General features: G+C 67.5%; 50 protein-coding genes, 1 tRNA gene and 1 pseudogene (1 of these 52 running past the window's edge). 22 read left to right on the plus strand and 30 right to left on the minus strand.

The genetic code is table 11. The features are described from left to right. The 6 genes from TSB10P1A_RS12725 to TSB10P1A_RS12750 form a co-directional block, all read right to left on the minus strand. Positions 1 to 52, minus strand: the beginning of a protein-coding gene (locus TSB10P1A_RS12725; protein ID WP_186388296.1) for an aromatic ring-hydroxylating dioxygenase subunit alpha. It extends 1,016 nt beyond the left edge of the window; the window shows 52 of its 1,068 coding nt (coding positions 1-52); the start codon lies at positions 50 to 52; its stop codon lies off the left edge, out of view. Between the two features lie 24 nt (positions 53 to 76). Next, positions 77 to 661, minus strand: a complete 585-nt coding sequence (locus tag TSB10P1A_RS12730; protein WP_186388297.1) for an amino acid synthesis family protein — start codon at positions 659 to 661, stop codon at positions 77 to 79. Then, a complete protein-coding gene (locus TSB10P1A_RS12735) occupies positions 658 to 1,242 on the minus strand; it encodes an amino acid synthesis family protein (protein ID WP_186388298.1) in 585 nt (194 codons plus the stop codon). Before TSB10P1A_RS12735 ends, TSB10P1A_RS12730 begins: the two co-directional genes overlap by 4 nt. After that, on the minus strand, positions 1,235 to 2,116 hold the full coding sequence (locus TSB10P1A_RS12740; protein ID WP_186388489.1) for a UPF0280 family protein: 882 nt from the start codon (positions 2,114 to 2,116) through the stop codon (positions 1,235 to 1,237). Before TSB10P1A_RS12740 ends, TSB10P1A_RS12735 begins: the two co-directional genes overlap by 8 nt. Positions 2,117 to 2,130: 14 nt before the next feature. Next, positions 2,131 to 3,588, minus strand: coding sequence for a 6-hydroxynicotinate reductase (locus tag TSB10P1A_RS12745; RefSeq protein WP_244293111.1), 1,458 nt, complete (start codon positions 3,586 to 3,588; stop codon positions 2,131 to 2,133). A gap of 189 nt (positions 3,589 to 3,777) precedes the next feature. Beyond that, positions 3,778 to 4,611: a ferredoxin--NADP reductase gene (locus TSB10P1A_RS12750; protein WP_186388300.1), complete on the minus strand. Its 834-nt coding sequence runs from the start codon at positions 4,609 to 4,611 to the stop codon at positions 3,778 to 3,780. Here TSB10P1A_RS12750 and TSB10P1A_RS23895 point away from each other — a divergent pair. From TSB10P1A_RS23895 to TSB10P1A_RS23745, 9 genes are all read left to right on the plus strand, one after another. Continuing rightward, positions 4,610 to 4,738 (plus strand): hypothetical protein, encoded by a 129-nt coding sequence (locus tag TSB10P1A_RS23895; protein WP_256376448.1) that lies wholly within the window; start codon positions 4,610 to 4,612, stop codon positions 4,736 to 4,738. The two genes, TSB10P1A_RS12750 and TSB10P1A_RS23895, sit on opposite strands and share 2 nt — an antisense overlap. 60 nt (positions 4,739 to 4,798) lie before the next feature. Then, positions 4,799 to 5,704 (plus strand): xanthine dehydrogenase family protein subunit M, encoded by a 906-nt coding sequence (locus TSB10P1A_RS12755; protein WP_186388301.1) that lies wholly within the window; start codon positions 4,799 to 4,801, stop codon positions 5,702 to 5,704. Next, on the plus strand, positions 5,701 to 8,439 hold the full coding sequence (locus tag TSB10P1A_RS12760) for a molybdopterin cofactor-binding domain-containing protein (RefSeq protein ID WP_244293098.1): 2,739 nt from the start codon (positions 5,701 to 5,703) through the stop codon (positions 8,437 to 8,439). Before TSB10P1A_RS12755 ends, TSB10P1A_RS12760 begins: the two co-directional genes overlap by 4 nt. Positions 8,440 to 8,503: 64 nt before the next feature. Next, the gene (locus TSB10P1A_RS12765; RefSeq protein WP_186388491.1) at positions 8,504 to 10,615 is read left to right on the plus strand and encodes a hydantoinase/oxoprolinase family protein; all 2,112 of its coding nucleotides are present in this window, start codon (positions 8,504 to 8,506) and stop codon (positions 10,613 to 10,615) included. Next, entirely contained in the window at positions 10,612 to 12,306 is a 1,695-nt protein-coding gene (locus TSB10P1A_RS12770; RefSeq protein ID WP_186388302.1) for a hydantoinase B/oxoprolinase family protein, read from the plus strand. The genes TSB10P1A_RS12765 and TSB10P1A_RS12770 overlap by 4 nt, the downstream gene beginning before the upstream one ends. Before the next feature lie 206 nt (positions 12,307 to 12,512). Next, positions 12,513 to 13,487: an AraC family transcriptional regulator gene (locus TSB10P1A_RS12775; RefSeq protein ID WP_186388303.1), complete on the plus strand. Its 975-nt coding sequence runs from the start codon at positions 12,513 to 12,515 to the stop codon at positions 13,485 to 13,487. A gap of 187 nt (positions 13,488 to 13,674) precedes the next feature. Continuing rightward, the gene (locus TSB10P1A_RS12780) at positions 13,675 to 14,673 is read left to right on the plus strand and encodes a hypothetical protein (RefSeq protein ID WP_244293099.1); all 999 of its coding nucleotides are present in this window, start codon (positions 13,675 to 13,677) and stop codon (positions 14,671 to 14,673) included. 140 nt (positions 14,674 to 14,813) lie between these two features. Next, positions 14,814 to 15,500, plus strand: coding sequence for a hypothetical protein (locus TSB10P1A_RS12785; protein ID WP_186388304.1), 687 nt, complete (start codon positions 14,814 to 14,816; stop codon positions 15,498 to 15,500). 23 nt (positions 15,501 to 15,523) lie between these two features. Next, positions 15,524 to 17,608 (plus strand): VWA domain-containing protein, encoded by a 2,085-nt coding sequence (locus tag TSB10P1A_RS23745; RefSeq protein ID WP_186388305.1) that lies wholly within the window; start codon positions 15,524 to 15,526, stop codon positions 17,606 to 17,608. Here TSB10P1A_RS23745 and TSB10P1A_RS23750 read toward each other — a convergent pair. Further along, positions 17,554 to 17,760 (minus strand): annotated as a pseudogene (locus tag TSB10P1A_RS23750) (hypothetical protein); the annotation flags it as partial. The gene TSB10P1A_RS23745 and the pseudogene TSB10P1A_RS23750 overlap by 55 nt on opposite strands. Positions 17,761 to 17,826: 66 nt before the next feature. Between TSB10P1A_RS23750 and TSB10P1A_RS23755 the strand changes: the two are divergent. The 4 genes from TSB10P1A_RS23755 to TSB10P1A_RS12810 are packed head-to-tail and all read left to right on the plus strand — an operon-like array spanning position 17,827 to position 21,091. After that, positions 17,827 to 18,096, plus strand: a complete 270-nt coding sequence (locus TSB10P1A_RS23755) for a hypothetical protein (protein ID WP_186388506.1) — start codon at positions 17,827 to 17,829, stop codon at positions 18,094 to 18,096. Positions 18,097 to 18,105: 9 nt separating this feature from the next. Then, on the plus strand, positions 18,106 to 18,852 hold the full coding sequence (locus tag TSB10P1A_RS12800) for an SDR family NAD(P)-dependent oxidoreductase (RefSeq protein ID WP_186388306.1): 747 nt from the start codon (positions 18,106 to 18,108) through the stop codon (positions 18,850 to 18,852). An 8-nt stretch (positions 18,853 to 18,860) separates the two neighbouring features. After that, a complete protein-coding gene (locus tag TSB10P1A_RS12805; protein ID WP_186388307.1) occupies positions 18,861 to 20,066 on the plus strand; it encodes an acyl-CoA dehydrogenase family protein in 1,206 nt (401 codons plus the stop codon). Next, a complete protein-coding gene (locus TSB10P1A_RS12810) occupies positions 20,063 to 21,091 on the plus strand; it encodes a phosphotransferase family protein (protein WP_186388308.1) in 1,029 nt (342 codons plus the stop codon). Before TSB10P1A_RS12805 ends, TSB10P1A_RS12810 begins: the two co-directional genes overlap by 4 nt. An 11-nt stretch (positions 21,092 to 21,102) precedes the next feature. On the opposite strand, the gene TSB10P1A_RS12815 is transcribed toward TSB10P1A_RS12810, so the two are convergent. Both TSB10P1A_RS12815 and TSB10P1A_RS12820 read right to left on the minus strand, forming a co-directional pair. After that, the gene (locus TSB10P1A_RS12815; RefSeq protein ID WP_186388309.1) at positions 21,103 to 22,104 is read right to left on the minus strand and encodes a GlxA family transcriptional regulator; all 1,002 of its coding nucleotides are present in this window, start codon (positions 22,102 to 22,104) and stop codon (positions 21,103 to 21,105) included. Further along, positions 22,101 to 22,667: an isochorismatase family protein gene (locus tag TSB10P1A_RS12820; RefSeq protein WP_186388310.1), complete on the minus strand. Its 567-nt coding sequence runs from the start codon at positions 22,665 to 22,667 to the stop codon at positions 22,101 to 22,103. The genes TSB10P1A_RS12815 and TSB10P1A_RS12820 overlap by 4 nt, the downstream gene beginning before the upstream one ends. 217 nt (positions 22,668 to 22,884) lie before the next feature. Here TSB10P1A_RS12820 and TSB10P1A_RS12825 point away from each other — a divergent pair, with 217 nt between their 5' ends. The 3 genes from TSB10P1A_RS12825 (at position 22,885) to TSB10P1A_RS12835 (ending at position 24,003) form a co-directional block, all read left to right on the plus strand. After that, a complete protein-coding gene (locus tag TSB10P1A_RS12825; protein WP_186388311.1) occupies positions 22,885 to 23,424 on the plus strand; it encodes an alpha/beta hydrolase in 540 nt (179 codons plus the stop codon). 29 nt (positions 23,425 to 23,453) lie between these two features. Continuing rightward, the gene (locus tag TSB10P1A_RS12830; protein WP_186388312.1) at positions 23,454 to 23,663 is read left to right on the plus strand and encodes a TSUP family transporter; all 210 of its coding nucleotides are present in this window, start codon (positions 23,454 to 23,456) and stop codon (positions 23,661 to 23,663) included. Between the two features lie 148 nt (positions 23,664 to 23,811). Continuing rightward, positions 23,812 to 24,003: a hypothetical protein gene (locus tag TSB10P1A_RS12835; RefSeq protein ID WP_186388313.1), complete on the plus strand. Its 192-nt coding sequence runs from the start codon at positions 23,812 to 23,814 to the stop codon at positions 24,001 to 24,003. A 61-nt stretch (positions 24,004 to 24,064) separates the two neighbouring features. Here TSB10P1A_RS12835 and TSB10P1A_RS12840 read toward each other — a convergent pair whose 3' ends face one another. The 7 genes from TSB10P1A_RS12840 to TSB10P1A_RS12870 all read right to left on the minus strand — a co-directional run bounded on the left by TSB10P1A_RS12840 (position 24,065) and on the right by TSB10P1A_RS12870 (position 30,306). Continuing rightward, positions 24,065 to 25,327, minus strand: a complete 1,263-nt coding sequence (locus TSB10P1A_RS12840) for a class II aldolase/adducin family protein (protein WP_186388492.1) — start codon at positions 25,325 to 25,327, stop codon at positions 24,065 to 24,067. A gap of 19 nt (positions 25,328 to 25,346) precedes the next feature. Then, complete coding sequence (locus tag TSB10P1A_RS12845; protein ID WP_186388314.1) at positions 25,347 to 25,658, minus strand: antibiotic biosynthesis monooxygenase; 312 nt, start codon at positions 25,656 to 25,658, stop codon at positions 25,347 to 25,349. A gap of 8 nt (positions 25,659 to 25,666) precedes the next feature. Further along, a complete protein-coding gene (gene rbsD, locus TSB10P1A_RS12850) occupies positions 25,667 to 26,158 on the minus strand; it encodes a D-ribose pyranase (RefSeq protein ID WP_186398171.1) in 492 nt (163 codons plus the stop codon). 33 nt (positions 26,159 to 26,191) lie between these two features. After that, complete coding sequence (locus tag TSB10P1A_RS12855) at positions 26,192 to 26,917, minus strand: ATP-binding cassette domain-containing protein (RefSeq protein WP_186388316.1); 726 nt, start codon at positions 26,915 to 26,917, stop codon at positions 26,192 to 26,194. Between the two features lie 71 nt (positions 26,918 to 26,988). Further along, a complete protein-coding gene (locus TSB10P1A_RS12860; RefSeq protein ID WP_186388317.1) occupies positions 26,989 to 28,128 on the minus strand; it encodes a substrate-binding domain-containing protein in 1,140 nt (379 codons plus the stop codon). A 41-nt stretch (positions 28,129 to 28,169) separates the two neighbouring features. After that, complete coding sequence (locus TSB10P1A_RS12865) at positions 28,170 to 29,195, minus strand: ABC transporter permease (RefSeq protein ID WP_186388318.1); 1,026 nt, start codon at positions 29,193 to 29,195, stop codon at positions 28,170 to 28,172. A 178-nt stretch (positions 29,196 to 29,373) separates the two neighbouring features. Beyond that, entirely contained in the window at positions 29,374 to 30,306 is a 933-nt protein-coding gene (locus TSB10P1A_RS12870; protein WP_186388319.1) for a sugar-binding transcriptional regulator, read from the minus strand. 316 nt (positions 30,307 to 30,622) lie between these two features. Here TSB10P1A_RS12870 and TSB10P1A_RS12875 point away from each other — a divergent pair, with 316 nt between their 5' ends. Both TSB10P1A_RS12875 and lsrK read left to right on the plus strand, forming a co-directional pair. After that, positions 30,623 to 31,885 (plus strand): LVIVD repeat-containing protein, encoded by a 1,263-nt coding sequence (locus TSB10P1A_RS12875; protein WP_186388320.1) that lies wholly within the window; start codon positions 30,623 to 30,625, stop codon positions 31,883 to 31,885. Positions 31,886 to 31,917: 32 nt separating this feature from the next. After that, positions 31,918 to 33,483 carry an autoinducer-2 kinase gene (gene lsrK, locus TSB10P1A_RS12880; protein ID WP_186388321.1) on the plus strand — a complete coding sequence of 522 codons (1,566 nt, stop codon included), beginning with the start codon at positions 31,918 to 31,920 and terminating at the stop codon, positions 33,481 to 33,483. Positions 33,484 to 33,753: 270 nt separating this feature from the next. On the opposite strand, the gene TSB10P1A_RS12885 is transcribed toward lsrK, so the two are convergent. Further along, a tRNA-Met gene (locus TSB10P1A_RS12885) sits at positions 33,754 to 33,830 on the minus strand. A gap of 536 nt (positions 33,831 to 34,366) precedes the next feature. Here TSB10P1A_RS12885 and TSB10P1A_RS12890 point away from each other — a divergent pair. After that, complete coding sequence (locus TSB10P1A_RS12890) at positions 34,367 to 36,106, plus strand: cyclic peptide export ABC transporter (protein ID WP_186388322.1); 1,740 nt, start codon at positions 34,367 to 34,369, stop codon at positions 36,104 to 36,106. A 3-nt stretch (positions 36,107 to 36,109) separates the two neighbouring features. On the opposite strand, the gene TSB10P1A_RS12895 is transcribed toward TSB10P1A_RS12890, so the two are convergent. The 5 genes from TSB10P1A_RS12895 to TSB10P1A_RS12915 form a co-directional block, all read right to left on the minus strand. Next, positions 36,110 to 38,554 carry an FAD-dependent oxidoreductase gene (locus TSB10P1A_RS12895; protein WP_186388323.1) on the minus strand — a complete coding sequence of 815 codons (2,445 nt, stop codon included), beginning with the start codon at positions 38,552 to 38,554 and terminating at the stop codon, positions 36,110 to 36,112. Between the two features lie 4 nt (positions 38,555 to 38,558). After that, positions 38,559 to 39,461 carry a choline/ethanolamine kinase family protein gene (locus TSB10P1A_RS12900; protein WP_186388324.1) on the minus strand — a complete coding sequence of 301 codons (903 nt, stop codon included), beginning with the start codon at positions 39,459 to 39,461 and terminating at the stop codon, positions 38,559 to 38,561. After that, on the minus strand, positions 39,458 to 41,521 hold the full coding sequence (locus TSB10P1A_RS12905; RefSeq protein WP_186388325.1) for a proline/glycine betaine ABC transporter permease: 2,064 nt from the start codon (positions 41,519 to 41,521) through the stop codon (positions 39,458 to 39,460). The genes TSB10P1A_RS12900 and TSB10P1A_RS12905 overlap by 4 nt, the downstream gene beginning before the upstream one ends. Before the next feature lie 2 nt (positions 41,522 to 41,523). Next, positions 41,524 to 42,579: a glycine betaine/L-proline ABC transporter ATP-binding protein gene (locus TSB10P1A_RS12910; RefSeq protein WP_244293100.1), complete on the minus strand. Its 1,056-nt coding sequence runs from the start codon at positions 42,577 to 42,579 to the stop codon at positions 41,524 to 41,526. A 132-nt stretch (positions 42,580 to 42,711) separates the two neighbouring features. Beyond that, positions 42,712 to 43,629 carry an ABC transporter substrate-binding protein gene (locus TSB10P1A_RS12915; protein WP_244293113.1) on the minus strand — a complete coding sequence of 306 codons (918 nt, stop codon included), beginning with the start codon at positions 43,627 to 43,629 and terminating at the stop codon, positions 42,712 to 42,714. A gap of 260 nt (positions 43,630 to 43,889) precedes the next feature. Between TSB10P1A_RS12915 and TSB10P1A_RS12920 the strand changes: the two genes are divergently transcribed. The 3 genes from TSB10P1A_RS12920 to TSB10P1A_RS12930 all read left to right on the plus strand — a co-directional run bounded on the left by TSB10P1A_RS12920 (position 43,890) and on the right by TSB10P1A_RS12930 (position 47,388). Next, entirely contained in the window at positions 43,890 to 44,651 is a 762-nt protein-coding gene (locus TSB10P1A_RS12920; RefSeq protein WP_186388327.1) for a DeoR/GlpR family DNA-binding transcription regulator, read from the plus strand. A 112-nt stretch (positions 44,652 to 44,763) separates the two neighbouring features. Beyond that, positions 44,764 to 46,050: a UDP-N-acetylglucosamine 1-carboxyvinyltransferase gene (locus tag TSB10P1A_RS12925; RefSeq protein ID WP_186388328.1), complete on the plus strand. Its 1,287-nt coding sequence runs from the start codon at positions 44,764 to 44,766 to the stop codon at positions 46,048 to 46,050. A 111-nt stretch (positions 46,051 to 46,161) separates the two neighbouring features. Continuing rightward, complete coding sequence (locus TSB10P1A_RS12930) at positions 46,162 to 47,388, plus strand: mandelate racemase/muconate lactonizing enzyme family protein (protein ID WP_186388329.1); 1,227 nt, start codon at positions 46,162 to 46,164, stop codon at positions 47,386 to 47,388. Here the strand turns inward: TSB10P1A_RS12930 and TSB10P1A_RS12935 are convergent, their stop codons facing one another. The 8 genes from TSB10P1A_RS12935 to htpG all read right to left on the minus strand — a co-directional run bounded on the left by TSB10P1A_RS12935 (position 47,389) and on the right by htpG (position 56,262). Then, positions 47,389 to 48,675 carry an amidase family protein gene (locus TSB10P1A_RS12935; RefSeq protein WP_186388330.1) on the minus strand — a complete coding sequence of 429 codons (1,287 nt, stop codon included), beginning with the start codon at positions 48,673 to 48,675 and terminating at the stop codon, positions 47,389 to 47,391. It abuts the gene before it with no gap. A 64-nt stretch (positions 48,676 to 48,739) separates the two neighbouring features. After that, positions 48,740 to 49,417 carry a DUF2848 domain-containing protein gene (locus TSB10P1A_RS12940; RefSeq protein WP_186388331.1) on the minus strand — a complete coding sequence of 226 codons (678 nt, stop codon included), beginning with the start codon at positions 49,415 to 49,417 and terminating at the stop codon, positions 48,740 to 48,742. 43 nt (positions 49,418 to 49,460) lie between these two features. Further along, complete coding sequence (locus TSB10P1A_RS12945; protein ID WP_186388332.1) at positions 49,461 to 50,741, minus strand: TRAP transporter large permease; 1,281 nt, start codon at positions 50,739 to 50,741, stop codon at positions 49,461 to 49,463. Further along, on the minus strand, positions 50,738 to 51,286 hold the full coding sequence (locus TSB10P1A_RS12950) for a TRAP transporter small permease subunit (RefSeq protein ID WP_186388333.1): 549 nt from the start codon (positions 51,284 to 51,286) through the stop codon (positions 50,738 to 50,740). Before TSB10P1A_RS12950 ends, TSB10P1A_RS12945 begins: the two co-directional genes overlap by 4 nt. Positions 51,287 to 51,313: 27 nt before the next feature. Then, the gene (locus TSB10P1A_RS12955; RefSeq protein WP_186388334.1) at positions 51,314 to 52,357 is read right to left on the minus strand and encodes a TRAP transporter substrate-binding protein; all 1,044 of its coding nucleotides are present in this window, start codon (positions 52,355 to 52,357) and stop codon (positions 51,314 to 51,316) included. Between the two features lie 22 nt (positions 52,358 to 52,379). Next, on the minus strand, positions 52,380 to 53,240 hold the full coding sequence (locus TSB10P1A_RS12960; protein ID WP_186388335.1) for a putative hydro-lyase: 861 nt from the start codon (positions 53,238 to 53,240) through the stop codon (positions 52,380 to 52,382). 74 nt (positions 53,241 to 53,314) lie between these two features. Next, positions 53,315 to 54,232 (minus strand): LysR family transcriptional regulator, encoded by a 918-nt coding sequence (locus TSB10P1A_RS12965; RefSeq protein WP_186388336.1) that lies wholly within the window; start codon positions 54,230 to 54,232, stop codon positions 53,315 to 53,317. An 89-nt stretch (positions 54,233 to 54,321) separates the two neighbouring features. Next, entirely contained in the window at positions 54,322 to 56,262 is a 1,941-nt protein-coding gene (htpG, locus tag TSB10P1A_RS12970; RefSeq protein WP_186388337.1) for a molecular chaperone HtpG, read from the minus strand. Positions 56,263 to 56,376: the final 114 nt, after the last annotated feature.

The following is a 56,376-nucleotide window of genomic DNA, read 5'->3' on the forward strand; positions in this document are numbered from 1 at the left end:
CGATTTCCGACGACCAGGCGGCGACGTACCAGGCGTTCCGCACGAATTCCATGGCTGTTTTCCCCTCTGACACACGCTATCTCAAGCCGTCGTCGCCCCTGATCTCCTGGTGGGTGAGCCCGCCGACACGGGCACCGGGCCGTCCGCCCGTCGAAAGTGCAATGGCAACCAGCGCCTCGTCCGCCCGCGGGCCATCGGCGAGGCGAACCTCCATGGCGTCGAAATGGGAGCGCACATAGGCCGCGTCCTTGTGGCCGAGCGGCACGTCGATCGACTGGCCCGGCCCGCCCATCTTCTTCGCCGAGGGAACGAGCGCCTTGCCGCCGCCGAGCACCGCGCGCATCGGCGCGCCGAGGCGCGGATGCAGCAGGGCGGCGGCGTGTTCCAGCTCGCCGTTCTCGCCGATCATCGCCGCCTTGCCGAAGCTCTGGATCGCCGGAGCCTCGACGGCGAGCGCGGCAAGCGCGCGGCGCGTCAGCAACTCGCCGATCTCCTCGGACAGGGCGACCAGCGCGGCGAGATCCGCGTGAAACCGTCCGGCGCAGGGGTTGCCGATGATCGCCACCGCGGCGGCCCGACGGGCCGGCGGCGTCACCGCCTGGCCCATCTCGAGCCAGGTGTCCTCCACGCGGGTGACGATCTTGCGGATCGCAAGGCTCATCTCAGCCCGTCCTTGCCGACGACCTCGGACGCTTTCAGACCGCCCGCGCGGTTGTGGATGCGCGGCCCCGTGGTCATGACCAGAACGAGCAGCATCTCGTCGGCACGTGGGGAATCGTTGAGGCCGACCTCCATCGCGTCGAAATGCGAGCGCACATAGGAGGCGTTGGTATGGGTGATCGGTACATCAAGCCGTGTGCCCGGCCCGCCGATCTTCTTGGTCGACGGCACGATCGCCATGGAGGCGGGCAGCACCTCGCGCATGGAATAACCCCCCGGTGCGTGCCAGAGGGCGCCATGTTCCAACTCGCCGGCCGCGCCGATGATGGCGCCCTTGCCATAACCCTCGACCACGGACGGATCGCCGCCGAGCGCGTCGATGAGGTCCCTCGCCATTTTCAGGCCGAGCGGCTTGAGGTCGTCCATGAAGGAGGTGATCTCCTCGACATACCGACCCGCGTACGGGTTCTGGATGACGCTCAGTGCGGCGGCGCGCTTCAGCGGCGCGGATGCGACCGGGCCACCTTCATGATGGATTTCCTCGACGATGATGGCGCTCTTGCGCAGGATCGGCTCAGGCACAGGCTTTGGTCCTCCAGGAATCGAACGAAAGGGGCGCCCCGGCGGCGGAACCGCCGGACACGGTCAGCCGCTCGCCGGCCAGCGCGAGGAAGGCGCCCCGGATCAGCCCCGACCGCATATGGGCGCGGGCGACCGCTTCGCCGCGCGCAAGAGCCCGGCCGATCTCCGGCGGCGACAGCGGCGCCACCCCGACGGTGACCGGGCGCAGGCCGAGGTCGCTGTCGGGAGCAAGGTCGCGGGCCGGCACGCGGGTCACCCGGGGCGAACCGGGAAGATCGACCGCGTTGGCGATCAGGGTCGCGGCGGCATCGGCGCGGGCCGCCGTTTCGGCCAGAACGGTCACCGCGTCGGCGATGCCGAGCGAGTGAGAGCGTCCGCGCCAGCCGCTGGTGGCGATGCCGCCGATCCCCTCGCCCGGCGCCAGCGTGACCACGCCACCCGCCGTCCGCGTCACCGGATCCTCGCAGATGCCGACACGGAAGGTTCCTCGCGCAAGGTGAAGTGCAATGTCGCCGCCATTGTTGACATAGGCGCGGTCCAGATCGCGCCCGGCCACCAGGGCGGCAAGCACATGGTCGGCGACGCTGCCGGCGACAGCGGCCATCGGCGTGACGAAGACCGGGGCGAACGGGGCGACGGCGGCGGCCATGCGACGGGCGACCGATCCTTCGGGGGGAGGCCCGGCGGGCGCGCGCAACCGCGGCAGTTCGGTGACGAGATCGTCGAGAATCGGGCCGAAGGCCGCACAGGCCTGTCGGTAGGCCTGCGCCACCTCGCCGGCCTCGCCGCTCGCCTCGATCACCAGATCGATCGGCCCGTGCTGAAGGTGCAGCCGGCGGCCATCGGCCAGAAGCCTCGCGCTCGCGCCGGACATGCGAGCCGCGGCACTCATGCCGAATGTCTCCGCCAGGGAAAGTTGTCGGGACCTGTCGGCCAGGGATTGCCGGAAGAGGGCTGCACCCCGCGCCGGCCCTTGAGGATATGGTCGTTCTGCCGGCCGGTCTTGCCTTCAAGGGCCTCCGACAGGGGCATCACATAGTCCATGTGGCCGCCGAGCGCCCGGTAGTCCTCGGCGCGCATGGTGAATTCGATCGGCGCGACCAGCGCCGGTGTCGGCACATAGCCGAAGGCGTTCCGCGGCAGGCGCGTGACGTCGGCCATGAAGGTGATGCCGCCGCCCGGCCAGACATAGACCGGCGCGCCGCCGCAGCTCACATAGGTGAGCGCGCCCTGTACGGACCGGGTCAGGCCGACCGGGTGCTCGGTGACGCCGGAGCGCAGCGATCCGCCGGCGCCGGCCATGAACAACACGGAGGTCAGTGCCGGCTCGCAATTGTCGGCGATCCGGCGAACCGAGGGCGCCAGCCGCGCGGGCATGTCCTTGCCGACGGGCAAGAGCGCTTCGTCGAGCTCGAAATAGGCGGCATGCTCGCCGGTCGTCGACACCATCAGGAGGGACAGGCCCGGCCACGCCACCTTCGGGTCGAACGCGCCCAGGATCGCCAGCGGATCGGTGAGATCGGTGCCGCCCCAGCCGGTGCCCGGGTCGGCGACCTGAAAATAGCGGCCCGGCGTCGAGCGGCGGCCATTGATGCGGATGCCGGTCGGCGCCCAGCCGATGACCTTGCCCGCCTGATGCTCGGAAATCACGCCGGTGATGTGGTCGTCGACGACGACCACCTCGTCGACCAGCCCCTTCCACTGCGCGGCGAACATGCCGACCGTGGCGGAGCCGCAGCCGACGCGCATGCGCTCCTCGGTCTGGCCGTTGATGACGGGGGGCCGGCCGGCCTGCACCTTGAGCGCCGCGCCGCCGTCGATGGCAAGCTCGACCGCCTCGCCGTTGCACAGCGCCAGCATGGTGGAACAGGTGACACGGCCTTCCTTCTTGGACCCGCCGGTCAGGTGATGGACGCCGCCGAGGGACAGCATCTGGCTGCCGTATTCGGAGGTGGTGACGTGGCCGATCACCTCGCCATCGGCGCGAACGGGCGAACACTCGTCGCCCAGATGCCGGTCAGTGTCGATCTTCAGCTTGACCCCGCAATAGCTGAAGATGCCCTCCGTGACGACGGTGACCATGTCGACGCCATCGACCGTCGAGGCGACGATGAAGGGGGCCGGCTTGTAGTCGGGATAAGTGGTTCCTGCGCCGATCGCGGTGACGAAGCCGCCCTCGGAGGGGAGGATGTCGCCATCCCATTCCTTGTCGAGGAAGGGAACGACCTCGCCGCCGCTTTCGGCGCGCTGCCGCAGGATCGTGAGCGGATCGAGACGGACGAGCTGGCCGCCGTCATTGGCGTATCGATCGCATGCGCCGGAGCGGCCATCGGCGATGTAGCACATCACCGGGCAGGCATCGCACCTGATCTTCGCAGGCTTTCCATCGGCTGCAGTCAACGTCGTGACTCCTGCTGGCACCCATGCTCGCTTCGTTAGTATGCAAACATGTATGGGGTTTTGGTGTCAATCGGCTTTGCGCGCCTTCCGCGCTGATTTATCGAGCAGCTCTGCCGCGTGTCGCGGCAGATCGGGTCAGTCGACGAAGGCACGCTCGACCACGAACTGAGCTGGCTTGTTGTTCGCCCCCTCCTCCAGCCCATGGCCAAGGCACAGTTCCTTGGTGTCCTTGAGCATGGCCATGGAGCCGCAGATCATGGCGCGATCCTCGGCCGGTCCCATGCGCGGCACGCCGAGATCGTCGAAGAGCCTTCCCGAGGCGATCAGATCGGTGACCCGGCCCTGACGGGGAAAGGGTTCGCGGGTGACGGTCGTGTAGTGGTGGAGACGCCCCTCGACGAGTTCCCCGATCAGCGGATCGGACCGCAGCGCCGCGACGAGATCCTCGCCGTATTTCAGCTCCGAGGCGGTCCGACAGCCATGGACGAGATGGATGGCCTCGAACTTGTCATAGGTTTCCGGGTCGCGGACGAGGCTGGCGAAGGGGGCGATACCCGTGCCGGTGGAGAACATCCACAGCCGCTTGCCGGGCAGCAGCGCGTCGTTGACCAGCGTGCCGGTCGCCTTCTTGCGCATCAGCACCGTGTCGCCGGGACGGATCTTCTGCAGATGCTGGGTCAGCGGTCCGTCCGGCACCTTGATCGAATAGAATTCCAGTTCCTCGTCCCAGGCCGGGCTCGCCACGGAATAGGCGCGAAACACGGGCTTCTCGGCATTCGGCAGGCCGATCATCACGAATTCGCCCGAGCGGAACCGGAACTCCGGCGGACGGGCGATGCGGAAGCGGAACAGCGTGTCCGTGTAGTGCTGCACCTCGCGCACGGCAAGGGCGTGGCAACCGGCCGGCACGGCAAAGGAAGAAGGCTCTCCCGCCAGGATCGGGCGGTCGTTCGCGAGTGTCTCCGTCATGATCTGGGCGCTCCTTGCGGCGGGGATGACGACGTTTATCGTTCGTATGCAAACGAAAAATGTCGGCTGGCGCAACGAAAAAATGCATGATCAAACTTTGGTCAGAATGGCGCATCCGAGTGCTTGACAGGAATTTTGACTGAGCGCTAACGTTGTTAGTATGCAAACGAAATGAACTGAGGCAGCGATGCAGGTTCGCACCCCGGATTCTCACAGGCCGGATTCCGACAGGCCGGACTATCACAGGCCGAACACGGTGGGCGACGCGCTGGCCCTGCTTGCCGGGGGCGAGGCGCGCGTGCTGGCGGGCGGGACGGATTTCTTTCCCGCGCTCGGAGGACGCCGGCCCCGGGGCCGTGTCGTCGACCTCGGCCGCATCGCCGCGCTGCGGGGCATTGCGCGGCAACGGGACGGCTGGCGCATCGGCGCCATGACCACCTGGTCGGAGATCGCCCGGGCGGACTTGCCGCCGCTGTTCGACGGGCTGCGGCTGGCGGCCCGAGAGGTCGGCTCGATCCAAATTCAGAACGCGGGAACCATCGCCGGAAATCTTTGCAACGCCTCACCCGCCGCGGACGGCGTCCCGCCGCTGCTGACGCTGGACGCCCGTGTCGAGCTCGCCGGCCCGAACGGCCCTCGCGAGCTGCCGCTCGGCGACTTCATCCTGGGGGTCCGCAAGACGGCGCTCGCCCCCGGCGAGATTGTCACCGCGATCCTAGTGCCCGACTGGAGCCCGGCCCATAGCCCGGTTCGGACCCATTTCCTGAAACTCGGTGCCCGCCGCTATCTGGTCATATCCATCGCCATGGTCGCCGCCGCCGTGGCGCTCGACGGCACGGGACGGATCGGCGAGGCACGGGTCGCCGTCGGAGCCTGCTCTGCGGTGGCGCGCCGCCTGGCCGGCGTGGAGGCCGCCCTTCGCGGCGCTGAGGCCTCCGGGACGGCGGTCCGCGCGGCGGTGGCGGAGGCCGCGCTCGCCGAGCTTTCGCCGATCGACGACGTCCGCGCCAGCGCCGACTATCGCCGCGACGCGGCGCGCGAGCTGGTTGTCCGTACCGTGATGGCGGCCATCGACCAGGGAGCACAGAGATGATGCCGATGCAGACCGGGAACGCCACCGGGGTCTCCCTCGTGCTCAACGGGCAGCTCGCCCGCATTGACGCCGATCCGGTCGAGCGCCTGTCGCTTGCCCTTCGGGAACGGGCCGGGGCGCGTGACGTCAAGGTCGGCTGCGATGCCGGCGACTGCGGCGCCTGCACCGTGCTGGTCGACGGCAGGCCGGTCTGCGCCTGCACGACGGCACTCGGCCAGGTGGAAGGGGCCCATGTCGAGACGCTTGCCGGCCTCGTCACATCCGATCCGCAGGCCGAGGCGCTCGCCCACGCCTTCCAGCGCCACCAGGCCGCCCAGTGCGGCATCTGTACCCCCGGCATGATGGTGTCGGCGCTCGCCCTGCTGCGCGCGCAGGCCGAGCCCTCCGAGGAGGCGGTGCGCGACGCGCTTGGCGGTGTCCTGTGCCGCTGTACCGGCTATCGCAAGATCATCGACGCGGTGCTCGACGCCCGCGGCACCGGCATGCCCGCCCCCGGCGGCGTGGGCACCGCCATGGCCCGCGTCGACGGCTGGCCGAAAGTCACCGGCGCCGAGCTTTTCGCCGACGACGTAGCGCCCGCCGACGCGCTCGTCCTGCGTCTCGTCAGAAGTCCCCATCACCGCGCCCGCTTCACCCTTGGCGACACCCGTGCCTGGGGCGCCGAACGCGGGCTCGCCCTGGTGCTGTCGGCCGCCGACGTGCCCGGCGAGAACCGTTTCGGCGTGATACCGGGCTTCGAGGACCAGCCCATGTTCGCGCAAGGCGAGATCCGCTTCCGGGGCGAGGCGGTCGCGGCGGTCGTCGGCGCCCCCGCCGATCTCGTCAATGCGCTCGACCTTTCCGACTTCCCCGTCGCCTACGAGGACCTGCCGGCCGCCCTGGTGCCGTCCGACGCCGGCACCATCGCGGACCTGCACGAGGGGCGCGAGGGCAATGTCATGTGCCGGGGTTTCGTCCGGCGCGGGGAACCGGAGGCCGCGCTGGAGCGCGCGGCGGTGGTGGCCGAGGGCCGGTTCTCCACTGGCTTCATCGAGCACGGCTATATCGAGCCCGAAGCCGCGGTCGCCCGGCGCGTCGGAGATCGGATCGAAATCCAGTGCTGCACCCAGGCGCCGGTGATGAACCGGGACAGTATCGCCCGGCTTCTCGGGCTGCCGAAGGAGGCGGTGCGCGTCGTGCCGACGGCGACCGGCGGCGGCTTCGGCTCCAAGCTCGATCTGACCAGCCAGCCCTATGTGGCGCTGGCCGCCTGGATGCTGAACCGCCCGGTGCGCGTCACCTATTCGCGCGTCGAGTCGATCGCGACCTCGACCAAGCGCCACCCGTCCGAGATCCGCATGCGCATCGGCGCCGATACTGAGGGGCGCATCGTCGCCGCCGAGTTCGACGGCACGTTCAACACCGGCGCCTATGCGAGCTGGGGCCCGACGGTGGCCAATCGCGTGCCGATCCACGCCTCCGGTCCCTACAGGACGCCGAACTATGTCGCCCGCAGCGCCGGCATCCACACCAACACCGCCCCCGCCGGCGCCTTTCGCGGCTTCGGCGTGCCGCAGTCGGCGCTCGCCCAGGAGCCACTTTACGATGAACTTGCCAACCGGCTCGGCATCGACCGGCTGGACTTCCGTCGCCGCAACGCGCTCGCCAACGGCGATGCGACCGTTACCGGCCAGGTCTTCGAGCGCGGCATGGGCATCATCGACTGTTTCGACGCGCTGAAGCCGCGCTGGGAGCGGGCGCTCGCCGAAGCCCAAGCGGCCAATGCCGGGGGCGGACACATCCGCCGCGGCGTCGGCATCGCCGGCGGCTGGTACGGCTGCGGCAACACCTCGATGAGCAATCCGTCGACGATCCGCGCCGGTCTTACCGGCGAGGGGCGGGTGATGCTGCATCAGGGCGCGACCGACATCGGCCAGGGCTCGAACACGGTCATTGCCCAGATCTTCGCCACTGCGCTCGGCGTGCCGGTCGAGACGGTGACGATCGTCGGACCGGATACCGACGTGACCCCGGATGCGGGCAAGACCTCGGCCAGCCGCCAGACCTTCGTCACCGGCAATGCCGCAAGGCTGTGCGGCGAGGCACTGCGCGCCCGCCTTCTGCGTCTCGGCAACGTGTCGGACACCGCGCGAATCGTGATCTCGGACGGCGAGATCCGGCTGTGCGATGCGGACGGCCAGCGCGTCATCGCCCTTGCCGAGTTGACTCCAGACAGCACGGCCTATGTGATCGAGGCGGTCGAGACCTACGACCCGCCGACCTCGCCGCTGGACGAAAACGGACAGGGCGTGCCCTACGCGGTCTTCGGCACGGCGGCGCAGATCGCCGAACTCGAGGTCGACATGCGGCTCGGCACCGTGCGGCTGCTCCGGATCACCGCCGCTCACGATGTCGGCAAGGCGATCAACCCGCTGCTGGTGGAAGGGCAGGTCCAGGGCGGTGTCGCCCAAGGCATCGGTCTGGCGCTGATGGAGGAATTCCTGCCCGGCCGAACGGAAAACCTGCACGACTATCTCATTCCGACCATCGGCGACGTGCCGCCGATCGAAACGCTGATCATCGAGACGGGCGACATGCACGGACCCTACGGAGCCAAGGGGCTCGGCGAGCACTGCCTGATCCCGACCGCGCCGGCGATCCTGAACGCCATTGCCGATGCCTGCGGAGCGAGGATCACCGACCTGCCGGCGACGCCCGACAAGGTGCTCGCCGCGATCCGCGCCCTACGGGCCTGAGGCGATCTGCTTCCACGTCCCCCCTTCGCCGCACGATGTCGACACCCAGGAAGCGTCCATGACCATGATCCCATCGATCGCCGACACCCCGACACCAGAAAAGACCGCCACGGCGGGACGCACGGCGCTCGTCGCCGGCATCGATGTCGGCGGCACCTTTACCGACCTCGTGCTTTTCGATTCCGCCCAAGGCAGGGTCCGCCTCGCCAAGACGCCGACCACGCTCGACAACCAAGCCTTCGGCGTGCGCAAGACGCTGGAGCTGGTGGACGCGGATCTCGCCGCGATCGACCTCATCGTGCATGGCACGACGACGACGACCAATGCGGTACTGGAACGCAATCTCTGCCGCACAGGCCTCATTACCACGCAAGGATTCCGCGACGTGCTGGAACTCGGCCGGCGCACGCGGCCCCAGGCCTATGGCATGAAGGGCGAGTTTCGTCCGATCATCCCGCGCGACCTGCGCCTGGAGGTACCTGAACGCCTGCAAGCGGACGGCAGTGTCCGGGTCGCCCTCGACGAGGCGGCACTGGAGGCGGCGATGCGGGAGTTGCTCGACAAGGGCTGCGAGGCGCTTGTTATCCACTTCCTGCATTCCTACGCCAATCCGGCGCATGAATTGCGGGCCGGCGAGATCGCCCGGAAGGTCTGGCCGAATGAGAACGTGACGCTGGGCCATGCGCTGCTGTCGGAAAGCCGCGAGTTCGAGCGCGGGGTGACGGCGGCGATCAACGCCTCGGTGCAACCGCTGCTGCGCCGCTATGTCGAGCGGCTCGCCGACGAGCTTGCCCGTGACGGCTACCGCCACGACGTTCTCGTCATGAACGGCAATGGCGGCATGGTCTCCGCCCGCCGCGTCGCCGTCGAGGCGGCGAAGACGGTGATGTCCGGCCCGGCCTCGGGCGTCATGGCGGCCGCCTATACCGGCCGGCGCGCCGGCATCCCCAACCTTCTCACCTACGACATGGGCGGCACCTCCACCGACGTGGCGCTGATCCGCGACGCGGAACCGGCCGTTTCCAACGAGATCGAGATCGAATACGCCATGCCGATTCACGTTCCCATGGTGGACGTGCGCACGGTAGGTGCCGGCGGCGGCTCGATCGCCCGCATCACCCGGGCGGGCCTGCTCCAGGTGGGACCGGACAGTGCCGGCTCGGTCCCCGGGCCCATCTGCTATGGGCGCGGCGGCACGGAGCCCACCATCTCCGACGCCAACCTGCTGCTGGGGCGGATGAACCCGGACAAGCTCAACTCCGTCTCGAATGGTATCTCGCGGGAAGATCTCATCACGATCTTCGCTGAAAAACTCGGCGCGCCGCTGGGCGTCACCCCCGAGGAGGCGGCCTCCGCCGTCCTGCGCATCGCCAACACCCGCATGGCCGAGGCCGTGCGCATGGTCTCGATCAGCCTTGGCGAGGACCCGCGCGACTACGCGCTCTTCGCCTTCGGCGGCGCCGGTCCCCTTCACGCGACGGCCATCGCCCGCGAACTCGGCGTGCCGCGCGTCCTCGTTCCCTCGCGTCCGGGCATCACCAACGCGCTCGGGTGCGTCGTCGCCGATCTGCGCCACGACTTCGTCAACACGGTCAACCGGCCGCTTGCCGCCCTCGACATCGCCCAGGTGCATGCCCTTTTTGCCCAGCAGCGCCAGGAGGGGCGGGCACTCGTGGAAAAGGAGAACGTGCCGATCGAGGAATTGAAGGAGATCTTCTCCGTCGACATGCAGTTCATCGGCCAGACCCATCTGCTGCGGGTGCCGCTTCCCGGCCCGGCGCCCTCGGTCGGGGAGTTGCAGGAGTTGTTCGAGGCGGCCTATTTCCACCGTTTCCGTGTCGACCTTCCCGAGATCAAAGCGAGCCTCGTCAACGTCAACACCTCTGTGATCGGCCGACGCCCCGGCATCGACCTTGCCCTGCTGATCGATCCGGCCGGGCGCAGGGAGACGCTCGATGCGGCGCGGACCGCCACACGCCCCGTCTGGTTCGACGGCTGGCGCGAGACGCCGGTCTACTGGCGCGACCACCTGCCGCTGTCGGCGCGGATCGTCGGACCGGCCATCGTCGAACAGATGGACACCACCATCGTCATCGAGCCGGGCGACGACGCGGTCCAGGACCGGGACGGCAACATCATCATCACCCTTGGCAACACCGGCGGAGCAGGCGCATGAGCATCGATCCGATCACGCTGAGCGTCATCCAGTCGGGCCTGCAGCAGGTTTGCGACGAGATGGACCTCACCTTCTCGCGCGCTGCCTTCTCGCCGGTGATCGCCGAGGCGAACGACCGCTCCGACGGCATCTACTCCGCCGAGGACGGCTCGCTCATCGCGCAAGGAGCAGGCGGACTGCCGGTCTTTGTCGGTACCATGCAGTACTCCACCCGCACCTTGATCGAGATGATCCGCGACGGACGCGTGCCCGCCCCGGAGCCCGGCGACATCTACATCGTCAACGACCCCTATCTCGGCGGCACGCACCTGATGGACGTGCGCTTCGCCATGCCCTTCTACCGCGACGGCGAGATCTTCTGCTGGCTCTCCAACACCGGTCACTGGCCGGACACCGGCGGCGCGGTGCCGGGCGGTTTCTCGGCCTCGGCCACGTCCGTTGAGCAGGAGGGGCTGCGGCTTCCCCCGGTGCGCCTGTTCAAGAAGGGTGTGCTCGACCAGGAGATCTACTCGATCATCTGTTCCAATATCCGCGTTTCGGAACAGCGCATCGGCGACGTGAAGGCCCAGGCCGCCGCCCTGCTGGTCGGCGAGGCGCGGCTCGCGCGCATTCTCGACCGCTATGGCGACGACGTGGTGCGCGCAGCGATCGGCGAATTGCGCCGGCGCGCGGCCGCGCAGATGCGGGCCAATGTGGCGCTGATCCCGAACGGCACCTACCGCTCGCTCGCCTATGTGGACAGCGACGGCGTCGTCAACGAACCGCTGGAGATCCGGCTTGCGATCACGGCGAGGGACGGCGAGCTGACCTTCGACTTCGAGGGCTCCTCGCCGCCCTGCCGCGGGCCGATGAACTCGGTGCTGGCGACGACCCATTCGGCCGTCTACCTTGCCATGCGCCACATCTTTCCGGATGTGCCGATCTCGGCCGGCGCCTTCGAACCGCTGACCATCGTCCGTCCCGCCGGCACCTTCCTCGATGCGCATTATCCGCGCCCCGTCTCCGGCTGCGCCGCCGAAGTCAGCCAGCGCATCGCCGAGGCGGTCTTCGCCGCGCTTGTCGAGGCCCTGCCCGACCGGGTGACGGCGGCACCGGCCGGCAGTTCCGGCAATTTCGCACTCGGCGGCGTTGATCCGGCGCGAGGCGCCGGCTTCGTGATGTACCAGATCTCGGGCGGCGGCTATGGCGGAAACGCCGACCATGACGGGCTCAGCAACGGCTGTTCCACCATCGGCATCTCCAAGGCGCCACCGGTGGAGATCATGGAACAGCAGTTCCCGGTGCTGTATCACCGCTATGCCCTGCGCGAGGGTTCGGGCGGCGCCGGGCGCCATCGCGGCGGCTTCGGGCTCGATTACGAAATCGAGCTGCTGCGCGGCCACGCGACGGCGAGCTTCGTGATGGATCATGGCCGCTTCGGGCCGCAGGGAGCACTTGGCGGGCGGGATGGCGAACCCAACTCCGTCACCGTGTGGCAGGGCGGCAGGGCGATGGTGCCCGAGCATCTTTCCAAGGCGCAGGACATTCCGCTGGAGCCGGGCGACCGGGTGCGCGTGAAAACCCCCGGCGGGGGCGGCTACGGCGATCCGCGGGACCGCGATCCCACCCTGGTCGCCGAGGATGTGCGCCTCGGCCGCTACACGGCGGCGCAGGCGGCGGCGCTGTTCGGAAAGGCGGCCGCGGGACTTTGACCCGCCGCTTGCCGGCGATGGCGCAAATGCGATGCCCGCTCCGGGCTGGACAGCGAAACGGCGGCGGGCTGCCGCCGGGAATGATGATCACCACGCTTGCGCCATGGCGCCCGGCGCCGCAGCAAAGTCTGCGGTGCCGGGTGCTGCCGTTTCCGGGGGAGTGCTTCATCTGGACAGGTCCGGTTCCCACACGTAAAAATTGCCGGATGAGCGTCCTCACCCTCTCCGCCAGCGATTTCGATCCGGATGTCAGGGTCGCAGCCTTCCAGGACGCCGTCGCCTCCATGTGCCGGCTTGAGATCACCCCGGACGACAGCGCCAGCTTCCGCTCGGAGACGACCATCGGCCTGCTGCCCGGCCTGATGACCGGCCAGACGATGCACTCCCGGTGCGGCGTGGTGCGGACCCAGGCGCTGGCGGCGGAAACCGGCGACAACGTCATGGTGCATGTGCCGCTGTCCGGCGGCTTTTCCATGTACCAGCAGGGCGGCAGCAACGTCGTGTGCACGCCCGGCTCGGTCTATCTCGACCCCAACGAGATGCCCGGCTCGGCCGAGTTCCACGGCGAGCGCAACGACGCCTTCTACCTGTCGATCCCGCGCGCCCTTCTCGCCTCCGCCGGCACCAGCCTCAACGGCGCCCTGCGCGAGGTGCAGCCGGTGACGCCGCAATGGCGGCTGCTGCTGCGCTACGCCCGCTCGCTGCACGAGGAGCTGGCCCTGCTGCCGGCCGAAGAGATCGCCACCTGCTCCAGCCACATCCACGACCTGACGATCATGGCGATGGGCGCCTCGCGCGAGGCCGAGGAGATCGCCAGGGGGCGCGGCGTGCGCGCCGCCCGGCTCAAGGCGATCAAGGCCGACATCGAGCAGAACCTCGTCTCGTCGCAGCTCGCCAGCGAGTGGATCGCCGCGCGCCATGCCATCTCGCCGCGCTACATCCGCTCGCTGTTCGCCGGCGAGGAGACGAGCTTTCGCGACTATGTCGCCCAGCGTCGGCTGCTGCTGGCCCACCGGCGCCTGTGCGATCCGGCCGAGAGCGCGCTCGGCATCAGCGAGATCGCGCTGTCGTCGGGCTTCAGCGACCTGTCCTGGTTCAACGCCAGCTTCCGCCGCGCCTTCGGCAAGACGCCGAGGGACGTGCGCGCCGCCGCGCTCGCCGCCGCCTTCGCCGCGAAGTGAGCGCAGGGCCCGGCCGCCCGGCCCGGCACGCGGATCACGAAGGCGCGAGAGAGCCGGATCTGTGCCGCCTGGCCCGCATCCGCTACCGCCGCCCCCAAGAGCGGAACCTGCGAAGCGACTACGCTCGCCTCGCATCCCGCACGGGATGGCGCGATTCATGACCACATCTGCTGCGGGAGACCCTTGAATGTGGGATTTCAGTATTGGCCGGTCGCTCGGCCTGATGGCGAAGACCGCCCCCTTCATCGTCTTCCGGATGGTGGTCTATTTCGGCATCGCCTGCGCCTATGTGATCGTCACCGGCACCGGAGCCGGCATCGGCTGGGGTATCGGCGGCTTCGGCGACGAGGGCTTTCGTGCCAATTCCACCATGTGGGGCGGCATTGCCGGCTTCGGCCTGACGGCCGGCGTCATCTACCTGCTGCGCGAATACATTCTCTATGTGGTCAAGGCCGGCCACATCGCCGTGCTGGTGGAACTCATCGACGGCAAGCAGATGCCGGATGGCAAGAGCCAGATCGCCCATGCCCGGCAGGTGGTGACCGCCCGCTTCGCCGAGGCGAGCGTGCTCTTCGCCATCGACCAGTTGGTCAAGGGCGTGCTCGCCGCCGTCACCGGGCTGATCCAGGGCATCGCCTCCTTCCTGCCCATTCCCGGCATCCAGCAGATCATGGGTCTGGTGCGCGCCTTCCTGCGCATCGCCATCGGCCTCGTCGACGAGGTGATCCTGGCCCATGCGATCCGCACCCGCAGCGACAATCCCTGGGCCTCGGCCCGCACCGCCCTGGTGCTCTACGGCCAGAATGCCGGGCGGATGATGAAGAACGCCGCCGTGCTGACCGTCATCGTCTACGGCCTGTCGTTCCTGGTGTTCCTGGTCATGCTGGCTCCGGCCGCGGCGGTCGTCTACCTGATCCCCGGCGCCTGGTCGGCCGGCGGCATCGTCTTCGCACTGATCTTCGCCTGGGCGGTCAAGGCGGCCCTGATCGAGCCCTTCGCCATCGCCTGCATGCTGCAGGCCTTCTTCAAGGTCACCGCCGGCCAGACGCCGGATCCGGCCTGGGACGCGAAGCTGTCGCAGGTCTCCAAGAAGTTCGACGCGATCAAGCAGAAGAGCGGGTTGTGGTCTCCGGCGCCGCCGCCCGGCCAGACTGCCGGGCCGGACCCGGCGCAGCAGCAGGCGTAAGGCCCGCCGCGCCTCGGCATCGAAATCGCTTTGGTCCGGCTCAATCCGGCAGTTGCCTCGAAGGGTGGCAAAGCAGGGACGCAACTGCCGGAACCGGACCGCTGATGGGGGCACCATTCAGCACCTGAAGGACCCATGAGATGATTTTCAGACCACGCCTTGCCTGCGGCGGCCTCGCGGCCCTCGCCCTGCTTGCGACGACCGCTGCCCAGGCACAACCCGGCGCCCAGGTCGAACCGCAAGCCGATTTCGTGTTCGACACGCTCGGACCGGCCGCCTGCGACATGCCGCCGCCCGGCTTCGACATCTCGCAGTTCCGCAACCTCGTGGAGAGCAAGCCGGACGCCCCCGTCACCAGGGGCGAGATCTCGGGCGGGCTCACCGCCGGCTTTGCGGGCGGCGGGCTCTACGGCACGGACGCAGGCGGCGGCCTCGTCGTCGGCGTCCAGGGCATGGTGTTCGACGATGCGCCGGCCTTGACCATGCTCTGCATGGTGCTGGTCCGCCTCGGCGACAGCGATGCCACATCCGGCGCCATCGTCGGCGAGGCCGGGATGGCAGATGCGCCCGACGGCGCCTTCCTCGGCGTCTTCAAGCTGGTGCAGCGCAACGACGCGGACGTTCCCGTCACCCTCGCCGCCGGCACGGTGGACGGTGGCACCATCTCCTTCGACCTGCGCGAGACACTTCTCGTCGACGGGTCGGTCACGGTCGAAGGCAGCTATCGGCAGCTCGCCTCGGGCGAGGCCCAGCCCTTTTCGGCCCGCATCACCATACCGCGCGCCGAGAACGTGTTGCGACCGGCCCTGAGGCTCGCCCGCGACTGAGCGGCCGCACGAGGAGGAAGATCATGAAACAGTCCGGCTTCACGGCGGCGCTCGCCGCCGCAACGCTCGGCGCGCTTGCCGTCACGCAGGCGGCGCACGCCCAGTCATCGTCGTCCCAATCCGGCAAGGCGGCCATCCTCATTCTCGATGCCTCCGGCTCGATGTGGGGCCAGCTCGACGGCGGCATCACCAAGATCGAGGTGGCGCGCGACGTGATGGGGCAGTTCTTCGCCACACGCGATGCGTCCATCCCGCTCGGCGTCATCGCCTATGGCCACAACCGGCGCGGCGACTGCTCCGACATCGAGATCATCGCCCGCGCGGGCAGCCAGAACCCCGGCGCCCTGTCGCAGCGGCTCAACCGCATCAACCCGCGCGGCATGACGCCGATCTCGGAAAGCCTGCGGATCGCGGCCGGAGAGATCCCGCCGACGGCGGAAGAAGCCGACATCATCCTCGTCACCGACGGGCTGGAGACCTGCAATGCCGACCCTTGCGCGGTTGCCGCGCAACTGGCCAACGAAGGCATCAAGATCCGCGCCCATGTGGTCGGCTTCGGCCTGAGCGAACAGCAGGCGAACGCGCTCGCCTGCGTGCCCGACCAGACCGGCGGGCGGCTGCTGCGCCCGCAGTCCGGCGCCGAGCTCACCGATGCGCTCAACCAGATCGCCGCGGCGGAGCCGATGCCAGAACCAGAGCCCGAACCGACTGTTCAGGAAAACTTCTTCGACATCGGGCCGAAGGCCGAGGCCGGCCATACCTACCGCATCTCCTACAAAGGAACGGCGCGGCCCGTCGACTATGCGGGCTTCACCCGGCGCGGCGAGGCAGAGCCCGATGTCAGCCCGTCCTACGGCCCGATCGGCGGCGGCAGAACCGGCAACAACCCGTTCACGAAACAGGCCCCGCAGGAGCCCGGCGACTACGATCTCATTCTCTTCAAGAACAATGGCGAGGGTATCGTCGCGCGGCAGCCGATCGAGGTGGTTGCCGCGTCGAACGGGTTCGACCCCATCGGCTCGGTGGAGCCGGGCAAGCGGTTTCCCTTCACCTGGCGCGGTCCGGACCAGGTCCAGCAGCGCATCGTCATCGCGCGGCCGGGCGACCCTGCCGGCACTTACGAAGGCGACTGGGGCTATGCGCTCAGCAAGAACGGGCGCATGGGCCTGAAGGCTCCCGCAGAGCCGGGTCTTTACGAGCTGCGCTACCTGTCGGCCAACCGCAAGGAGATCCTGTTCTCCCGGACCTTCGGCGTCGGCGTTGCTTACGAGGACGCCGACCGCACGACCAGCACGGAGCTGGCGGAGCGTGCCTTCGCGGCGACGCAGGCCGCGCCCGGGCAGGACGCGCTGCCGATGGTGCGCGCCACCTTCCGCCTGCCGGACGGCTTCCCGCCGACGCCGCTGTGGTGGTCGGCCGTGCCGCTCGATCCGGACATGAGCCCGGAAGCCTGGGCGCCGCAGACGGAGATGGCGGTCGGCGAGGGCGAGTTCGAGCCGGGGCGCTACGAGGTCCGGGTCACGGGCCCCGGCGAGACCGAGTTCCGCGGCGTGGTCGAGATCGTGCCGGGACAGCCCAACGACTTCGTCATCCCGCTGGTCGGTGGCGGCGAGGCGGAGCAGAACCCGCCCGGACAGCGCGGCGATGCCGGGTCCTCGGGCGCCGGCACCCTGGCGCAGGAGAGCCAGGGCATGGCCTGCCGGGCCCCGTCCGGTTGCGCCTATCACGACCCGGTGACGGGGCTGGCGCTGATCCTGCCGCAGGGCTGGGAGATCGACGCGCCCTTCTTCTACGAGACCGCCGGCGGGGCGAAGGCCGGGCAGCCGTCCGCGTCCCTGTCGCGGACCGTCGGCGGCGAGCTGCAGCAGATCATGCTGAACCCGCGCCAGTGGATGGCCTCCAGCGGTCCCTGCATCGGCACGCCGGCCGGCGAGCTGTGCCGGGCGACCAGCACCGACGTCGCCTATCTCGGTGCCTTCGAGGTGGTGCGCTCCTCGCTGCGGATCGCGACGGCCCGCGCCGCGCCGGCCCCGGCCGCGGCTGCACTGCGCAGCTCGAACAAGAGGTCGAACTCGGTCGGATTGACCGAGGTGATGCCGAGACAATAGCAAACGGCGGAGTTGACCGAGGAGCCGCACCCCTGGCACAGGATCGGCGGGTCCTGGCTGCGGGCGAAGCGGACGATGTCCTGCACGGTGAGAAAATAGGAGGCGAAGCCGAGCTCGCCGATCAGCCGCAGTTCGCGCGCGATGCCGGCAAGGCTCTGGTCCGCTTCCTCGATGCGGCGGACGCGCTCTATCTCGACACGCAGGAGAGCCGCGGCCTGGTGCCGGCCGACCATCCCTCGGTGGTGGGCGCGGTGCGCGCGGCGGCGATGAGCGAGGCGCTCGGCACCCATGGCGAGCGGGAGGAGAACCCGGACGATCTGGCGGACGCCATCCGCCGGGGGCTGGCCAACGCGCCGGCGGTGATTGACGGGGTGACCTCGCAGGACGCCATCTCCTCCGACGCGCGCAAGGGCCTCGGCTTCGTGCCAGACTATCAGGCGCTGACCGCCTGGGACGATGCCGAGCGCAAACGGCGCGGCGAAGCGTGAGGAGCGGACATGGACTTGCGGATTGACGGAAAACGGGCGCTGGTCACCGGCGCCTCGAGCGGGCTCGGCGAGCATTTCGCCAAGGTGCTGGCGGAAGCGGGTGCCAGCGTGACGCTGGCGGCGCGGCGCCTCGACAAGGTGGAAGCGAATGCCGCCGCCCTGCGCGAGGCGGGACACGACGCCGAGGCGGCGGAGATGGACGTGGCCGATGCGGACAGCGTCGCGGCGCTGTTCGCCGGGCGCGCGCCCTTCGACATCCTCATCAACAATGCGGGCGTTGCCGGCGCGGGCGCAGCGCTTGCCATGACGGCGGAGGAGTTTGCCGGCGTCATCGACACCAACCTGACCGGCGCCTTCGCGGTGGCGCGGGCGGCGGCTGCCGGCATGCGCGAGGCGGGCGGCGGCTCCATCGTCAACATCGCCTCGATCCTGGGCCTGCGCGTGTCCGGCCATCTTGCCGCCTATGCCGCCTCCAAGGCGGGGCTAGTGCAACTGACCAAGACGCTGGCGCTGGAATGGGCACGCTACGGCATTCGCGTCAACGCGCTGTGCCCGGGCTATATAGAAACGCCGATCAATGCCGAGTTCTTCGCCACCGAGGCGGGCAAGGCGCTGATCGGCCGCATCCCACAGCGGCGGCTGGGATCGCAAGGCGATCTCGACGCACCACTGCTGCTGCTGGCCAGCGACCGGTCCGCCTACATGACGGGCTCGGTCATCGCGGTGGACGGCGGACATCTGGTTTCAGGATTGTGAGGGCATTCATGGATTTCACCCTTTCCCCCGAGATCGCCGGCCTGCGCGCCGAGATCGCCGCCTTCGTCGAGGAGCAACTGATCCCGCTGGAGAGCGATCCGGCGTCCTACGACGCGCACGAGAACATCGCACCAGGCGTGCTGGAGACGGTGCGCGCCAAGGCCCGCGAGCAGGGCCTGTGGTGCCTGCAACTGTCGCCCGAGAACGGCGGGCGTGGCATCGGCAAGATGGGCATGGCGGTGTGCTACGAGGAGATGAACCGATCGATCTTCGGGCCGGTCGTCTTCAACTCCGCCGCGCCCGACGACGGCAACATGATGATGCTGGAGGCGCTCGGCACGCCGGAGCAGAAAGAGCGGTGGCTGGCGCCGATCGCGCAGGGCAAGGTGCGCTCGGCCTTCGTGATGACCGAGCCGCATCCGGGCGGCGGCTCCGACCCCGGCATGATGCAGACCCGCGCCGTGCGCGAGGGCAACGACTATGTGGTCACCGGGCACAAGTGGTTCATCACCGGAGCGGAGGACGCGGCGCATTTCGTGCTGATCGCCCGCACCTCGGACGATGCGCGGGCCGGGCACACCGCCTTCCTGTTCCACCGCGACCAGCCGGGTTGGGAGATCGTCCGGCGCATCCCGATCATGGGACCGGAAGAGCATGGCGGGCATTGCGAGCTGCGCTTCGACGGGCTTCGCATCCCGGCGGAGAACGTGCTGATCGGCGAGGGGCGCGGGCTCAAGGCGACGCAGACGCGGCTCGGGCCGGCACGCCTGACCCATTGCATGCGCTGGCTCGGCCTGTCCAAGCGCTGCGTCGAGATCGCCCGCGACTATGCCTCCAAGCGAATGGGCTTCGGCGTGCGACTGGCGGACCGGGAAAGCGTGCAGGTGATGCTCGGCGAGCTGGCGATGCAGATCGAGATCGGCCGCATGCTGGTGATGAAGGCCGCCTGGGAGATCGACCGGGGCGGCTACGCCCAGAAGGAAGTGTCGATGGCCAAGGTGCATGTCGCCAACCTGCTGCACAAGGCGGCCGACACGGCGATCCAGATCAACGGCGCGCGCGGCTATTCCAAGGACACCGTGCTGGAATGGATCTACCGCTACGCCCGCCAGGCGCGGCTGGTCGACGGCGCCGACGAGGTGCACAAGATGGTGCTCTACCGGCACCTGGAAAAGGACGGGCGCGACGCCTGGCGCTGGGAGACAGGAGAATGAGCGGACCCGGCTTCGACGCGGCGAGGCTCGCCGCGCGGCTCGATGCCGAGCTCGGCCCCGCGGAAACGGGGATAACGCTGGAGCGGATCGGCGGCGGCCAGTCCAACCCGTCCTTTTTCCTCGACCGGGGGCACAAACGCTACGTGCTGCGCAAGCAGCCCGGCGGTCCGATCCTGCGCGGGGCCCATGCCATCGACCGGGAATACCGGGTGCTGCAGGCGCTGGCGCCGACCGGCGTGCCGGTGCCGAGGCCGGTACTCTATTGCGAGGATGCCGAGGTGATCGGCACGCCGTTCTACCTGATGGAGCGGGTCGAGGGGCGCGTCTTCACCGACACCTCGCTGCAGGAGCTCCCCGCCGGCGAGCGCCGCGCCATCTGGATGGCGGCGGCCGAGGCGATGGCGGCGATGCACGCCCTCGTGCCGCAGGAGGTCGGCCTTGGCGACTACGGCAAGCCGGGCAACTATTTCGAGCGGCAGATCAGCCGCTGGGACCGGCAGTATCGCCAGTCGGAGCTGGCGCCCATCCCCGCCATCGAGGTGCTGTTCGACTGGCTGAGCGCCAACCAGCCGACGGACGACGGGCGCGTGTCGCTGTGCCACGGCGATTTCCGGCTCGGCAACCTGATGTTCCACCCAAGCGAGCCGAAGGTGGTGGCGATCCTCGACTGGGAGTTGTCGACGCTCGGCCATCCGCTCGCCGATCTCGGCTTCTGCTGCATGCCCTGGTACACCGCGCCGGAGGAATATGGCGGGCTGCTGGGCATCGACCTTGCCGCGATGCAGTTGCCGCGCGAAGACGCGTTCGTCGCCCGCTACATGCAGGCGGCGCCCGGCTCGCCCCCGCTGCTGCCCTTCCACAAGGCCTTCGCGCTCTACCGCTTCGCCGTCATCTTCGTCGGCATCGCCGAGCGGGCGCGGCTCGGCAATGCCTCCGACCCGGAGGCGGCGAAGCTGGCGCCGCTCGCCGAGCGCTTCGCGCTCAGGGCACTTGAGATCGCCGAAGGGTGGCCGCACGCGCTGTGAGCCGCCCCGCCTCAGGAGGCGGCGGCGCGCAGGCTGGTCGGCGAGGCGGGATGCAGCCGGTTCCAGGCCCGGCGGAACTGGCGGGCGGAGGAAAAGCCGGCGCGCGCGGCGATCTCCTCCATGTCGAGCCGCGAGCCGAGCACCATCTCGCGTGCCAGCGCGATGCGCATGCGGTTGACGAAATCGGTGACGCTCAGCCCGGTATGCTCGTTGAACAGGCGCGAGAGGTTGCGCGGGCTGGTGGCGGCAAGGCGGGCGAGCGCGGCGACGGTCCAGGCGCGGGCCGGATCGCCGGCGACCGCGTCCTGCACCCGGTGGATGGCGGGATGGATGTGGTTGCGCCCTTCCAGCCAGGGCGAAAGCTGCGGATCGGCCCCGCCGCGCCGCAGATAGACGACGAGATACCGCGCGACCGCCAGCGCCACGTCGTGGCCGGCCTCGCGCGCGACGATGGCCAGCATGAGGTCGATGCCGGCGGTGATGCCGGCGCTGGTCAGCCGCTCGCCGTCCTCCACGAACAGGCGGTTGTCGCGCACCCGCGCGGTGGGCGCGGCGCGGCGCAGGTCCTCGATCGCCGCGTGATGGGTGGTGCATTCGCACCCTTCCAGCAGGCCGGCACGGGCGGCGAGCAGCGCGCCGGAACAGATCGTCACCAGCCGGATGCCGAGGCGCACCACCCGGCGCAGCCAGTCGGCGATCTCCGCTTCCAGCGGCGCGTCGTCCTTGCGCGTGTCGGCCTCGCTGCCGAGCGGCCTGTCGGCGGCGCCCGAGACCACCACCATCGCCCCGTCGGGAAGGGCGGCGGGCAGCGGCGCGATGCCGGCAACGGCAAGGCCGACGGAACTGGTGACACTCGTCGCCGGGCCGACATAGGTCACATCGAAGCATAGCTGCGCCTGCTCCATGTTGGCCTTGCGCAGCACCTCGACCGGGCCGGCAATGTCGAGCAGCAGCGCGCGCGGCGGAACCACCACGAAGACGGGTATGGTCCGCACGCGCGCTGCCTCGTTCATGCGGCGAGCCTACCGTCCGTGGCGGCGGCCAGCGCCTCCTCCACCGTGGCGATGCGGGCGAAGCGGCCGGCAAGCACCAGCTCGCTGCGGGCGCGGATCTCGGCGGCGCTCCACTCGCGCCCCGCCGCATCGACCATCGGGAAGGTCAGCGTAGCCTCGCCGACGAAATCGACCTCGTATCCGAGATCCGAGGCATGGCGCGTCGTCGTCTCGCAGCACTGCTCGGTGCGGATGCCCGAGACGATCAGCCGCCGGATGCCGCGCTCGGTCAACCAGACATCGAGGCCGCTGCCGACCAGCGCGCTGTGGCGTCGCTTGCGGAAGACCGCGTCGGCGGCAAGGCGCAGCGGGGAAAGCGGCACGACGAAGCCGGAGCCTTCCGAAAACGGGCCGGTCTCTTCCACATGGAAGATCTGCACCAGCGGAATGCCGGCGGCGGCGGCACCGTCGATCAGCGCCTGCTGGCGCTCCAGATAGAGGCCGAGCCCTTCCTCGCGGAAGTAGGGCCGGTGGCGGAAGGACTCCTGGACGTCGACGACGATGAGGGCGGTATCTGCGGACATTTCCGGTATCTCCTGACGAGGGACAGTATCCGCAGGATAGCGCCGCCTTCAAAGGGCGAAATGCACGCTCCGGACGGATGAGGGACAATTCACGCCAAAACTGTCGCCCAAGGTGCGTGAGAAATGCTCCTTGCCGGCTGAGATCGCTTCAGTTTCCTCCACGGTGGTTCGCCCTGTAGTCTTCCTGCCGGGCTGGCGAACACGGCAGGGGCGCGCAATGACGGACGGACTGGTTCTTCCCGGCATCGGCGGATCGGGCGAGGCGCATTGGCAGAGCCTGTGGGAAGCGGAGGATGCCGGGCTAAGGCGATTTGCCCCGACCGACTGGGACCGGCCGGAACTTGCCGAGTGGACGGGCGCGCTGGAGCGGGCGCTCGCCGGCTTTTCCCGTCCGCCGCTGCTGATCGCCCACAGCCTCGCCTGCCTGCTGGTCGCCCATGCGGGGGAACGGCTTGTCGGTCGCGTGCGCGGGGCGTTCCTGGTGGCGGTGCCGGACCCGGAGGGACCGGCCTTTCCGGGCGAGGCAGCGAGCTTTCGCGATGTGCCGGCGCGGGCGCTGCCGTTCCCGGCGCTGATTGTCGCCAGCAGCGACGATCCCTACGGCACGCCGGAGCATGCCCGCCGGCGGGCGCGGGACTGGGGGGCCGGGCTCGTCGAGATCGGCGCAAGGGGCCACATCAACGGGGCGAGCGGTCTGGGCGCCTGGGCCGAGGGGCGAAGGCTTTTCGACGCCTTCGCCGCAGGCGCGCGGGGCTGAGATGGGGCGCCGAGATCGGCCTTGCCGAGTTGCTCCTGCTACTGGCAGCCGGGCTTGTCGGCGGCGCCTGCAACGCCATCGCCGGCGGGGGCACCTTCTTCACCTTTCCCGCGCTGCTGCATGTCGGCGTGCCGCCGGTCGCCGCCAATGCCGCCAGCGCGATCTCGATCTGGCCGGGTCATGCCACGAGCCTGCTGGGATATCGCGAGGAGCTCCGCCTTCCCAGTCGGCGCGGCTGAAGGCCAGCGCCCCCGTCTTCATCCTCGGCGGCATCGTCGGCGCGGCGCTGCCGGCGGCGACCAGCAACGCGGTCTTCCGGCAATTGATCCCTGGCTGCTGCTCGCGGCAACGCTGCTCTTCGCCGCCGGACCGAGGCTGCGCGCCTGGGTGAGCGCGCCTCGCGGCGGTGAACTGCCGAGAGCCGCTCTGCTCGTCATCGATTTCGCGGTCACCGTCTATGGCGGCTATTTCGGCGCCGGGCTCGGCATCCTGCTGATGGCAGCGCTGGCCTGCATCCTGCTGATCTATCTTGTGCTGGGCTGCGTGATTGCTCCCCAGGCGAACCGGCAGTCCGGCTAACCGGCACCCTCCCAGCACATCTTGGAAGGCCTGGGGGCAGGTCACACGGCGGCCCCGAGCCCTATTTCTTCAGCTTTGCTTGTTCCAGAGACCAGTATTCCATGTCGAAGAGATCGGCCGTCGACAGCGGCGTAAATCGGCCATAGGCTTCCGACGCTTGGATGACCCGTGCCGTCTGCGACGCGAGATCGGCAACGATCCTCGCCTCGGCATCACTGCCCCCGACACCGAACAGTCCCATGCCCCGCACCAGGATCACCCGCGGCAGCGGGTCAAGCATCGTCTTCGGCTCGCTGGCCTGCGCCGCATGGTGCTCGAAGTAGCGCTCATAACGCCCGGCGAAATCCGCAAGGGCGGCGTCCAGTTCGGCCGCGCTTTCCGTGCCGTCCAGAACCAGAGGGAACGGCTTGACCCTGATGACATGGTCCGGGGTGATCGTGCCCCGACCGGTGATCTCCACCAGGTCCGGTATTTGCAGGAGAGTGTCGATTGCCGCATCCGCGCGAAAATCGAGCGCAACGCCCGAGGCAAAGGCTGGCCCGGCAGCCCGGATGCGCTCCGACAGAAGATCGCGAAAGGCCCGGCTTCCGGCGGTGTCGCCAAGCGGGGCAAGCGGGGGAACGAGACGCACCCCGTGCTCGGCCAGATGCGCCTCCGCCATGTTCACGAACTCGATCATCCGATCATAGGACTGGCGCGCCGTCTCGCCGAACGTGAAAAGACCGTGATTGACCAGCCAAAGCCCCTCGCAGTCAGGATTTTCGTCGAAGATCCGCGCTGCCTCGATGGAGAGGTCGTAGCCAGGCATCACATAGGGCACGATGGCAAGGCGCCGGCCATAGAGGCGCCGACCGATTGCTGCTGCATCAGGCTGGTTCACAAGGGCCAGCACTGCCGCCGCATGGGAATGGTCGACATATTTTGCCGGCAGGAACGCATGAAGCAGGGTTTCGATGGATGGGTTAGGTGACGCTGGATCGAGCAGATGAGCCCGCAGCAACGCCACCATTTGCGGATCGGACAGGGCAGCCCCCGACCGCGCCTCGCACAGTGGAGCCAGTTCGAGCGCGGGAAGACCGGGAGCCTTGATCGTCCCCAGGTCCCAGCCGCTGCCCTTCACATGCAGGACGGGCCTGAGCTCGCCGTCGGCCATGCGTCGCCGCGTCTTGACCGAGGTGTTGCCTCCGCCATGCAGCACGAGATCGGTCTCGCCGCCGATCAGCCGCGACGTGTAGATGCGCAGGGCCAGGTCGCGCTCGGCCTCCTCCTCCCCGGCTCCGCGCAACCAGGCTGCCGCCTCGTCGTCATTCCACTTGTTGATCATCCGCACGTCATCCATCGCCTCAAACCTGCTCGTTCACCAGATCCGACATCACCAGTCGATAGATGTCCTTGGTGCGCGGTCCGGTCATGATGTCCTCCAGCAGCGCCACGGTCGTCTTGTAGTGCTCGGTGCGACGGTGATCGTCGACGCTCTCGGCGCTGCGGAAGATCTCGACGATGGTGAACCGCGTCTCTTCCTCCGGATCCTGGAGCACGTCGAAACGCAGGTTCCCCGGCTCCCGGATCGTGCCCTCGTAGTTAATCCGGAAGGCATCGAGGAAATCCTCGATGCGATCCGGCTTCACCTGGATGTGAACCAATTGAACGAACATCTGCAGGCTCACTCCACGCCGACCTTACCGAACTTCACATTCAACTCGTGACGCTCCGTCCAGCTCTCCGGAACCGGCGCTCCGGTGTTGCTGAACCATTCCTGGACGGGAATGCCGGAGACGAGCGCGACATTGCCCCAGGGCATCCAGGCGCCGGTGCGCACGATGTATTTCGCACCGCGATAACCATCCTCGTGGAACCAACTGTTGGGACGGGTGCTGGCCTTGGCGTCGGGGAAGACCTCGGCGACGCCGTTCCAGGCGTTCGGGTTGTTCTCCTTGGCGTCCTCGATCATGTGGTATTCTTCCACCCACATTTCCTGGCGGATCGCCCGCAGCACGGTAACCAGATCCGGCACGCCGGGGCACAGGGCCAGATCGATGACCCGGTCGTCATAGGCCATGGGGTAACCGGCATCGGTGACGAGCAGAATGTCGTCATGGCCCATCTCGGAGATGGCCCGGCTCAGTTTCACGTTAAGAATTCCATTCCGCCGCATGGCGTTGTCCTTTCGTTTGGGAAGGTCGTTGGTTCAGGCGTGTCCCTGAACGATGAGAGAGATGATTTCGTCCTGGGAGGTGGTTGCCATGTCGCGCATGCCGGCCATCATACCCAGATGCAGGATGGCCACCCGGTCGCAGACCTTGCGCACATGGCCGAGGTCGTGACTGACCATGATGATGCCGATGCCCTTGTCGGCGAGTTCCCGCACGACGGAGAGGACCTCGTCCCTGGCGCTCGGGCTGAGCGCCGATGTTGGCTCGTCGAGGATGATATAGCGGCTGCCGAAGGCGGTGGTCCGCGCCAGCGCCGACACCTGCCGCTGGCCACCCGACAGGTGGCCGGACGGCGTGCGGACATCGAAGGGGCGCACGGAGAAGCTGTTGACGATCTCCTGGGCTCGCTTTCGCATCTCGCCGTATTTCAGGAAGCCGAAGCGGTTGGTGATCTCGCGGCCGAGGAAGATGTTGTGCACCACCGGCATGTCGTCGAACAACGCAAGATCCTGGTACAGCATCGCAATGCCGGTATCTCGCGCCTCCGACGAACTTGAAAACGAACAGAGCTCGCCGTCCACTTCGATAGTGCCCGTGTCTGGCGTCACCGCGCCTGCCAGCACCTTCATCAAGGTGGACTTGCCCGCGCCGTTGTCTCCCAGCAGCCCGACCACCTCGCCGGCTTTCACTTCCAGATCGATGTTCTCAATCGCTTTCACCGGCCCGTAGGATTTGGAAATTCCGCGCAGAACCACGCTCATGTCATGCCATCCAGTCTTCGCAGATATCTTGGAGGCGGGGGCCACATCGCGGCCCCCGCAACATGGGAGGCTCAGCGGTCGAGCTGGCCGGAATAGCGGAAAGCATGCGCAGTTTCCGCGTCGATCGCCTCGCTCGACATCTTGTAGTCCAGCGGCTTGATCGTCGCGGCCAGGACGACCGGCACCGGGTCACCCTGCGCGTGGGCCCGGATGGCTTCCGCGACCGCGACGCCCCAGTCGTCATTGACGCGGAACGCCGTCACCTTCAGGCCGCCTTCCTTGATCGACTTCAGTTCGTCGGCGCCGCCGCCCCAGCCGTTGATGATGACGTCATCCAGAACGCCGCGCTCGGTCGCGGCCGCCAGCACGCCAAGCGCCACGGCGGTGTTGCCCGCGTGCAGCATCCGGATGTCGGGATGGCGGCTCAACAGCGCGTTGGCTCCGCTGAAGGCGAGCTCGCGGTCGCCGTTCGCCTCGAACTCGCCGACCAGTTCCATGTTGGAGTTCTTGGTAACGCAGTCGGCGAAATGGTCCGACCGCTGGCTGTCGATGAGGCCGGGAATGTAGCGCACGAGTGCGAACTTGCCCTCGCCGCCGGTCTCTCCGATCACCCACTGACACAGAGCCTCGGCGCCGATCGTATGGTCGAAACCGACATGGGTAATCGGTTGCTTGTCGGTGCCGTAGGTTTCCACGAAAGGATTGACGACGTTCATCACCAGCGTGGGCAGGGTCTCGGCAAGGCGGGAGATGTTCGACTTCTGCACCTGATACTCGGACGGGCCGATCACGACATAGTCGAAGTTGCCGGCCAGAACCTGCTCGACCTGTGCACCCTGCCGGTCGTGCTCGTCCGGCTTGATCATGAACTCGGTGATCTCGAAGGGCACGCCGAGTTCTTCAAGGCGCTTGCGGGTCGAGATATTGAGACGGGCCCAGGCGTCCGAGGTTTCAAGGCTCGGGAACATCAAGGCGATGCGCAGCGGCTTGTCGAACGTCTTGGTGCTGGCAACCGGCTCGGCAACCACCGACTTCATGAACTCGTCCATGGCCGCCCGTTCGGCCGGCACCATTTCGTGCAGCTCGGGGAGCAGGAAGTAGCCGCGCTCCTTGGCGCCTGCCGGCACCTCCTGGGCCGCAAGCGGCAAGGACAGGGCAAGGGTTGCGGCTCCGGTCAGCAGGATTGTTCTTGCAAGGGTCTTCTTGGTCATTTCGTCTCCTCCACTTTGGTTTTTTTGGTATTTGGGTAAATCTATTCCTCGCTGCGGCTGTTGCTGCGGGAGTAGAGGCCGATGGTGATCAGGATGACGGCGCCGGCGGCCACGTGTTGCCAGAAGGCCTCGAAGCCGAGCATCACCACGGCATTGGTGATGGTGGCGAGCAACCACGCCCCGAGCAGCGTGCCGATGATCGAGCCGCGTCCGCCGAACAGGTTGGTGCCGCCGACGATCACCGCCGCGACCGTGTTCAGCAGGATTGTCACCGCACCCGAGGCGACGACCGCATCGAGACGACCGGTCAGGATGATGCCGCCAAGCGCCGCGATCAGGCCCATGAACACATAGACGCCAACCCGGTAGTTGAGGACGCTGATGCCGAGCCGCCGGGCCGCGATCGGGTTGCCGCCGACCGCATGCAGCCGGGCGCCGATCTTGTGATAGGCAAAGATGCAATGCGCCGCGACGATGAAGGTGAGCGCGATAATCAGCGGCATCGGGATTCCGAGCAGCCGCCCGCGTCCGAGCCAGGTGACGAATTCCGGAAAGCCGAAGAAGACGCCGCCGCCGGCATAGACCAGCGCAAGCCCGCGGAACACGAGCTCCGTCGAAAGCGTGACGATGAAGTCCGGCATCCGCAGCTTGGTGATCAGCAGACCGTTGATCAGGCCGCAAAGCCCTCCCGTCGCGAAACCGACAAGCACCGCGAGCCAGAGCGGCAGGCCGAAATCCTTAAGGGCGGCCGCAAAGGCAACGCTGGACAGCGTCAGAATCGCGCCGATCGACAGATCGATGCCACGGGCGGTGATGACGGCCGTCATACCGATGCCCAGCAACATGATCAGCGACGCGTCGAGGGAGATCGCCCGCATGTTGCCGACGGAAAAGAAGCTCGGCGTGGTGAAGGCCATGATCAGGGCAATGATGCCCAGCATCACCGCCGGCGCAGCCAGCGGGACCTTCGTGGGGCCGAAGAGCGGGGGCAGGTTGCCGCGCCAGTTCGAGGTTTCGAGCACCTGGCGCTGCCGCGCAGCCGGGCCATCGTCTTGTACGAGTGCCAATATTCCCTCCCAGAAATATGTTCATTTGTTTTTTGTTGGATCAATTGAACACACAGCTTGGAAAGAGTGTCAAGCGCCTCGTTTTACCTCCGCGCCATCGGCACCTGCGCGCGCAGCCGCACGCCCTGCCAGGCAGGGGGCGGGAAGGTCGGAAAACAGGCGGGAAGAAGCGCGCGGATCACCCCACCAGAGCGTGGGCGGTCTGCTCGTCAGTGATGAAGATATTGATGAAATCGCCCTGCAGGGCCGCCCGTATCGCGGGTACCTTATCGAGGCCACCGGAGGCGGCGATCATCCGCGGAGCCTCGCGGTAGCTCTCCAGCGGCAAGCCGATCACCCGTTCGTGCAATGGCAGGTCGATCTCCTTGCCCTCAGCATCGAAGAACCGGCAAAGAACGTCGCCGATCGCGCCGCTCCGGCGCATCGCCTCAATCTCTGCGGGGTGGACATAACCGCGGCGGATGACGCTGGCGGTCTCGTCAACCGCGCCAATGCCGACCAGCGCGAAATCGGCCTTCAGCGCCATCTGCAATGTGTTGCGCACGCTGGCGTCGCGCAGCATCGCCTTGGCGATCTGGGCATCCTCCACCACCAGCGGCGCCGGCACGAGGAACATCTTGCAATCGGCGCTGACCACACGAAGCCCGTCGACATAGGCCTGAACACCGCCGGTCATGCCGACAAGGTCGATCCGGCGATCGTTCACCAGATGCCCCAGGCGGCGGATCGCCGCGCCGACCATTTCCCCCCAGCCGACCGCCAGAAGCCCGCCTTCATCCAGGCGCTGCATGAGGAACTGGGCCGCGGCCTGGCCAAGTCTTTCGCTGCGCGGCTCCCCCGGTAGATGCGGGATAACTCGCACTTCCTCCAGCTTGAACCGGTCCTGCAAGCGACGCTCGATCTCCAGGCATCCCTGCAAGGCGGAGTTGATCCGCACCTCCAGCATGCCGCTGCGGCGACCGTTCTCAAGCATTCGGGAGACCTTGATACGCGGCAGACCCAGCTTTTCGCCAATCGCCTGTTGGGTCAGCCCATCATGGTAGTAATACCAGGCCACACGGGCCAGCAGCGCGTCTTCCTCGGAAATGATCGGCGTCTCGAATGCAGTCATGGACGATCTCTCAGGCACGCGCCAAGACGTCGGCCCCGTCTGACGCAGGGGCCTCCGCGTGAAAACGCGACGGCATTACGAATCAGGCTCCGCCAAACTTCAAGCCGAAACCGGCCAACCTTGGTCCAGCGCGTTTGCCCCAGGACCGACGACCCGGTCAAGGCAAAAAGCGGGACGCGGCGCTTGACGAGTCCCAACGGGAATGTTCATATGTTTTACATAAACACAAATGATCTATTCGTAAAGCGATCCGGCATCCGCTGCCGCACCTCGAAGGAGGCGGTGGACAGCCAGACGTTCCCCCGGAGAGGAAACCATGACCACCGCAACCACCCTGCGCGCGCCCGCCCACGCTTTCAACATGCAACTGATTGGCCACTGCACCCAGGGAGGGAGATCCGACGGTACGCAGATCATGGTGCGCGACGGCTACGCCTATGTGGCCCACATCTTCTCGAAGGGCTTCAGCGTGATCGACGTTCGCGATTCCGCCCGCCCTCGCACGGTGAACTATATCCCCTCCCCTGCCAATACCTGGTCGCTGCATCTTCAGGTGCATGACAACCTCCTGCTGACGGTTCACGCGCAGGACCAGTTTGCCAAGCCGGAGAGCGACGACGAGCGCAACTACTACAAGGCAGATACTAGCGATATCTCCAAGGCGATGCAGTCGGCGGACCGCAACCACTCCGCCGGCATGGCCGTCTACGACTTGACCGATCCCGTAAACCCGCGACAGATCGGCTTCATGCCGGTCAATGGCGTTGGCCTCCATCGCATCTGGTATGCGGGCGGGCGCTGGGCCTATGCGTCCGCGCAGATCGAGGGGTTCACCGACTTCATTCTCGTGACCATCGACATGTCCGATCCCACAAGACCGGAGATCGTCGGCCGCTTCTGGCTGCCGGGAATGAACGTCGCTGCCGACGAGGTGCCGGACTGGCCGCTTGCGGAGGGGCGCTACAGCCTGCACCACCCGATCGTCCATGGCGACACCGCCTATTGCGGCTGGCGCGATGCCTGCCTCGTCGTGGTCGATGTGAAGGACCGCGCGGCTCCCAGGATGATTGCGCATCGCAACTGGGCGCCGCCCTTTGGCGGCGGCACCCACAACTGCCTGCCTCTGCCGGATCGCGACCTGCTGATCGTGGTCGACGAGACGGTCCTCGACAACGAGGAGGACGGCGACAAGCCGATCTGGGTCTTCGATATCCGCAACCCCGCCAATCCGGTCTCCATCGCCACCTTCCCCAAGCCCAACGACCGCGACTACAAGGCCGTCGGCGGCCATTTCGGACCGCACAACGTGCATGAAAACCGGCCGGGCAGCTTCGTCAGCTCGACGCTAATCTTCTCCACCTGGCAGAACGCCGGCCTGAGGGTCCACGACATTTCCAACCCCTACGCCCCCCGTGAAGTCGGCGCGCTCGTGCCCCAGGCGCCGACACATCATGTCGACCACCGTCCGGGCCGGCCGCTGGTTATCAACACCACCGACGTCTTCGTGGACTCTGCGGGCCTTGTCTATTTTACTGATTTCAGCGGCGGCGGCCTGCACATCGCCGAGTTCAACGGCTGAGACCGGCCGGCACACGCGACGAGGAGAGCTCAATGCCGCAATACTATCTCGCCATAGATGCCGGCACCGGCAGCGGTCGGGCGGTGGTCTTCGACGACGCCGGCCGGCAGTGCGGGCTCAGCCAGGAAGAGTGGGCCCATATCAGCGAGGCCGGCGTCCCCGGCTCGATGAGTTTCGACTGTGCGGGGAACTGGCGGCTTCTCGCCCGCTGCATCCGCCGCGCCATCGCCAGTGCCGGCATCCGCGCGGATGAGATCGCGGCGATCAGCTCGACATCGATGCGCGAGGGCATTGTCGTCTACGACGCGGCAGGAAACGAGCTGTGGGCCTGTGCCAATGTGGACGGACGGGCGACCGCCGAAGTCGCCGACCTGAAAGCGCGGGACGAGGAACTGGAAGCGCATTTCTACCGCGTCAGCGGCCAGACCTTCGCGCTCGGGGTCTGGCCACGGCTGAAATGGCTGCGCCGGAACCGCCCCGGCATCTTCGAGAAAGCAGCCAGACTGTCGATGATCAACGACTGGGTCGCCGCCCGCTTGAGCGGCGAGATCGTGGTCGAACCCTCCAACGCGGGAACCACAGGGCTGCTGGACCCCGGCGCGCGGCAATGGTCGGACGCGCTGATTGACAGGGCCCAGTTGCCGCGCGAGCTGTTTCCGCGCGTCGTCGAGCCCGGTTCGGCGATCGGCGGCGTGACGGCGAAGGCCGCCGAGGAAACCGGGTTGAAGCCCGGCACCCCGGTGATCTGCGGCGGCGGCGATGTGCAGATGGGAACGCTGGGGCTTGGCGTCACCCGCGATGGTGATGCCGCAATTCTCGGCGGCACGTTCTGGCAACAGGTGATCAACATCCCGACGGGCCGCACCGACGACACGAGGCGGGTGCGTATCAATCCGCACGTGGTTGCCGGGCTGAACCAGGCGGAGTGCATCTCCTTTTTCGTCGGCCTGACCATGCGCTGGTTCCGCGACACGTTCTGCGGCGAGGAGAAGGAAGAGGCCGCCCGGCGCGGTATGGACGTCTATGCCCTGCTGGAGGAAATGGCCGCCAGGATTCCGCCTGGCAGCAACGGGATCATCCCGGTTTTTTCCGATGCGATGGATTTCGGGCACTGGTACCACGCGGCGCCCTCCTTCCTGAACATGTCGATCGAGCCGGGGCACACCACCAGGGCGAGCCTGTTCCGTGCGCTGGAGGAGAATGCCGCAATCGTCTCCAGCATCAATCTGGAACGGGTGATGAGCTTCTCCAAGGTCCGCATCGACAAGCCGGTGGTGTTCGCCGGTGGCGCGTCCAAGGGCGCGCTATGGGCGCAGATCCTGGCCGACGTTCTGGGTCGCGAGGTCGCCATCCCCAGGGTGCGTGAAGCGACCGCCTTGGGGTGTGCCGCGGTCGCAGCCTTCGGCATCGGAAATTTCTCGTCTCTGGCAGAGGCCGGATCGGAAATGTCCGAGGTGGAGCGCATTGTCACGCCCAACCCCACGATGGCGGAGACCTATCTCGCGGCACGGGAGCGCTGGGAACGCGCTTACCCCCAGCAAAAGGCCCTGACCGACGCAGGCGTGACCTCCGCCATGTGGCGCGCGCCGGGCGTCTGACTGTAAAAGCTATGAAGGTTGCCCGGGGTAGGGTCGCTTGCCCCGCCCCGGCCACGGATGACCGGACTGGGACGCGGCACTCACAGCGACCGCGAGCAGGGCTGGAACTACCTGCATGTCTGCGTCGATGACGCCAGGCGTCTAGCCTATTGCGAGATTGTGCCCAGCGCGACCCCAGCACCTTATTGACGCGTGCCCTCGCCTGGCTGCCCGGCACGGCGTGCAGGCCAGTGCATGATGACCGACAATTGCTCTTGGAAAGACAAGTGGTGGTAGCGGAGGAGGGACTCGAACCCCCGACACGCGGATTATGATTCCGCTGCTCTAACCAACTGAGCTACTCCGCCAGACCGGCAGCGGGCAGCAAGGCCCGCGCGAGTGAGCCCGCATATAGTCGGCGCCGCGCCCGACTGTCAAGAGAAGAGCGGCCGGACAAGTCGGCTTTTCCCAACGCAGTTTCGCATCCCGCCAAGACCCTGGCGCCAGAGCCGCTGATGACGCGAAAACACCCGTGACCGAGTTGCCGCAGACCGGCTTGCACCGCCCGTCGGCAATGCCATCGGCCGGCTGCCTCCAGCACGAGATGGTCCGAAGCGACGGTCAAGCGCATGACGGGCCGGAACGGCGGAGCCAGTACACCGCCAGACGGCAGAGCGGCCTGGCCCGACAACCGCGCGGAAAGTTGCGAAGGGCCCGCAGAGGTGCGAAGCGGATCTCGATCCCGAACGCCCGCTTCCCCTGCCCGGCTCAAGCGCGTTCCCCTCGCCGGCGAATTGGGCTAGAGCAGGGGCACGGCGACGGTCGGCCAGCACGCAAGGCAGGTCTTGCGGCAGGAGAAATCACACGCCGGCGACACGCGGACACGGCGAACAAGACGGGCAAGATGGCGGGCCAGAACGACAGCGAGACGGGTAGCAGCACCGACGGCGGCAGCGGGCTCGGCTCGCTCTTCGCCTTCCTGATCCGCGACGGCAATCTGATGCGCTCGCCCGTGCTCGCCTATGCGGTGCTGGCCAGCGTCACCCGCTCGGGCATGATCTACGCCATCAACACGCTGGCGGGGGCTGCCGCCATTGCCACGGGCGACGTCCTGCTGCTGCTCGCCGCCATCGCCTCGACGCTGACCTTCTCGCACCTCGCACGGGTCGCCAGCTTCCGCCTCGTCGAGACGACGAAGCGGCGGCTGCGCACCGAGTTGAGCCGGCGGCTGCTGGAGGCGCGTGCCGATTTCCTGTCACGCCGCGACCACGGCAAGGTCTATTCGATCGTCACCCACGAGGTGAACCAGATCTCCTATGCATCGGTGAACTTCATCCAGTCGCTGGAAGCGGCGCTGGTGATCGCTTTCTGCATCCCCTACATCTTCTATCTGTCCTGGCCGAGCGGCGTGGCGACACTCGGTGCCGTGGTGCTCGGCGCCATCGGCTACCTGCTGGCGCAGACGCCCGCGCAGGCGAGCGCCGAGCGGGCCTCGCGGACGGAATGGACCTTCTTCGACCGGGTCAACGACGTGTTGCGCGGCTACAAGGAGCTGCGGCTGCGGCGCGCCCGGCGCGACGGACTGCAGGCCGACATCCTGGATGCGGCGAGCCGCGAACGCGAGTTGAAGGTCACCGCCGAGCGCTTCTTCAGCCTCGGCCAGACGGTCGCCCAGGGCGCGATGATGGGCCTCCTGTGCCTGATCGTCGTCGGTCTGCCGCTTCTCGCCGGCACGCCGACCGAAACCGTGCTGCAGGTGCTGACCGTCGTGCTGCTGACCTACGGACCGGTGGAAACGGTGATGGGCAATCTTGCGTCCTTCTCGCGCGCCGCCGTCGCCCGTCGCCTGATCGCCGGGTTGGAAAAGGACCTGATCGCCGAGGCGGAGGTCGACGCGGGCACCGCGCCAGACAGTCCGACCCCGGCGTTTTCGCGGATCGAACTGCGCGGCGTGACGGCGACCCTGTCGGAAACCCCGCCGCAGAGCGCCGGCGCGCCGGCCGACGACGAACGCTTCACCGTCGGCCCGCTCGACCTGGTGCTGACGCCCGGCGAGGTCGTGTTCATCAGCGGCGGCAACGGCGCGGGCAAGTCGACGCTGATCTCGCTGCTGACCGGCCTGCGCCGGCCCGAAAGCGGCGAGATCCTGCTCGACGGAAAACCGGTGTCGGTTGCCGGCCTGCAGGACTATCGGGACCTGTTCAGCGCCGTGTTCAGCGAATTCCACCTCTTCGCCCGCCTTTATGGCCTCGACGCGGTGGAGCAGGCCAAGGTCCCGCCGCATCTCGCGGAGCTCGACCTCGCCCACCGGGTGCGGATACAGGACGGCGCGTTCTCGACCCTGGCGCTTTCGACGGGCCAGAAGCGACGGCTGGCGCTGTCTGTCGCGCTTGCCGAGGCACGGCCGATCATCGTGCTCGACGAGTTCGCCGCCGATCAGGACCCCGTTCGCCGCAAGCTCTTCTACGAGGTCCTCGTGCCGCAGATGGCCCGCGACGGCCACCTGGTCATCGCAGTCACCCATGACGAGCACTGCTTCGACAAATGCGACCGGCTGATCCGGATGGAAGCCGGCCGCATCGTGTCGGACACGCGCATGCCCGGCGCGGCACACGCGATGGCGGATGCCGCGGCCAGCGCCTGATCCTCAGGCCTTCACCCGCGCGTTCTGCGGATCGTAGAGGGCACCGAGTTCGATCCGGGCCGGCACCCGCTCATTGGCGACGACGAGCTCGTAGCTGCCGGCGCGCAAGTACGCCTCGTCCACTCCCTCCGCCCGGCGCACATAGCCGTAGCCGATGGGCCGATCCACCGTGTAGCCAAAGCCTCCGCTAGAAAGATAGCCGGCAAACTCACCATCACGCAGGATCGTCTCGCGGCCAAGCAGCACCACGCCCCGGTCCTCCACGGTGAAGCAGGCGAGCTGCTTGCGCAGCGGCGCGGCCGCAATGCGCTCCACGGCCTTCCGGCCGAGAAAGGGAAGACCGGAGCGCAGTTTGACCGCCCAGCCAAGGCCCGCCTCGAACGGGCTGTCGTTCGGCGTGATGTCGGCGCCCCAGGCGCGATAGCCCTTCTCCAGCCGCAGGGATTCGATGGCGCGATAGCCGGCCGGACGGATGCCGTGCGGGGCACCCGCCTGCATCAGCGCGTCGAACACCGCGCCGGTGGCCGCGATCGGAACATGCAGTTCCCAGCCGAGTTCGCCAACATAGGTGACGCGCAAGGCCCGCACCGGATGTCCGGCGATCTCGATCACCCGCACATGGCCGAAGGGGAAGGCCTCGCCCGACACATCCGCCCCCGGCGCGACAGTGGCAAGCACATCGCGGGCCTTCGGACCCATCAGCGACAAGGTGCCATACTCCTCGGTCACATCGACAAGGGTCGCGTTGGAGCCGGTGCGCAGGTGCTCGGAGATCCAACCTCCGTCATGGGTGCGGAAGCCCGTTCCCGTGACGATGTAGAACAGGTCCTCGGCAAGACGCGCTACCGTCAAGTCGCACTCGATGCCGCCGCGGCTGTTGAGGAGCTGGGTATAGGTGAGCCGGCCGGCCGGCTTGCCGACTTTGTTGGCGCAGATGAACTCGAGCTGTTCCGCCGCATCCGGCCCGCGCAGCTCGAACTTGGCGAAGGACGACTGGTCGAACAGGCCGACGGCCTCGCGCACGGCCCGGTGCTCCTCGCCGACCGCGTCGAACCAGTTCTGCCGGCCCATCGAATAGACGTCGCGCGGCTCGTCGCCGGAACGGGCAAACCAGTTCGGCCGCTCCCAGCCCAGCTTGGAGCCGAACACCGCGCCCCGTGCCTTCAGCCTCTCATACAGCGGCGAGACGATGCGCGGCCGGCCGCTTTCGTATTCCTCGTGCGGGAAGACGATGGTGTAGTGCTTGCCATAGGCTTCCAGCGTGCGCTCGCAGACCCAGTCGCGGTCGCTGTGCAGGCCCGAGAAGCGGCGGATATCGACGCTCCACAGGTCGAGCGGCGCCTCGCCCTTCATCGCCCATTCGGCGAGCACCCAACCGGCACCGCCGCCCGAGGCGATACCGAAGGCGTTGAAGCCCGCGCCCACATACATGTTGGCGCATTCGGGCGCCGCGCCGAGAATGAAATTGCCGTCCGGCGTGAAGCTCTCCGGTCCGTTGATCATCTGCTTGACGCCGGTGCGTTCCAGCGCCGGGATCCGGTGGATCGAGTTGACCAGATGCTGCTCGAAGTGGTCCCAATCGTCCTCGAAGAGCTGGAACTGGAAGTCGTTCGGGACATCTCCGGTCGTCCAGGCGATGGGGTCCGGCTCGTAGCCGCCGAGCGCAAGGCCGCCCACCTCCTCCTTGAAATAGGTGCGCCGGTCCGGATCACGTACCGTCGGGGTGTTGGAGGTGATGCCCTCGATCGCCTCGGTGATGATGTATTGGTGCTTGACCGGCTGCAGCGGCACGTTGACGCCGGCCATGGCGCCGACCTGCCGCGCCCACTGGCCGGCGCAGTTGACCACCTTGTCGCAGGCGATGCGCCCCTGCGTCGTCTCCACATGGGTGATGCGGGACCCCTCCATGACAAACCCGGTAACCCGCCCGCCCTCGACGATCCGCACCCCGTGCATGCGTGCGCCCTTTGCCAGCGACTGGGTGATGTCGGAGGGGCTGGCCTGTCCGTCGGTCGGCAGGAATGTTGCCCCCACCAGGTCGTCGACACGCATCAAGGGCCACATCGCCTTCACCTCGTCCGACGACAGCAGATGCATTTCCATGCCGAAGCTGCGGGCGGTGGTGGCAAGGCGGCGATATTCGATCCAGCGGTCCTGGTTGCAGGCGAGCCGCAGACAGCCGGTCATCCGCCAGCCGGTCTCAAGACCCGTCTCGGCATCCAGCCGCTTGTAGAGGTCGACGGAGTATTTCAGCACCTGAGTGATCGAGGCGGAGGAGCGCAACTGCCCGACGAGACCGGCGGCATGCCAGGTCGAACCGCTGGTGAGCTTGCCCTGCTCGAGCAGCAGCACGTCGGCCTTGTGATCGCGGGCCAGATGATAGGCGGTCGAGCAGCCGATGATGCCGCCGCCGATGACGACGATCTGGGCCTGCTGAGGAAGCGACATGGAACTAACCCTTTCCGAAACGGAGGTGGTAGCTGGCGAGCGCCGCCTCGTAGGCGGCGAGCGTTTCTGCGGTGTAGGCGACATAGTCGACGCCGGGCGCGTCGAGATGGAGCTCGGAGACGAGGCTCCACAGAGTCTCGCGCAGCAGCGAGGCGACCTGCATCGCCGCATGGGCATGCAGGAAGGCCGCCTCCGCCGGCGCGTCGAGATAAGTTTCCAGCAGATCTGCGGTCTCCATCTGCGAGAAACCGGCATTGGAGGCGACGCCGGCGAGGTCGAACATCGCTGTGCCGAAACCCGCATATTCGAAATCGATCAGCCACAGACGGTTGCCGTCATCGATGAAGTTGGCCGGCAGCAGGTCGTGATGGCCGAAGATGATGGGCAGGGCGACCTGCGCCTGTTCCATCTCCTGCGCTACAGTGAGGAACTCCGGCAGGCGGCCCGCCATGCGCGAGTTGCCGGCGACCAGGGTGCGGGCATAGTCGCGGATCACATGGAAGACCCAGAAGATGAAGCCGGCCCCGCTGATCCTCGCCCCCATCCCGGTGTGGAAGCGGCGGATGAGCGCGGCGACATCGGCGCGACGGGCGCGCACGTCGGCGGGACCAAACGTGTGACCGTCGATGAACCGCGACACCATGATGCCGGGCTCGGCATGTACCAGTTCCGGCGCAAGGCCGAGCTCGACGGCAGCCCGCGTCACCATCGCCTCGCGTGCCCGCTCGACATGATGGAACGGGAAATCCTGGCCGAGACGCACGACGAAGGCTCCGCGTCCGTCGCGGACCAGAAAGCTGGCATTGGAGAGCCCGCCATGCAGCGGTTCGATCTCCGGTCGGCCGGACCAGACCGGCAGAGTCGCGATCCTGTCCCGCGTCGCGGCGGATCCGGGCGCATCGCTCATGCGCGTCCTCCTGCGGTATCGTTGAGGCCGAGGCGCTGGCGGCTCCGCTCGGCCGCGGCGGAGATCAGCCGGTCGGCGATGATGGCGATGAAGGCGACGGCAAGGCCCGCGACCAGGCCGCGCCCGGTATCGGCCTTGGTGAGCGCGATATAGACTTCCTGGCCAAGGTCACGCGTGCCGACAAGGGCAGTGATGACGAGCATCGACAGCGCCAGCATGATCGTCTGGTTGATGCCGAGCAGGATCTCCGGCAGGGCCAGCCGCAAGCGGACCTTGGTCATCAACTGCCAGGGGGTTGCCCCCGAGACGATGCCGGCCTCGACCAGTTGCGGGTTCACCTGGCGCAGCCCGTGCGCGGTGTAGCGGATCGCCGGCGCCACCGCATAGGCGACCACGGCGATCATCGCGGTGAAATCGCCGACCCGGAACAGCATCACCGCCGGCATCAGATAGACGAAGGAGGGCAGCGTCTGCAGCGTGTCGATGACGAGTTCGACCGCCTTCCACAGCCGCTCGCGGGTCGAGGCGAGAATGCCGACGGGAATGCCGATCATGCAGGCGATGACGACCGAGATGCCGCAGAGATAGACGGTCACCATCGCTTTTTCCCACTGGCCGGTGAAGGCGATCAGCGAGGCGAGCACGGTGACCAGAAGGGCGAGCCGCCAGCCGCCCAGCCGCCAGCCGAGCAGGCCCAGCAGCCCGGTCACGCCGAGCCAGGGCAAGCCGGCGAGAAAGCGTTTCACCGGCACCAGCACGTTGAGCAGCAGCGCGTTCTTCACCGCCTCGATCTGGTCGAAGAAATTGACGTTGATCCAGCCGACGATGTCGCTGCCCACCGACCCGGTGGAAAGCTGCAAGGCCTTCGGATAGGCCTGCACCGGCGCGGCAACGAGGCCGGCAAGGGCAGTGACGGCAACAAGCAGGCAGCCGGCAACCGTATAGGGATGGCGCGCGAGCAGGTTTTTGCGCCGTGCGCCTTCCGCCTCGTGCTCCGGGCGGCGGCCGGCGAAGGCCTGGCTCAGCCTGTCGAGTGCAATGGCAAGCACAACGATGGCAAGCCCCGCCTCGATGCCCGCCCCGATGTCGAGGCGCCGCAGGGCGGCCAGCACGTCGAAACCGAGCCCGCCCGCGCCGATCATCGAGGCGATGATGACCATGTTGAGCGACAGCATGATCACCTGGTTGACGCCGACCATCAGCCCCGGCCGGGCACTCGGCACAAGGATGCGCCAGGTCATCTGCCGCCGCGAGCAGCCGGTCATCCGGCCCAGTTCGTGCGCCTCTTCCGGAACGGCCCGCAAGGCAAGCAGGCTGATACGCGTCATCGGCGGCAGCGCATAGATGATGGTGGCGACGATCGCCGACGTCGGGCCGAAACCGAACAGGAACAGGATCGGCACCAGATAGGCGAAGACTGGCACGGTCTGCATCAGGTCGAGCACTGGCCGCAGCAAGCGCTCGAAGGTCCGCCAGCGAAAGGCGGCAAGCCCGAGCAGCAAGCCGCCGACGACCCCGATCGGCACCGCGATCAGGATCGAGGCGAGCGTCACCATCGCGCTGGTCCACTGGCCGAAGACGGCAAGGAAGGCGAAGCAGCCGCCGACCAGCAGGGCGAGCCGGCGCCCTCCGGCGAAATGTCCCATCAGCATGGCAATGCCGATCACCGCGATCCAGGACAGCGGCGGCAGCAGTTGCACGGCAGCGCTGCCGCGTCCGTCGAGGATGCCCGTCGACAGCAGTCCGAGAACCAGACGATAGGGCGCCTCGACCATGCCTGCGAGAAAGCGGGTGAACTCGGTGAAGGTGAACAGGCCGAAGCTCGCATCCTCGACCAGCCAGCGCATCGCATCGCCGATCCAGCGCTGCATCGGGATGCGCCAGGGGCGGGGGATGTCGAAGGCCCAACCGGCATAGGGCTTGCCGAACTGCCAGAGCAGCACGAAAGCGACAAGTCCGACACCCCAGATCGCCTGCCAGCGACGGCCCTCCCCGCCGTCCGCGCGGACGGAGACGACAGGTGCCACGGCGGAACGCGACAGGCCGGCGGTCTCGCTCATGCTCAGCCCTGCATCATGACGGTGGCGACCGCATCGCGGGACAGTCGGCCGATCGGACGGCCATCGCGCGTGCACACGCAAAGGTCCTGCGCCCCGCCGGCGAAGAGCGGGGCGGCATCGGCGATCGGCGTCCCGTCCTCGACGGTCGGCGCGCCGGCGGGAGCCGCTCCCGCCTCCATCAGGCTGCCGGCACGGATCACCTTGGCGCGGGCCACCCCACGGGTGAATTCGGCAACATAGGTATCCGCCGGCCGCAGCACGAGATCCTCCGGCGTGCCGACCTGCACCACCGCCCCATCCTTCATGATGGCGATGCGATCGGCCAGGCGGATTGCCTCGTCGAAATCATGGGTGATGAAGACGATGGTCTTGCGCAGCACCGACTGCAGGCGGATGAATTCGTCCTGCATCTCGCGCCGGATCAGGGGATCGAGCGCCGAAAAGGGCTCGTCGAGGAACCACAGTTCCGGCTCGACCGCGAGCGAGCGGGCGATGCCGACACGCTGCTGCTGGCCGCCGGACAGTTCGCGCGGAAAAAATCCCTCGCGCCCCTCCAACCCGACCAGCGAGATCATCTGCCGAGCGCGGGCCTCGCGGGCTGCCCTTGCCACGCCCTGAACCTCCAGTGGAAAAGCGACATTGCCGAGCACGGTGAGATGCGGCAGCAGCGCGAAATGCTGGAACACCATGCCCATGTGGTGACGGCGGATCTCGATCATCCGCTTGGGGCTCGCGGCAAGCAGGTTCTCGCCGTTGAACAGGATCTCGCCATGGGTTGGTTCGACCAGCCGCGACAGGCAGCGCACCAGCGTCGACTTGCCCGAGCCCGACAACCCCATGATCACGAAGATCTCGCCCTCGCGCACACCGAGATTGACGTTGCGCACCGCACCGACCACCCCGGCCCGCGCCAGCCGAGCACTGTCGGCCGCGTCCACGCCGTCGACGGGATAGCGCTCGGCCCCGTCGCCGAACAGTTTCCAGACGGACCGGCACTCGAGCTTTGCCGGGGGCTCCGCGGCCGCCAGGCTATCGCTTTGCTGCTGTGAAATGGTCAAGGTCGCTCTGCCTCGGCTTGCATGTCCGGTCGCCTCCACCGCCAGGACGGGCGAGCCGTCAGGCGACAGGCCGAAAAGAGGCTGCCGCCGCCCAGGGGATGGAAGACGGCGACAGCCAGTCGGGCAAGGGTGTTACTTGATCCACTCCGACCAGCGGCCGGTATTGGCTTCCATCCAGGCGGCGACCACGTCCTCGACGCTCTGTCCTTCGAGATCGACCTTGGTGATCATCCCGCCCATCTCGTCATTGTCGACGGAGAAGGCCGAAATCGCCTGGTGGGCACCGGGCCACTTGTCCTTCACGCCGGACCAGGCAACCTTCCAGATCGGCCCGCGCGGCTTGCCGCAGTCATAGGCCATGTCCGGGTTGGACCCCCAGGCGGGATCCTCGTAGCAGGCCTTTTCGTAGGCCGGGAACTCGACCCACTCGCCCTCGTATTTCTGCGGCGCCCAATGCGGCGCATAGACCCACAGGAGGATCGGCGCCTTGCGCTGATAGGCCGATTCCAACTCGGCGAAGAGCGCCGCGTCGGTGCCGGCATGCACCACCTCGAACGGCAGTTCGAGCGCCTCGACGCGCTCGTCGTCATAGCCGCCCCAGGTCACCGGCGCCCCCAGATAGCGGCCCTTCGGCGCTGTCTCCGCCGTCGAGAAGGCCTTGGCGCACGCTTCGCTCTTCAGCGCCTCCCAGTTCGGCAGGCCCGGGCAGAGCTCCTTCATGTAGCTCGGATACCACCACTCCTCGATCGCCAGCATGCCGCTGTCGCCGAGATTCTCGACCTGCCCGGTGGCGGTCGCCTCGTCCAGTGCATCGCGGCCGGTGGTCTCCCAGATCTCCATCGCCACATGCAGGTCGCCGGTCTTCAGGCCGGCGAACTGGGCGATGTAATCGGCCTGGACATACTCGACATTGTAGCCGGCCTTCTGCAGCACCTCGCCCATGATCCGGGTGGTGATCAACTGGCCGGTCCAGTCGTGCAGGGTGAGGCGGATGGGGTCGGTGCTTTCCGCGGCCTGCGCCGACGTCCCCGCAAGGACGGTTGCGGCCATCAGGGCGGACAGGATCGCTGCCGCCGGGCGGACATGTGTCATGGCTGGTTCCCTCTGTATGCGCTCTGGAGGCAGCGCCCGCCCTTGTCGGATCTCTTCGGCGCCGTCATAGGATCGTCACTCCCGCCGCCAACCCTGTCAATGGATTTGAGGGAATAAATTGGCAAGTTGCGCAATTTTTGTGGTGTTTTGAGATTCAATGCCTGTTATTACCACAGAAACCACGCAATAAACCAAATTCGCGAACTGCCGATGGTGCCATGGCTCTCAGCAAGCGTCAGACCCTGATCCTGGAACGCGCCCGCCGCACGGGCAGCGCCCGCATCGCCGATCTCGCCGCCGAGCTGGACGTCTCGCTGGAGACGATCCGACGCGACATCCGCTCGCTGGTGGAGACCGGCGAGGTCGTCAAGTCGCACGGACTGATCAGCCTGCCGCGCCAGGACATGGAAGCCCCGTTCGAGCGGCGGATGCGCGAGAATCTCGACGCCAAGATCCGCATCGCCCGCCATGTCGCCGCCGGCATCGCCGATGGCGACAGCGTCATGATGGACACCGGCACCACGACAAGCGTGCTGGCGCGCGAGCTGCGCGGCAAGACCGGCCTGACCATCGTTACCAACTCGTCCGATGTCGCCAGGACCCTGGCGACGGTCAACGGCAACAAGGTCTACATGGCCGGCGGCGAGCTTCACGGCGACAATGGCGCCGCCTTCGGCCGCTCGGCCATCGACTTCGTCTCCGCCTTTCGCGTCCGTCATGTGGTCATCTCCATCGCGGCCATCGATCCGGTGGGCGGCCTGATGGACTACCACCTTGCCGAGGCGGATTTCGCCCGTACCGTGCTCGGCTGCGGCGAGACGCGCACGGTCATCACCGACCACAGCAAGTTCAACCGGCGCGCCCTGGTGCGGGTTGCCGGCTTCCTGGATGTCGACCGGATCGTTACCGACAGGGCACCGCCGCCGGAAATTGCCGAGCGGCTGCTGGCCGCCGGAACCGCCCTGGAGATCGCCGCATAGCCCGGCTCCCCGCGCGGCCCTGCATTTGCCACGGAACTGCCGTTTGCCGTCGCCGGGATTCTCCATTAGGAACGGGCAACATCCTGCCCCTTCCATCCGGAGGCACTTTCCCATGGCCGACCTTATCGTCGATGGCGGACACCCGATCTCGGGCACCGTCATTCCGTCGGGCAACAAGAATGCCGTTCTGCCGATGCTCTGCGCCACCCTGCTCACCGACGAGCCGGTGACGCTGGAAAACGTTCCCGAGATCAGCGACGTCGCCAAGATCCTCGCCTATTTCGAGAGCATGGGGTCGACCGTTGCCCGCGCCGACGACGGGGCGACGCTGACCATCCGCCACGACTTCGACGCCTTCCGCAGCGGAGAGGCGGACCTGCCGCTCGGCATCCGCTCCGCCGTGCTGCTGCTGGCGCCGGTGATGGTGCGCACCGGCACCCTCACCTTCGACACCGACGCCAAGGGGTGTGCCCTCGGCCTGCGCGAGATCGATCCGCATCTGGAGATCATCGAGCAGTTCGGCGCCCGCATCGTCGCGACGCATCCCTATGACATCCGCCGCGAGGAGCCGCTCAAGGGCCAGGCGATCTGGGCCGACTATGCATCCGTGACCGCGACCGAGACCTTCGCGATGATCGCCGCCACGGCGGAAGGCTCCTCCGTGCTGATGAACGCGGCCTCCGAGCCGCATGTGCAGGCCTTGTGCGAGATGCTGCGCTCGATGGGCGCGAAGATCGACGGTCTCGGCACCTCGCGCCTCACCGTGACCGGCGTCGAGCGCCTGTCGGGAACCCGCGTGCGGGTGCCGGACGACCATCATGAAGTCGCGACCTTCCTCGCCATCGGCGGCGTCACCGGCGGCCGGGTCACGGTGAAGACCGACATCACCCCGCACATGACGCTGATCCTGCGCCAGTTCGCCAAGCTCGGACTGCAGTTTGAGACCACCGACGGCGCGATCACCGTGACCGGCTGGACCCGCGAAATCTCGCGGCCCTATACGCGTGAGATGCTGCCGAAGATCGAGGCCGCCCCCTGGCCCTATTTCCCGGCCGACCTGCTGCCGCAAGCCATCGGCGTCGCCGTCGGCTGCCGCAGCGAGATCATGTTCTGGAACAAGATCTACGAGGGTGCGCTGGCCTGGAGCTCGGAGCTGGCGAAATTCGGCGCCCGCGTGCATCTGTCCGATCCGCACCGGCTGATCGTCTTCGGCGGCAACAACCTGCGGCCGGCGGAAGTCGAGGCGCCCTACATCATCCGCGTGGTGCTTGGCCTGTTCCTGGCCGCGATCCAGGTCGAGGGCCAGTCGATCATCCGCAAGGCCGATCCGATCCGCCGCGCCCACCCCCGCTTCGTCGAGAAGCTGACGGAACTGGGCGCGCAAGTCCGCTGGGCCTGATATCTCACTTGCGCGAAAGCGACCACCCGTGTCGCTTTCGCGCGTCTGGACATCCTCCCCATCGCCGTTAGCCTGCAGGGGCCGAACACCGCGCGATCAGGGGGAACCGCTATGAAGCTTGCCGGCCTGGAGACCTTCATCGTCGGCAATCCGCCGCCCGGCTTTGGCGGGCGCTATTTCGTCTTCGTCAAGCTCACCACCGCCTGCGGCATTGTCGGCTATGGCGAGATCTATGCGGCGAGCTTCGGTCCCGAGGCGATGGCGTGCCTCGCCGAGGACGTCTTCACCCGCTACCTGGAGGGTAGCGACCCCTTCGCCGTCGAAGTGTTCTTCCGCAGGGCCTATGGCTCCGGGTTCACCCAGCGCCCGGACCCCACCATGTCGGGCGTTGTCAGCGGTCTCGAAATGGCGATGTGGGACATTATCGGCAAGGCGCTCGGCAAGCCGGTCCATGCCCTGCTCGGCGGACGCGTGCACGAGCGGCTGCGTTCCTACACCTATCTCTACCCGAAGGGAGACGAGGACCACGCCGCCTTTTATGGCGATCCGGACCTGTCCGCCGAGCGGGCTGCCGAATATGTCGAAGAAGGCTTCACGGCGGTGAAGTTCGATCCCGCCGGCCCCTACTCAGTGCATGGCGGACGCCAGCCGGACCTGGAAGACCTCGACCGCAGCGAGCTGTTCTGCCGCCGCATCCGCGAGGCCGTCGGCAGCCGCGCCGACCTGCTTTTCGGCACCCATGGGCAGTTCACCGCATCGGGTGCCCTGCGTCTTGCCCGCCGGATCGAACCCTATGACCCGCTCTGGTTCGAGGAGCCGGTGCCGCCCGACATGCCGGAGGAAATGGCCAAGGTCGCGCGCGGAACAGCGATCCCGGTGGCGACCGGCGAGCGGCTTTGCACCAAATGGGAGTTCGCCCGCCTGCTCTCGACCGGCGCGGCCTCGATCCTGCAGATGAACCTCGGCCGCGTCGGCGGGCTGCTGGAGGCCAAGAAGATCGCCGGCATGGCGGAGGCTTGGCACGCGCAGATCGCGCCTCACCTTTATTGCGGGCCCATCGTCGCCGCGGCGAACATTCAGCTCGCCGCCTGTTCGCCGAACTTCCTGATCCTGGAATCGATCCGCCAGTTCGACGGTTTCCACGCCGATATCCTGAAGACGCCGCCGCGCTGGGAAAACGGTTATGTCATCGTCCCCGACGCTCCGGGGCTCGGCGTGGACCTCGACGAGGACGTCGCACGCGCGCATCCCTACACGGGACGCGCGCTGCATCTGGAGATGACCCAGACCCCGGTCGACCCCGTCCGGGATCGCCGGTTTCCGGGGAACGGCATCTGATCAGCGCTCGCCGTTGAGATCCCGGTCGAGCCTTGCGCCGACAGATAGCACGCGCTCGTCATGACCCTTGGCGCCGCCGATCATCAACGCGCCGGGGCGACCGCTACTGGTGCCGCGCGTCGGCATCGACATCGCGCAGGCATCAGCGAGATTGAGCATCGACGTGTTGCGCAGCATCGCCGCGTTGATACGGTCGAAGTCCGCAAGCGCGTCCTCGATGCTGGGCGGGCGGATCTGCAGCGTCGGGGCGATCATCGCATCAAAGCCCGACAGCGCCTCGGCCGTACGCGCGATCACTTCGAGGCGGGCGGCCTTCGCCCGCGCCAGATCCTCGTCGCTTACCGTCTCGCGGAAGCGAATGCGGGCCAGCACCCGGGGATCGCCGATGCCGGCGAGCGTGTCGAGATGATCCTTGTAGAGCGCATGCGCCTCAGCGGAGACGAGGATCCTGTTGAGCGGCAGCGCCTCGTGCAGGAAGCCGAGATCGAGCGGCACGAGGTCATGCCCGGCTTCGGCGAGGCACGCCTTGGCCGCCTCGAAATGGCCGCGCGACCACTCGTCCAGCTCATTGGTGAAGGCGTTCTCGGGCACGGCAAGACGCAAGCTGCCGGCCGGCGCCTCGACGCCCGGCGCATCGCCCCCGCTCATCACCTGATAGGCAGCCAGCATGGTCGCGAAGTCCGCGGCCAGCGGTCCGCAGGAATCGAAGGAGACGGCCAGCGGGTGCACCCCTTCGAGGGGCACCTTGTCCTGGCTCGGCTTGTGGCCGTAAAGCCCGTTGATGGCGGACGGTATGCGGATCGAGCCACCGGTGTCGGTGCCGAGCGCGATGTCGCACAGGCCAAGGCCCACCGTCACGCCGCCGCCCGAGGTCGAACCGCCCGGGATGCCGCCCTCCTCGAAGACATTCGACGGCGTGCCGTAGTGCGGATTGAGGCCGACGCCGGAATAGGCGAACTCGCTCATCGCGGTGCGGCCGAACGGCACGCCGCCAGCCGCCTTGATCCGCGCCACCACCGGACAGTCTTCATTCGCCGGCGCGCGGTCCTTCAAAAGCAGCGAGGCCGCCGTGGTGCGCTGGCCCGCCTCATCATAGAGATCCTTGACGGAGACCAGCAGCCCGGCCAGCGGCAGCGGCCTGTCGGCCGCCGCGACAAGGGTCTCCGCCTCTGCCGCCGCCTGCAGGATGCGGGCAGGAGAAAACTCGGTGAAGAGCGCCGATGCCGCGTCCCCCAGCGCCTCGACACGCCCGATCGCGGCCCTGGCCTTCTCGACAATCTCACCCATGCACCTGCCTCCTCCTGTACCGGCTGGCCCGTCCGCCGGCGGCAAACTTCCCGCGAGCGGCGCCTCAGGCGACGATCGGCAGGACTGTTATGTCATAGCTGTGACCGATGCTGCGGCCGAGCACCGGATCGCGCAGTTCCATCCTGAATGCCGCCGCCGGCCGCACGCCGCCGATGGCGCCGAGCGTGCCGCAGAGCATGGCGGTACAGTCCCCGCGCTCGCGGGCAACATCCAGTCCGGAGCCCTCGATCAGATCGGCGAGCGGACGGATCGAGCCGACCTTGCCGTCCTGATAGGGGATCCAGTCACCGGCCGCATCCTCCTTGATCCAGGAGCGCAGTTCAAGCGCATCGAGATGGCCGGCGACCTCCTCGAACAGCCAGAGCTCACGCGCCACCGGCTTGGCGCAGGCCTGTTTGGACAATGCCACGGAATGGGCTTCGAGGTCGCGGTCCGTATGGTCGGAGGCAAGCCCGATGTGAAGCACGCCGTCCTTCGCCAGCAGGAAGGGCTCGACCTCGCCGGACGTGCCGCCGCCGACCACCTGGATGCGGTTCTCCTGGGTGAGGAGAGCGGCGGCGGTGCGGTAGTAGAGCGGCACGGTGGAGGGCGGCGCCACGCCGATTTCCGCCAGTTCCTCGATGTGATGGCGGATCGCCTCGGGATCGCGTCCGGTCCAGCCGGCGACAGTCAGATCGGCGACGTGGACGACAAGCGGCGCACCGTTCAGGGTGAACTCCATGGGAGGCTCCTTGGAAAAGGGAAAGGCCTGCGCCTGCGCCGGATCAGAGCGATCCGGGCAGGAACAGCGCGATTTGCGGGAAGACGATAAGGGCCGCGACCATGGCGAGCATCACCAGCACGTAGGGAATGCAGCCAAGCATCACTTCACTGAGCGAGCCGGACTTGCGCGCCCCCTGCACCACGTAGAGGTTGAGCCCGACGGGCGGCGTGATCAGCGCCATTTCCACCAGCACGATCATCATCACGCCGAACCAGACCTTGTCGTAGCCGAGCCCGACCATGATCGGTACGACGATGGGAATGGTCGCGACCATCAGCGACAGCGTCTCGATGAAGAAGCCGAGCACGATATAGAGAACGATCACCACCAGCAGCGTGCCGAAGGGCGACAGGTTCAGGCCGTCGAACAGGCTCTGCAGCTCGCGCCCGAGCCCGGCCGAGGCCAGCGTAAAGTTAAGGAAATAGGCCCCCGCGATGATCAGCATGATCATCGCGGTGATGCGCACGGTGCCGAGCAGACTGTCCCGCAACATGGCGAGCGATACGCCGCCATTGAGCGCGGCGATCAGCAGCGCCATCGCAACGCCCACCGCGGCGGATTCCGTCGGCGTCGCCCAGCCCGCATAGATCGATCCGATCACCACGATGAACAGGACGAGGATCGGCACCAGTTGGACAAGCGCCGCGATGCGCTCGCCCCAGCCGAAGCTGCGGCTCGGACCGCCGAGCGAGGGCCTCAGCTTGCACAGGATCGCCGTGACGATCATGAAGGCAACCGCCATCAGCAATCCCGGCAAGAGGCCGGCCAGGAACAGGCGCGGGATCGAGGTCTCGGTGAGGAAACCGTAGACGATCAGGTTGATCGACGGCGGAATGAGGATGCCGAGCGTGCCGCCGGCGGCAATCGCGCCCGAGAACAGCTTGGGATCATAGCCGAGCTTCTCTGCCTGGGGCATCGCCACGGTCGCGACCGTCGCCGCAGTTGCCACGGACGAGCCGGACGTTGCGGAAAACATCGTCGCCGTGCCGATATTGGCATGGACCAGCCCGCCCGGCAGCCAGGACACCCACTTGTCGAGGGATCCGTAGGTTCTCTCGGCAATGCCTCCCCGCACCAGGATCTCGCCAAGCAGCACGAAGAAGGGGATGGCGATCAGCGTGGCGGACGCGGAGGCCGACCACACCACCTGCCCCAGCCCCCGGATCAGCGGAAACACCGAGAAGAACTCGGAGATGCCGAAGCCGAGCAGGAAGAGGACGATACCGACAGGGATCGACAGGGAAAGCAGCCCGAGCAGGGCGAGGGCAACGCTCCCGATCATGTAGCGTCCTCTCCCTCACCGCGCGCGCCGATCATCGCGTCGGCGGTCCGGAAATCCCCTCGCAGCACCGTCGCCAGCGCCAGCAGCACGAGAACGCAGGACGAGACGGCGAACCACACCCAGCCGGAAAACCAGATCGATTGCGGGATCCACAGCGGCGTCTCCAACGCTGTGTTGGACCGGGATCCGCGGACCAGGGTCTTCTCCAGCACCGGCCAGGCCTGGTAGGCGATGATGCAGACCGTCCCGGCGGCGACGCTCATGGCGAAGAGATCAAGCCAGGCCCGCGCCCGTGTCTGCAGCTTCTGCCGCACGAGATCGATGCGCACATGCGCAAGCTCTGTCAGGGCATAGGACAGGCCCCAGCTTGCGACGGCGGCCATCACATATCCGGAGATCTCGTCCGAGCCGCCGAAGGAGCGGCCGAACTGTCTCAGCGTGATGTCGGCAATGACGAAGCCTGCCGTTGCCAGCAGTACGAGGCCGACCAGCAGGGCAAGCCAGGAATTCATGCGGCGGAGGGCCGCGGCGAGATTTTCGGTCATGTCGCGGCCCCCTCTTGGCTCACATCGTCAGTTGACGGTGACGCCGGTGGTCTGGCCGACGCTGTCGTTCCAGCGCTTGACCCAGTCCGCGCCGGCACGCTCCGCCCATTCGGGCAGGACCGTCTCGGTCAGGATCTCGCGCGCGGTGGCGACATCTTCCTCGCTCGCCTCGACCAACGTCATCGACGCCGGCTTGCCGGCCGGGCATTCGCCATTGCCGGTCAGGCAGGCCGTATCGGTGGTGATCGAGGCCGCAACAGCATCCCAGGCCGGCGTCTCGAACTTGTCCCTGATCTGGGTCTCGATGAGACTGCGGGTCTCTTCCGGCAGAGCGTTCCAGCGGTCGAGATTGATCGCGGTCACCACCGAGTCCCAGCCGCCGAGCGGCAGGTTCATCAGCGTATTGGTCACCTCCCACCAGCCGGCGCTGTAGCCTGAACCCGAGCCGGTGACGGCGCAGTCGATGACGCTGCGCTCCAGCGCACCCGGCACTTCCGAGAAGGCGACGTTGACGCCCTCGGCACCGAGCGCCTCGAGGAACTTGGTGGTCATGCGGCCGGACCCGCGGATCTTCTTGCCCTTGAGATCGGCAAGCGAGGAAACCTCGCCCTTGCAGAACACCACCTGCGGCGGATAGGGGGCGATCGCCAGCACCTTGGCGTTGAAGCGCTCGGCATAGATGTCCTCGACCATCGGGCGGGCGGCGGCGACCATGGCGCGGGCCTCGTCGGCGGTCGTGGCGATCAGCGGCACGTCGAGCCCTTCCAGTTCGGGCGCATCGCCGACCGCGTAGTCGGCAACGGTCATGCCGACGTCGAAGACGCCGTCGCCCAGCATGCGGAACACGTCGCCGCCCTGGATGCCCATCTGGTTGTGGGTGGTCATCTGCACCTCGATGGCTCCATTCGATGCCGCCGGCAGGATCTCGGTCCAGAACGGGGCCTCAAACTTCTGGTGCAGGGGAAGGTTCGACCAACTGCCGACGACGGACAGCGTTTCCGCCGAAGCGGGAGCGGCAACGGCAAAGGACAGGGCCGTGGCGGCGAGCAGGCTGGAGGCAATGCGCTTCATGTGGGACTCCTCTGGTTTTCGTTCACGTCGAAGCGGGCCAGACGCCGCCCAGCGAGAATTCGGCGGCATCGGCGGAGAGATCGGTCACCAACATGTGGCCGGGCTCATGGGTGATGGCGATCTCCGGCCGGGCCTGGCGGATCGCCATCTGCGGGGTCACGCCGCAGGCCCAGAACACGGGAATGGCGCCCGGAGCCAGGTCCGGGACATCGCCGAAATCAGGCGTCATCAGATCGCAAATGCCGATCGCCGCCGGATCGCCGATATGCACCGGCGCGCCATGCGCCAGCCGGTAGCGGTCGGAGAGCAGCACCGCCTGGATCGCGTCGGAGGGATGGAAAGAGCGCATTGACACCACCAGCGGCCCACCGAAGGGCCCGCTCGGCGCCGTCGGCAGGCTGGTAATGTACATCGGCACGTTCCTGCCGCCCTCGAAATGCGGTAGCGGAATGCCCGCCCGCACGATCGCCGCCTCGAAGGAAAACGAGCAGCCGAGGACGAAGGCCACGAAATCCTCGCGCCATACCTCGGCAAGATCCGGCACCGAGGTGTATCCCTCCTGCCCCGCGCGAAACACGCGATAGCCCGACACGTCGGTGCGGATATCGAGATCCCCCCCCAGCGAGGGGATATTCGGATCGCCGGGCTCGGACACGCCGATCAGCGGGCAGGGCTTGGGATTGAGGGTGCAGAAGCGCAGGAAGTCGGCGGCAAGCGCGGCCGGTAGGATCGCGAGATTGCCCTGCAGGCATCCCTTGCCGTAGCCGGCGGTCGGGCCGCGGAACCGCCCCTGCCGAATGCTGCGCCGAAGTTCGGCGGGAGAGAGACCGCGGAAGGCATCCGGATCGGATGCGGCACGATCAACGGCAACAGATGCAGACACGCTGGCAGCCTCCTCACAGGTCCCTTGAGGATTGCCAGTCGAAATGATCTTGTCAAGTTATCGATATAAGATTTTTATGATCTCTTTTCAATATCATTTTGATCACATGCGCGCGCAATTGCCGCAACCTCTTCCCCCACGTCGCGATTTCGATCCGGCATATAGGCCACGACGAACCTCAGGGCGCTCAACTGCGCCTCTGCCACGACGTTCAGCCGGCGGATCCGGGAGCGGAACAGGTCGGCCTCGGCGATGCGCACCGGCAGCACGCCGATGCCAAAGCCGTCGGCGACCAGATGCAGGACGGTCGACAGGCTGGCGGATCCGTGCAGGTCGGGCGGCGGCAGATCGGGCGCGGCGAGCAGCCCCTCCAGTTCCCGAAAGGGAGGCGTACCCTTCGGAAAGGAGACGATGGTCTGGCGCGCCAGATCGGCAAGCGTCAGCGGCTCCGCGCTCTCCGATCGGCGAAGCGGATCGGCGGCAGCGCCATACCAGCCGAGCGGCTGGCGCTGCAGCGGCACCACCGCGGCTCCGCTCGGCACGCTCTCGCGCAGCATGATCGCAACATCCAGCCCGTCATCGGCAAGGGCGACGCCCAATTCGCGCGACGTGTCGACCGACAGTTCGAAGCGCACCCGCTGGTGCGCGCCCTTCAACTGGTTCAGCAACTCGCTGAGGATCGTGTGGACGATGGTCTCGGCAACGCCGATACGGACCGTGCCGCTCAGCCCGCCCGGGCGGGTGATCTCCTGGATCAACCGGTCGCGGGCCGCGCTCAGCCGCTGCGCCTCTTCGAGAAACCGGCGCCCGACCGGGGTCAACCGGACCTGCCGGCGTCCGCGGTCGAACAGTTGGATGCCGAGGCGTTTTTCCAGCGCCAACACCCGGTTGGAGATCGCCGATTGCGACAGGCCATATTTGGCGGCGGCGGCCCGAAAGCCGCCCGCCCGCACGATATCCTGCAGGATCTCCACATCCTTCAGTTCGAACACCCGGACCTCCTCCCTCCCGGCGCCCCTGGCGCGAACAACGACGCATCGTCGGGGAACGCCTATCCGGTTTCAAGCGTCCGGATGTCCTGTCAACCTTGCAGTCCGCGCCCCAGCACCGAAGACAGTCGGCGCGCGAAGGCAACCGGGTCCGCCGGCACCTCGCCGTCGAGGATCAGCGCCTGGTCGAACAGCAGCCAGGCGGTGTCCGCAAGCCCGTCCTTGTCGCCGCTGCCGGCCAGCGCGCGCGACAGGCTCGCAAGCAGCGCATGCGTTGGGTTGAACTCCAGCACCGGCGCAAGGCGCGTCCGCCCGTCTCCCTGCCGCGACATCAGCTTCTCGAACTGCCGGTCGGGCCCGTGCTCGGGAGCGACGAGGCAGACCGGGCTCTCGGCAAGCCGGGAGGAACTGCGGACATCGGACACCCGCTCGCCGAGCGTCTCCTTCAGGAACGCCGTGACCAGGCCGATATCGGTGTCCCCGGTCTCGGCCTTCTTTTCGGCACCGGCCTCCGTCTCGCTGACCGGGATCGCATCGAGCTCTGCCGCCCCTTGCGTGATCGAGCGGAACGGCTTGCCCTCGAAGCCCTCCACCATCTGAACCCAGAACGCATCGACAGGGTCGGACAGATACAGCACCTCGACGCCGCGGGCGCGGAAGCCCTCCAGATGCGGGCTGGCGGCGATCGCCTCCTGGCTCGCGCCGGTCGCGTAGTAGATCTGGGTCTGGTTCTCCTTCAGGTCCGCGACATAATCGCGAAGCGAGCGCCAGTTCGCCCCGTTGTCGCGGCTGCTGCGGAAGCGGGCGAGGCCGAGCAGCTTTTCCCGACGCTCGAAGTCCTCGTAGAGGCCTTCCTTCAACACCGGACCGAAGGTCTCCCAGACCTTCTCGTAGGTGGACGCATCGCTCTCCGACAGCTTCTGCAGGTCCCCGAGCAGCCGGTTGGTTACGCCCTTGCGAATGGCGTCCAGCACCGGGTTGTGCTGCAGCATCTCGCGCGACAGGTTGAGCGGCAGGTCGGCGGAATCGATCACGCCGCGCACGAAGCGCAACCATGCCGGCAAAAGCTCCACGTCGTCGGCGATGAACACCCGCCGCACATAGAGCTTCACCCGCCCCTTGCGGTCGGGGTCGAACAGGTCGAACGGCTTCATCGACGGCACGAACAGCAGCACGGAATATTCGTGCCGTCCTTCCGCCCGGTAGTGAACGGTCATTGCCGGCTCGTCGAACTGGCCGGAGACGTGGCCGTAGAATTCGCGATATTCCTCTTCGCCGATCTCCGACTTCGGACGCGTCCAAAGCGCGGTGCCGTCGGCGAGGCGCCGCGGTTCAGCCGGCGCCCCGTCTTCGGCCGGCGGCACGGCCAGGGTGATCGGCACCGGCACATGCGCGGAATAGGCACGCACGATCCGCTCGATGGTGGCGGGCCGCGCATAGGAGGTCGCATCGTCCTTGAGATGCAGGATCACCCGGGTTCCGCGCACGGGCACGTCCGCCGCCAAGGGCACCGGCTCCACCGTGAAGGCGCCGAGCCCGTCCGAACTCCACTGCCAGGCCTCATCGCTGCCGGCGGCACGGCTCACCACGTCAACCTTCTCGGCCACCATGAAGGCGGAATAGAAGCCGACGCCGAACTGGCCGATCAACGCCGTTCCGTCCTTGCCCTCGCCCAGTCTGTCGATGAAGGCCTTGGTACCGGAGCGGGCGATGGTGCCGAGATTGTCGATCAGCTCCTGCCGGCTCATGCCGGAGCCGTTGTCGGACACCACCAGCCTGCGGCCGGCCTCGTCCGCCTCCAGACGGATGCCGAACTCGGCATCCTCGCCGAGCAGCGAAGGATCGGTGAGAGCCGCATGGCGCAGGCGCTCGCAGGCATCCGCGGCATTGGAGATCAGCTCGCGGAGGAAGATGTCCTTGTTGGAATAGACCGAGTGCACCATGAGATGGAGCAACCGCGCGACCTCCGCCTGGAAGGCGTGGCTCTGCGGCGCCTGGGTGCCTGCCTCTGTCGTGTTCGGCTCGGTGCTCATTGGTTCTGACTGCCCCGTACGCTCTGAAATGTCTGAGGGTGAAACGCCTTTCGCGCGGGATCGAGCCCGGCAGATGCGAAGGCGGCTGAGATATCGGCGAGCGATGCGGCGAAA

Source organism: Stappia sp. TSB10P1A (assembly GCF_900185725.1).
GTDB lineage: Bacteria > Pseudomonadota > Alphaproteobacteria > Rhizobiales > Stappiaceae > Stappia.

What these genes read in the sequence shown, in the direction of transcription:
- TSB10P1A_RS12935 (WP_186388330.1), bottom strand. Translation starts at nt 48,675, where the DNA reads ATGGGTGAGATTGTCGAGAAGGCCAGGGCCGCGATCGGGCGTGTCGAG.
- TSB10P1A_RS12800 (WP_186388306.1), top strand. Translation starts at nt 18,106, where the DNA reads ATGGACTTGCGGATTGACGGAAAACGGGCGCTGGTCACCGGCGCCTCG.
- TSB10P1A_RS12745 (WP_244293111.1), bottom strand. Translation starts at nt 3,588, where the DNA reads ATGTGCTACATCGCCGATGGCCGCTCCGGCGCATGCGATCGATACGCC.
- TSB10P1A_RS12900 (WP_186388324.1), bottom strand. Translation starts at nt 39,461, where the DNA reads ATGAGCGATGCGCCCGGATCCGCCGCGACGCGGGACAGGATCGCGACT.
- rbsD (WP_186398171.1), bottom strand. Translation starts at nt 26,158, where the DNA reads ATGCGGCGGAATGGAATTCTTAACGTGAAACTGAGCCGGGCCATCTCC.
- TSB10P1A_RS12785 (WP_186388304.1), top strand. Translation starts at nt 14,814, where the DNA reads ATGATTTTCAGACCACGCCTTGCCTGCGGCGGCCTCGCGGCCCTCGCC.
- TSB10P1A_RS12805 (WP_186388307.1), top strand. Translation starts at nt 18,861, where the DNA reads ATGGATTTCACCCTTTCCCCCGAGATCGCCGGCCTGCGCGCCGAGATC.
- TSB10P1A_RS12870 (WP_186388319.1), bottom strand. Translation starts at nt 30,306, where the DNA reads ATGACTGCATTCGAGACGCCGATCATTTCCGAGGAAGACGCGCTGCTG.
- TSB10P1A_RS12890 (WP_186388322.1), top strand. Translation starts at nt 34,367, where the DNA reads ATGGCGGGCCAGAACGACAGCGAGACGGGTAGCAGCACCGACGGCGGC.
- TSB10P1A_RS12845 (WP_186388314.1), bottom strand. Translation starts at nt 25,658, where the DNA reads ATGTTCGTTCAATTGGTTCACATCCAGGTGAAGCCGGATCGCATCGAG.
- TSB10P1A_RS12750 (WP_186388300.1), bottom strand. Translation starts at nt 4,611, where the DNA reads ATGACGGAGACACTCGCGAACGACCGCCCGATCCTGGCGGGAGAGCCT.
- lsrK (WP_186388321.1), top strand. Translation starts at nt 31,918, where the DNA reads ATGCCGCAATACTATCTCGCCATAGATGCCGGCACCGGCAGCGGTCGG.
- TSB10P1A_RS12955 (WP_186388334.1), bottom strand. Translation starts at nt 52,357, where the DNA reads ATGAAGCGCATTGCCTCCAGCCTGCTCGCCGCCACGGCCCTGTCCTTT.
- TSB10P1A_RS23895 (WP_256376448.1), top strand. Translation starts at nt 4,610, where the DNA reads ATGATCTGGGCGCTCCTTGCGGCGGGGATGACGACGTTTATCGTTCGT.
- TSB10P1A_RS12920 (WP_186388327.1), top strand. Translation starts at nt 43,890, where the DNA reads ATGGCTCTCAGCAAGCGTCAGACCCTGATCCTGGAACGCGCCCGCCGC.
- TSB10P1A_RS12875 (WP_186388320.1), top strand. Translation starts at nt 30,623, where the DNA reads ATGACCACCGCAACCACCCTGCGCGCGCCCGCCCACGCTTTCAACATG.
- TSB10P1A_RS12770 (WP_186388302.1), top strand. Translation starts at nt 10,612, where the DNA reads ATGAGCATCGATCCGATCACGCTGAGCGTCATCCAGTCGGGCCTGCAG.
- TSB10P1A_RS12780 (WP_244293099.1), top strand. Translation starts at nt 13,675, where the DNA reads ATGTGGGATTTCAGTATTGGCCGGTCGCTCGGCCTGATGGCGAAGACC.
- TSB10P1A_RS12930 (WP_186388329.1), top strand. Translation starts at nt 46,162, where the DNA reads ATGAAGCTTGCCGGCCTGGAGACCTTCATCGTCGGCAATCCGCCGCCC.
- TSB10P1A_RS12740 (WP_186388489.1), bottom strand. Translation starts at nt 2,116, where the DNA reads ATGTCCGGCGCGAGCGCGAGGCTTCTGGCCGATGGCCGCCGGCTGCAC.
- TSB10P1A_RS12810 (WP_186388308.1), top strand. Translation starts at nt 20,063, where the DNA reads ATGAGCGGACCCGGCTTCGACGCGGCGAGGCTCGCCGCGCGGCTCGAT.
- TSB10P1A_RS23745 (WP_186388305.1), top strand. Translation starts at nt 15,524, where the DNA reads ATGAAACAGTCCGGCTTCACGGCGGCGCTCGCCGCCGCAACGCTCGGC.
- TSB10P1A_RS12895 (WP_186388323.1), bottom strand. Translation starts at nt 38,554, where the DNA reads ATGTCGCTTCCTCAGCAGGCCCAGATCGTCGTCATCGGCGGCGGCATC.
- TSB10P1A_RS12760 (WP_244293098.1), top strand. Translation starts at nt 5,701, where the DNA reads ATGATGCCGATGCAGACCGGGAACGCCACCGGGGTCTCCCTCGTGCTC.
- TSB10P1A_RS12860 (WP_186388317.1), bottom strand. Translation starts at nt 28,128, where the DNA reads ATGACCAAGAAGACCCTTGCAAGAACAATCCTGCTGACCGGAGCCGCA.
- TSB10P1A_RS12815 (WP_186388309.1), bottom strand. Translation starts at nt 22,104, where the DNA reads ATGAACGAGGCAGCGCGCGTGCGGACCATACCCGTCTTCGTGGTGGTT.
- TSB10P1A_RS12765 (WP_186388491.1), top strand. Translation starts at nt 8,504, where the DNA reads ATGATCCCATCGATCGCCGACACCCCGACACCAGAAAAGACCGCCACG.
- TSB10P1A_RS12950 (WP_186388333.1), bottom strand. Translation starts at nt 51,286, where the DNA reads ATGACCGAAAATCTCGCCGCGGCCCTCCGCCGCATGAATTCCTGGCTT.
- htpG (WP_186388337.1), bottom strand. Translation starts at nt 56,262, where the DNA reads ATGAGCACCGAGCCGAACACGACAGAGGCAGGCACCCAGGCGCCGCAG.
- TSB10P1A_RS12925 (WP_186388328.1), top strand. Translation starts at nt 44,764, where the DNA reads ATGGCCGACCTTATCGTCGATGGCGGACACCCGATCTCGGGCACCGTC.
- TSB10P1A_RS12775 (WP_186388303.1), top strand. Translation starts at nt 12,513, where the DNA reads ATGAGCGTCCTCACCCTCTCCGCCAGCGATTTCGATCCGGATGTCAGG.
- TSB10P1A_RS12915 (WP_244293113.1), bottom strand. Translation starts at nt 43,629, where the DNA reads ATGGCCGCAACCGTCCTTGCGGGGACGTCGGCGCAGGCCGCGGAAAGC.
- TSB10P1A_RS12730 (WP_186388297.1), bottom strand. Translation starts at nt 661, where the DNA reads ATGAGCCTTGCGATCCGCAAGATCGTCACCCGCGTGGAGGACACCTGG.
- TSB10P1A_RS12855 (WP_186388316.1), bottom strand. Translation starts at nt 26,917, where the DNA reads ATGAGCGTGGTTCTGCGCGGAATTTCCAAATCCTACGGGCCGGTGAAA.
- TSB10P1A_RS12755 (WP_186388301.1), top strand. Translation starts at nt 4,799, where the DNA reads ATGCAGGTTCGCACCCCGGATTCTCACAGGCCGGATTCCGACAGGCCG.
- TSB10P1A_RS12820 (WP_186388310.1), bottom strand. Translation starts at nt 22,667, where the DNA reads ATGTCCGCAGATACCGCCCTCATCGTCGTCGACGTCCAGGAGTCCTTC.
- TSB10P1A_RS12940 (WP_186388331.1), bottom strand. Translation starts at nt 49,417, where the DNA reads ATGGAGTTCACCCTGAACGGTGCGCCGCTTGTCGTCCACGTCGCCGAT.
- TSB10P1A_RS12905 (WP_186388325.1), bottom strand. Translation starts at nt 41,521, where the DNA reads ATGAGCGAGACCGCCGGCCTGTCGCGTTCCGCCGTGGCACCTGTCGTC.
- TSB10P1A_RS12825 (WP_186388311.1), top strand. Translation starts at nt 22,885, where the DNA reads ATGACGGACGGACTGGTTCTTCCCGGCATCGGCGGATCGGGCGAGGCG.
- TSB10P1A_RS12840 (WP_186388492.1), bottom strand. Translation starts at nt 25,327, where the DNA reads ATGATCAACAAGTGGAATGACGACGAGGCGGCAGCCTGGTTGCGCGGA.
- TSB10P1A_RS12945 (WP_186388332.1), bottom strand. Translation starts at nt 50,741, where the DNA reads ATGATCGGGAGCGTTGCCCTCGCCCTGCTCGGGCTGCTTTCCCTGTCG.